Source organism: Weissella paramesenteroides (assembly GCF_036327715.1).
GTDB classification, from domain to species: Bacteria; Bacillota; Bacilli; order Lactobacillales; family Lactobacillaceae; genus Weissella; species Weissella paramesenteroides.
On the sequence record NZ_CP130559.1, the window covers coordinates 461,371 to 519,041 of the forward strand.

At 38.7% G+C, this 57,671-nt stretch carries 59 protein-coding genes, 1 other RNA gene and 2 pseudogenes (2 of these 62 only partly in view); 58 read left to right on the forward strand and 4 right to left on the reverse strand.

Features of this window, described 5'->3' with window-relative positions; translation table 11 throughout:
• The 21 genes and pseudogenes from QRX23_RS02155 to QRX23_RS02255 form a co-directional block, all read left to right on the forward strand.
• Positions 1–357, forward strand: the end of a protein-coding gene (locus tag QRX23_RS02155) for a PBSX family phage terminase large subunit (protein WP_330155787.1). 927 nt of this gene lie to the left of the window's left edge; 357 of the gene's 1,284 nt are visible here — the last part of the coding sequence; its start codon lies off the left edge, out of view; its stop codon occupies positions 355–357.
• An 8-nt stretch (positions 358–365) separates the two neighbouring features.
• Positions 366–1,937 carry a phage portal protein gene (locus QRX23_RS02160; protein ID WP_330155788.1) on the forward strand — a complete coding sequence of 524 codons (1,572 nt, stop codon included), beginning with the start codon at positions 366–368 and terminating at the stop codon, positions 1,935–1,937.
• Positions 1,927–2,871, forward strand: coding sequence for a minor capsid protein (locus QRX23_RS02165; protein ID WP_330155789.1), 945 nt, complete (start codon positions 1,927–1,929; stop codon positions 2,869–2,871). Before QRX23_RS02160 ends, QRX23_RS02165 begins: the two co-directional genes overlap by 11 nt.
• 162 nt (positions 2,872–3,033) lie before the next feature.
• Positions 3,034–3,540, forward strand: a complete 507-nt coding sequence (locus QRX23_RS02170) for a DUF4355 domain-containing protein (protein WP_330155790.1) — start codon at positions 3,034–3,036, stop codon at positions 3,538–3,540.
• An 18-nt stretch (positions 3,541–3,558) separates the two neighbouring features.
• Positions 3,559–4,425 carry a hypothetical protein gene (locus tag QRX23_RS02175; protein WP_330155791.1) on the forward strand — a complete coding sequence of 289 codons (867 nt, stop codon included), beginning with the start codon at positions 3,559–3,561 and terminating at the stop codon, positions 4,423–4,425.
• A 74-nt stretch (positions 4,426–4,499) separates the two neighbouring features.
• Positions 4,500–4,925: an Ig-like domain-containing protein gene (locus QRX23_RS02180; protein WP_330155792.1), complete on the forward strand. Its 426-nt coding sequence runs from the start codon at positions 4,500–4,502 to the stop codon at positions 4,923–4,925.
• Between the two features lie 52 nt (positions 4,926–4,977).
• Positions 4,978–5,313: a phage head-tail connector protein gene (locus QRX23_RS02185; protein WP_330155793.1), complete on the forward strand. Its 336-nt coding sequence runs from the start codon at positions 4,978–4,980 to the stop codon at positions 5,311–5,313.
• Positions 5,313–5,594: a hypothetical protein gene (locus QRX23_RS02190; RefSeq protein ID WP_330155794.1), complete on the forward strand. Its 282-nt coding sequence runs from the start codon at positions 5,313–5,315 to the stop codon at positions 5,592–5,594. The genes QRX23_RS02185 and QRX23_RS02190 overlap by 1 nt, the downstream gene beginning before the upstream one ends.
• A 2-nt stretch (positions 5,595–5,596) precedes the next feature.
• Positions 5,597–5,956 (forward strand): HK97-gp10 family putative phage morphogenesis protein, encoded by a 360-nt coding sequence (locus QRX23_RS02195; RefSeq protein ID WP_330155795.1) that lies wholly within the window; start codon positions 5,597–5,599, stop codon positions 5,954–5,956.
• Between the two features lie 5 nt (positions 5,957–5,961).
• On the forward strand, positions 5,962–6,312 hold the full coding sequence (locus QRX23_RS02200; RefSeq protein ID WP_330155796.1) for a hypothetical protein: 351 nt from the start codon (positions 5,962–5,964) through the stop codon (positions 6,310–6,312).
• 12 nt (positions 6,313–6,324) lie between these two features.
• A complete protein-coding gene (locus QRX23_RS02205; protein ID WP_330155797.1) occupies positions 6,325–6,903 on the forward strand; it encodes a phage major tail protein, TP901-1 family in 579 nt (192 codons plus the stop codon).
• Between the two features lie 94 nt (positions 6,904–6,997).
• A complete protein-coding gene (locus tag QRX23_RS02210) occupies positions 6,998–7,450 on the forward strand; it encodes a tail assembly chaperone (RefSeq protein WP_330155798.1) in 453 nt (150 codons plus the stop codon).
• Positions 7,451–7,524: 74 nt separating this feature from the next.
• Complete coding sequence (locus QRX23_RS02215; RefSeq protein WP_330155799.1) at positions 7,525–7,770, forward strand: hypothetical protein; 246 nt, start codon at positions 7,525–7,527, stop codon at positions 7,768–7,770.
• Between the two features lie 2 nt (positions 7,771–7,772).
• The gene (locus QRX23_RS02220; protein ID WP_330155800.1) at positions 7,773–11,714 is read left to right on the forward strand and encodes a phage tail tape measure protein; all 3,942 of its coding nucleotides are present in this window, start codon (positions 7,773–7,775) and stop codon (positions 11,712–11,714) included.
• Complete coding sequence (locus tag QRX23_RS02225; protein WP_330155801.1) at positions 11,714–12,535, forward strand: phage tail domain-containing protein; 822 nt, start codon at positions 11,714–11,716, stop codon at positions 12,533–12,535. The genes QRX23_RS02220 and QRX23_RS02225 overlap by 1 nt, the downstream gene beginning before the upstream one ends.
• Complete coding sequence (locus tag QRX23_RS02230) at positions 12,532–16,800, forward strand: phage tail protein (protein ID WP_330155802.1); 4,269 nt, start codon at positions 12,532–12,534, stop codon at positions 16,798–16,800. The genes QRX23_RS02225 and QRX23_RS02230 overlap by 4 nt, the downstream gene beginning before the upstream one ends.
• Before the next feature lie 13 nt (positions 16,801–16,813).
• The gene (locus tag QRX23_RS02235) at positions 16,814–17,224 is read left to right on the forward strand and encodes a hypothetical protein (RefSeq protein ID WP_330155803.1); all 411 of its coding nucleotides are present in this window, start codon (positions 16,814–16,816) and stop codon (positions 17,222–17,224) included.
• A gap of 2 nt (positions 17,225–17,226) precedes the next feature.
• Positions 17,227–17,496 carry a hypothetical protein gene (locus QRX23_RS02240; protein WP_330155804.1) on the forward strand — a complete coding sequence of 90 codons (270 nt, stop codon included), beginning with the start codon at positions 17,227–17,229 and terminating at the stop codon, positions 17,494–17,496.
• Between the two features lie 12 nt (positions 17,497–17,508).
• Entirely contained in the window at positions 17,509–17,742 is a 234-nt protein-coding gene (locus tag QRX23_RS02245; RefSeq protein ID WP_277375484.1) for a hypothetical protein, read from the forward strand.
• A 16-nt stretch (positions 17,743–17,758) separates the two neighbouring features.
• Positions 17,759–17,960, forward strand: a pseudogene (locus QRX23_RS02250) (phage holin); the annotation flags it as partial.
• Between the two features lie 93 nt (positions 17,961–18,053).
• Positions 18,054–19,157: a GH25 family lysozyme gene (locus QRX23_RS02255; RefSeq protein WP_330155805.1), complete on the forward strand. Its 1,104-nt coding sequence runs from the start codon at positions 18,054–18,056 to the stop codon at positions 19,155–19,157.
• A 1,137-nt stretch (positions 19,158–20,294) separates the two neighbouring features.
• Here the strand turns inward: QRX23_RS02255 and ssrA are convergent.
• Positions 20,295–20,659, reverse strand: a transfer-messenger RNA (tmRNA) gene (gene ssrA, locus QRX23_RS02260).
• A gap of 194 nt (positions 20,660–20,853) precedes the next feature.
• Between ssrA and QRX23_RS02265 the strand changes: the two genes are divergently transcribed.
• The 17 genes and pseudogenes from QRX23_RS02265 to QRX23_RS02345 all read left to right on the forward strand — a co-directional run bounded on the left by QRX23_RS02265 (position 20,854) and on the right by QRX23_RS02345 (position 36,913).
• Positions 20,854–21,840, forward strand: a complete 987-nt coding sequence (locus tag QRX23_RS02265; RefSeq protein ID WP_330155806.1) for a GMP reductase — start codon at positions 20,854–20,856, stop codon at positions 21,838–21,840.
• A 220-nt stretch (positions 21,841–22,060) separates the two neighbouring features.
• Positions 22,061–23,113: a mechanosensitive ion channel family protein gene (locus QRX23_RS02270; RefSeq protein WP_330155807.1), complete on the forward strand. Its 1,053-nt coding sequence runs from the start codon at positions 22,061–22,063 to the stop codon at positions 23,111–23,113.
• A gap of 163 nt (positions 23,114–23,276) precedes the next feature.
• The gene (locus QRX23_RS02275; protein ID WP_330155808.1) at positions 23,277–24,635 is read left to right on the forward strand and encodes a cytosine permease; all 1,359 of its coding nucleotides are present in this window, start codon (positions 23,277–23,279) and stop codon (positions 24,633–24,635) included.
• A gap of 39 nt (positions 24,636–24,674) precedes the next feature.
• Positions 24,675–26,756, forward strand: coding sequence for a DNA topoisomerase (locus QRX23_RS02280; RefSeq protein WP_330155809.1), 2,082 nt, complete (start codon positions 24,675–24,677; stop codon positions 26,754–26,756).
• Positions 26,757–26,781: 25 nt separating this feature from the next.
• Positions 26,782–28,023, forward strand: a complete 1,242-nt coding sequence (gene codA, locus QRX23_RS02285; protein WP_330155810.1) for a cytosine deaminase — start codon at positions 26,782–26,784, stop codon at positions 28,021–28,023.
• Positions 28,024–28,217: 194 nt separating this feature from the next.
• Entirely contained in the window at positions 28,218–28,946 is a 729-nt protein-coding gene (locus QRX23_RS02290; protein WP_330156118.1) for a response regulator transcription factor, read from the forward strand.
• A gap of 17 nt (positions 28,947–28,963) precedes the next feature.
• On the forward strand, positions 28,964–29,866 hold the full coding sequence (locus tag QRX23_RS02295; protein ID WP_330155811.1) for a sensor histidine kinase: 903 nt from the start codon (positions 28,964–28,966) through the stop codon (positions 29,864–29,866).
• 126 nt (positions 29,867–29,992) lie between these two features.
• Positions 29,993–30,937 (forward strand): GRP family sugar transporter, encoded by a 945-nt coding sequence (locus QRX23_RS02300; protein ID WP_040761108.1) that lies wholly within the window; start codon positions 29,993–29,995, stop codon positions 30,935–30,937.
• 214 nt (positions 30,938–31,151) lie between these two features.
• Complete coding sequence (locus QRX23_RS02305) at positions 31,152–32,186, forward strand: aldose epimerase family protein (protein ID WP_330155812.1); 1,035 nt, start codon at positions 31,152–31,154, stop codon at positions 32,184–32,186.
• A 124-nt stretch (positions 32,187–32,310) separates the two neighbouring features.
• Positions 32,311–33,654 (forward strand): glucose-6-phosphate isomerase, encoded by a 1,344-nt coding sequence (locus QRX23_RS02310; protein WP_002828937.1) that lies wholly within the window; start codon positions 32,311–32,313, stop codon positions 33,652–33,654.
• Between the two features lie 183 nt (positions 33,655–33,837).
• Entirely contained in the window at positions 33,838–34,404 is a 567-nt protein-coding gene (gene efp, locus QRX23_RS02315) for an elongation factor P (protein ID WP_002828936.1), read from the forward strand.
• Positions 34,405–34,506: 102 nt separating this feature from the next.
• Entirely contained in the window at positions 34,507–34,941 is a 435-nt protein-coding gene (locus QRX23_RS02320) for an Asp23/Gls24 family envelope stress response protein (protein ID WP_131473831.1), read from the forward strand.
• Entirely contained in the window at positions 34,941–35,360 is a 420-nt protein-coding gene (gene nusB, locus QRX23_RS02325) for a transcription antitermination factor NusB (RefSeq protein WP_002828934.1), read from the forward strand. The genes QRX23_RS02320 and nusB overlap by 1 nt, the downstream gene beginning before the upstream one ends.
• A gap of 175 nt (positions 35,361–35,535) precedes the next feature.
• On the forward strand, positions 35,536–36,069 hold the full coding sequence (gene infC, locus QRX23_RS02330) for a translation initiation factor IF-3 (RefSeq protein WP_050755328.1): 534 nt from the start codon (positions 35,536–35,538) through the stop codon (positions 36,067–36,069).
• A 25-nt stretch (positions 36,070–36,094) separates the two neighbouring features.
• Positions 36,095–36,289 (forward strand): 50S ribosomal protein L35, encoded by a 195-nt coding sequence (gene rpmI / locus QRX23_RS02335; protein WP_002828932.1) that lies wholly within the window; start codon positions 36,095–36,097, stop codon positions 36,287–36,289.
• A 66-nt stretch (positions 36,290–36,355) separates the two neighbouring features.
• Positions 36,356–36,769 (forward strand): annotated as a pseudogene (rplT, locus tag QRX23_RS02340) (50S ribosomal protein L20); the annotation flags it as partial.
• Entirely contained in the window at positions 36,746–36,913 is a 168-nt protein-coding gene (locus QRX23_RS02345) for a HeH/LEM domain-containing protein (RefSeq protein WP_258182385.1), read from the forward strand. The pseudogene rplT and the gene QRX23_RS02345, both read left to right, overlap by 24 nt.
• 44 nt (positions 36,914–36,957) lie before the next feature.
• Here QRX23_RS02345 and QRX23_RS02350 read toward each other — a convergent pair whose 3' ends face one another.
• Positions 36,958–37,350, reverse strand: coding sequence for a hypothetical protein (locus tag QRX23_RS02350; protein ID WP_140837613.1), 393 nt, complete (start codon positions 37,348–37,350; stop codon positions 36,958–36,960).
• Positions 37,351–37,682: 332 nt separating this feature from the next.
• On the opposite strand from QRX23_RS02350, the gene rpsL reads away from it, so the two are divergent.
• The 8 genes from rpsL to QRX23_RS02390 all read left to right on the forward strand — a co-directional run bounded on the left by rpsL (position 37,683) and on the right by QRX23_RS02390 (position 45,691).
• Entirely contained in the window at positions 37,683–38,105 is a 423-nt protein-coding gene (gene rpsL / locus QRX23_RS02355; protein ID WP_002828929.1) for a 30S ribosomal protein S12, read from the forward strand.
• 17 nt (positions 38,106–38,122) lie between these two features.
• Entirely contained in the window at positions 38,123–38,593 is a 471-nt protein-coding gene (gene rpsG, locus QRX23_RS02360; RefSeq protein ID WP_002828928.1) for a 30S ribosomal protein S7, read from the forward strand.
• 132 nt (positions 38,594–38,725) lie between these two features.
• Positions 38,726–40,843 (forward strand): elongation factor G, encoded by a 2,118-nt coding sequence (fusA, locus tag QRX23_RS02365; protein WP_330155813.1) that lies wholly within the window; start codon positions 38,726–38,728, stop codon positions 40,841–40,843.
• A gap of 149 nt (positions 40,844–40,992) precedes the next feature.
• Positions 40,993–42,105 (forward strand): ABC transporter ATP-binding protein, encoded by a 1,113-nt coding sequence (locus QRX23_RS02370; protein WP_330155814.1) that lies wholly within the window; start codon positions 40,993–40,995, stop codon positions 42,103–42,105.
• Positions 42,095–42,913 carry an ABC transporter permease gene (locus QRX23_RS02375; protein WP_330155815.1) on the forward strand — a complete coding sequence of 273 codons (819 nt, stop codon included), beginning with the start codon at positions 42,095–42,097 and terminating at the stop codon, positions 42,911–42,913. Before QRX23_RS02370 ends, QRX23_RS02375 begins: the two co-directional genes overlap by 11 nt.
• Complete coding sequence (locus QRX23_RS02380; protein ID WP_002828924.1) at positions 42,903–43,727, forward strand: ABC transporter permease; 825 nt, start codon at positions 42,903–42,905, stop codon at positions 43,725–43,727. Before QRX23_RS02375 ends, QRX23_RS02380 begins: the two co-directional genes overlap by 11 nt.
• A complete protein-coding gene (locus QRX23_RS02385; RefSeq protein WP_330155816.1) occupies positions 43,727–44,818 on the forward strand; it encodes an ABC transporter substrate-binding protein in 1,092 nt (363 codons plus the stop codon). The genes QRX23_RS02380 and QRX23_RS02385 overlap by 1 nt, the downstream gene beginning before the upstream one ends.
• Positions 44,819–44,914: 96 nt before the next feature.
• Entirely contained in the window at positions 44,915–45,691 is a 777-nt protein-coding gene (locus QRX23_RS02390; RefSeq protein ID WP_330155817.1) for a peptidylprolyl isomerase, read from the forward strand.
• Between the two features lie 106 nt (positions 45,692–45,797).
• Here QRX23_RS02390 and QRX23_RS02395 read toward each other — a convergent pair whose 3' ends face one another.
• Entirely contained in the window at positions 45,798–46,163 is a 366-nt protein-coding gene (locus QRX23_RS02395; protein WP_131473822.1) for a hypothetical protein, read from the reverse strand.
• Between the two features lie 148 nt (positions 46,164–46,311).
• Positions 46,312–46,761 carry a universal stress protein gene (locus tag QRX23_RS02400; protein ID WP_330155818.1) on the reverse strand — a complete coding sequence of 150 codons (450 nt, stop codon included), beginning with the start codon at positions 46,759–46,761 and terminating at the stop codon, positions 46,312–46,314.
• A 599-nt stretch (positions 46,762–47,360) separates the two neighbouring features.
• Between QRX23_RS02400 and QRX23_RS02405 the strand changes: the two genes are divergently transcribed.
• From QRX23_RS02405 to QRX23_RS02460, 12 genes are all read left to right on the forward strand, one after another.
• A complete protein-coding gene (locus tag QRX23_RS02405) occupies positions 47,361–47,531 on the forward strand; it encodes a type II toxin-antitoxin system RelB/DinJ family antitoxin (RefSeq protein WP_002828919.1) in 171 nt (56 codons plus the stop codon).
• 149 nt (positions 47,532–47,680) lie between these two features.
• Entirely contained in the window at positions 47,681–48,061 is a 381-nt protein-coding gene (locus QRX23_RS02410; protein ID WP_330155819.1) for a phage holin family protein, read from the forward strand.
• Between the two features lie 19 nt (positions 48,062–48,080).
• Positions 48,081–49,010, forward strand: coding sequence for an HPr(Ser) kinase/phosphatase (gene hprK / locus QRX23_RS02415; RefSeq protein WP_330155820.1), 930 nt, complete (start codon positions 48,081–48,083; stop codon positions 49,008–49,010).
• 107 nt (positions 49,011–49,117) lie between these two features.
• On the forward strand, positions 49,118–50,137 hold the full coding sequence (locus QRX23_RS02420; protein ID WP_002828916.1) for an NAD(P)H-dependent glycerol-3-phosphate dehydrogenase: 1,020 nt from the start codon (positions 49,118–49,120) through the stop codon (positions 50,135–50,137).
• A gap of 7 nt (positions 50,138–50,144) precedes the next feature.
• On the forward strand, positions 50,145–51,020 hold the full coding sequence (gene galU / locus QRX23_RS02425) for a UTP--glucose-1-phosphate uridylyltransferase GalU (protein WP_131473821.1): 876 nt from the start codon (positions 50,145–50,147) through the stop codon (positions 51,018–51,020).
• Positions 51,021–51,189: 169 nt separating this feature from the next.
• Complete coding sequence (gene trxB, locus QRX23_RS02430; RefSeq protein WP_330155821.1) at positions 51,190–52,146, forward strand: thioredoxin-disulfide reductase; 957 nt, start codon at positions 51,190–51,192, stop codon at positions 52,144–52,146.
• 120 nt (positions 52,147–52,266) lie between these two features.
• Positions 52,267–52,881, forward strand: coding sequence for a histidine phosphatase family protein (locus tag QRX23_RS02435; protein WP_330155822.1), 615 nt, complete (start codon positions 52,267–52,269; stop codon positions 52,879–52,881).
• 95 nt (positions 52,882–52,976) lie between these two features.
• Positions 52,977–53,948, forward strand: a complete 972-nt coding sequence (locus QRX23_RS02440; protein ID WP_140837616.1) for a beta-ketoacyl-ACP synthase III — start codon at positions 52,977–52,979, stop codon at positions 53,946–53,948.
• A 32-nt stretch (positions 53,949–53,980) separates the two neighbouring features.
• Positions 53,981–54,166: a hypothetical protein gene (locus tag QRX23_RS02445; protein ID WP_330155823.1), complete on the forward strand. Its 186-nt coding sequence runs from the start codon at positions 53,981–53,983 to the stop codon at positions 54,164–54,166.
• Between the two features lie 185 nt (positions 54,167–54,351).
• Positions 54,352–54,618, forward strand: a complete 267-nt coding sequence (locus QRX23_RS02450; RefSeq protein ID WP_002828910.1) for a phosphocarrier protein HPr — start codon at positions 54,352–54,354, stop codon at positions 54,616–54,618.
• Between the two features lie 39 nt (positions 54,619–54,657).
• A complete protein-coding gene (gene ptsP / locus QRX23_RS02455) occupies positions 54,658–56,385 on the forward strand; it encodes a phosphoenolpyruvate--protein phosphotransferase (RefSeq protein ID WP_330155824.1) in 1,728 nt (575 codons plus the stop codon).
• Between the two features lie 297 nt (positions 56,386–56,682).
• Positions 56,683–57,671, forward strand: the 5' portion of a protein-coding gene (locus QRX23_RS02460; RefSeq protein ID WP_330155825.1) for an alpha-glucosidase. Its footprint extends 697 nt past the window's final position; the window shows 989 of its 1,686 coding nt (coding positions 1–989); the start codon lies at positions 56,683–56,685; its stop codon lies off the right edge, out of view.

The window sequence follows — 57,671 nt, forward strand, 5'->3', positions numbered from 1 at the left end:
TATCAACGCGCTGAAATTAGAGCTGATTATGCTAGTGGTGGTGATCGTATGATACAGGAGTTGCGTAATAAAGGTATATCGCATATGACTAAAGCTCGTAAATATGAAATCTCATTCGGTGTTACTTATTTACAGGACTTTAAGATACATGTATTGCCTAAGTGTAAATACACGATTAAAGAATTGAACGCTTATGTTTATGATAAAAACAAGCAAGGCGAATGGATTAGTAAGCCGGTTGATAAGGATAATCATTTAATGGACTCAATGAGATATGCAGTTGAACCACTAATTATGACACGCAAGAGTACAACAGACCGAATGGAAGCATTTAAGCAGTTAGGACTAGGGAGGTGAGAAAGTAAATGAATGAGTTTTTAAACAGCACCAGATTTAATCAATACGCAAATGACGTGTTCAAAATGTCGGCTGATGAATTTGAAAGCATTGATGATTTAAGCGGACAACATTTCACTGACCGATTACATGATTTTATTAATACGTTTTTACGTAATCAATTACCACGCTTACAAGAGCTTAAACGCTATTATTTAGCCGATAACAACATCAAGCGGCGTGAAACTGGTCGAGATAAGAATAGAGCTGATAATCGCATTGCTAGTGATTGGGCAAAGTATATTACCGTATTCATGCAAGGCTACATGCTGGGTAACCCTATCCAATACAATAGTGATGATAAACTACTGGAAAAGATTGAAGATTTTTCAAAGCAAAACGGGGCTGACTATCATGACGGACTGATTGAAACAGATTTAAGTATTTATGGTCGAGCTTATGAGCTAGTTTACACGGACAGCGACGCACAGGAACGTATCACGAAATTAGCGCCAGAACAAACCTTTGTGGTATATGATGATACGATTGCTGAAAATTCATTGTTCGGTGTTCGCTTCTACCAGATTAAATACAGTGAAACTGAAACCAATAGCTTTGTTGAAGTATACACAGCGAATAATGTTTACTACTTTAAATCAGAAACGAATTCATACGATAATATGAGGCTGATTAATGTTTCTGAACATATGTTCAATGGCGTACCAATTAATGAGTATAAGAACAACGAGGAACGCTTAGGCGACTTTGAGAGTGTGTTAGACGGTATTGATGCATATGATTTGTCACAATCAGAATTAGCTAACTTCCAACAGGATATGAACGATGCCTATTTGGTAATTAAAGGTAACCCAGCCACTGGAACGGCAGAACCTGAATATATGACTGATGAGAACGGTGAAGTTAAGTTAGATCAATACGATAACCCAATTCCAAATGACAATTCATCAAGCGATGTCATGAATAAGATGTTAAAGGCACGCTTATTGGTATTGGATAATAATAGCGACCCTGATGGTGTTAACCCTGACGCTTATTATTTGACTAAGTCATATGATACGACTGGCGCAGAAGCTTATAAGAAACGTTTGGTTGATGACATCTTAAGGTTTACATTCACACCTGATACGAATGACCAGAACTTTGCTGGTACACAATCGGGTGAATCAATGAAGTATAAGTTAATGGGTAATGACAACTTACGTAAGACAAAGGAACGACTGCTAACTCGTGGAATTATGCGTAGATTACGATTGCTAGGGAACGTTTGGAGCATCAAGAATAGTGTTGCCACAATTGGCAAACAAGAAGGCTTGTATGACCGTATTAATGATGTGCAAGTGCAGTTCACACCAAACATTCCACAGAACGACGAAGAGCGTATCTCACAGCTTAAAGAGTTGTACGGCATTATTAGTGATGAGACGTTATTTAATCTATTAGAGACGTTTACAGGCATTGACGCAGAGACTGAAATGCAACGCTTAGCTGATGAAAAGGCAAAAGCAGCAGATGAATTTGCAGAACAACAAAATGCTTACCCTGATTTAAAGTCTGATGATGGTGGCGACGATGAAGAGTAATGATTATTGGACTAAGCGCACACAAGAAATTATGGCGCAACTCGATAAGGACGACCCAGCATTAACTAACGCAGTGTTAGCTGAATATAAGCAAGCCGCAGAAGAAATCGATAAGAAGATATACAACTTCTATGACAAATACGCTAAAGATAACAAATTGAGTTATCAGGAAGCGATGAAACGTGTCAGAGCAGTTGATATGCGGGACTATGTGAAGCGTGCTAATGCTTATCGCAAGGCAAATAAAAAGAACCCAGAGTTACTTAAGCGCTTGAATGCACAGTACATGTCATCAAAGATTACTCGATTAGAATTGCTGAAGTTAGAGATTGAATTTAGTATATTGCAAGCTAGTAATGAACAGGTTGGCTCATTTACCGATTATTTGAAGAATGAGAGTGCTTATGTTTATGGTGCATTAGTTGCAGGCAATGCAATTAAAACGCTGAATAATCGTGAAATTGAAACCATTCTTAATATGGAATGGAGCGGGGCTAACTATTCATCTAGAATTTGGCGCAACAATGATGTATTAGCTAACAAATTGAAAGATGAATTAGTTAAGGCAGCCATTAACGGCAATAACCCAGTAGTTACGGCTAGACGATTGCGAAAGATATTTGATAGTACCAAAGTCAATACAGAGCGTTTAGTAAGAACTGAAAGCACGTATGTGGCTAACGCAACCACTGCTAAACGATATGAAGAAATGGGTGTTGAGGAGTACGAGTTCACTGCAGTTATGGATAGGCGAACATCTACTATTTGTCGAGAGATGAATGGCGAGACGTTTAAGCTTAAAGATTTCCAACCAGGAACGAATGCACCAGCGATGCACCCTAATTGTCGAAGCACGATAGTTCCTTCAACCAAAGATTTAACGAAGTACAACAAGTATTTAGATCCAGATATGGTGGATGATTTAGCAGATTAAGCACTTACATTAAGTTGTTGGTGCTTTTATTTTGACCCGAACACGTCAATAAACTATTCAAATAACAAAGCGTATATGGGCTGTTGTCGTGTCGTGTGTGGGGAAACGTACATGGGGCGTTAATTGGCAATAAGCGTATATGGACTAAAAGGAGTATTTAACATGGCAGAAGAAAACAAAGATGTTGAACAAAATCAAGAGCAACAATCCAAAGAGCCAGAAGGTAAAACTTACACGCAAAGTGAGTTAGATTCATTGCTTGATAAGCATGCTGCTAAGGCTTTGGAAACTGCAAAGCAAAAGTGGGATGAAGAAAAGCAAGCAGAGATTTCTAAGGCTGAACAACTGGCTAAGATGTCGGCTGCTGAACGTAAAGCTGAAGAAGATAAGGCTAAGCAAGAAGCCATGGATAAGCGTGAAAAAGAACTCAATATGAAAGAGTATCGTTATGAGGCACGCCACCAACTGGAAGATAACGGTTTGCCTGTTGATTTTGTTGACATGGTTATGTCAGATGATGCTGAAACAACTAAAAACAATATCGCTGCTTTGAAAACACAATTCGACAAAGCAGTAGAAGCAAGTGTTACTGAAAAAATGAAAGGGAATACGCCTAAAGCGGGAGTTACTGCGGAAGGAAACTCATTGAAAGATGCATTAGGACTATAAAAAGGAGACACATAAGTTATGGCAATTAATTACATTACAAAAGATAATGGTCTGTTTGACCAAAAGATTAATCAAGGGCTATTGACAGCTGCATTGGGAGTGCCTGATGTGCAATTGGTTAATGGTGGACGTTCATTTACATTGACGACACTATCAACATCAGGATTGAAGCCACATACTCGTAACAAGGGATTTAACGCTGGATCAGCAGAGAACGAAAAGAAAGTCTACACCATGGGTCAAGACCGTGACATTGAGTTCTATGTTGATACACAAGATGTTGATGAAACTAACCAAGATTTGGCAGTTGGTAATATCTCAAAGGTGTTCATTCAAGAGCATGTGCAACCAGAAATTGATGCTTACCGTTTCTCAACGTTGGCAAAGGGTGCAGGACACTCAACTACTGAAACATTGACGGTTGATAATGTTTACACGCAATTAAAGGCTGCGTTGCTACCAGTACGTAAGTTTGGTGCACAAAATATCATTGGTTTTGTATCATCAGAAGTAATGGACTTTTTGGAGCGTTCAAAGGAGTTCACACGTTCAATTACTAATCAAAATGTAGGACAAACTGCATTAGAATCTCGTGTAACATCAATTGACGGTGTGCAATTAGTAGAAGTTTGGGATGATACACGTTTCAAGTCTGATTATGATTTTTCTGATGGTTATGTACCTGCAGAAGATGCAGCAGACATCAACTTCATCCTAGTTGCTAAGCAAGCTGTTATTCCTGTAGTTAAGGAGAATGCAATCTTCTTATTTGCGCCAGGACAACACACTCAAGGTGATGGCTACCTATATCAAAACCGTTTGTATCACGACTTGTTTATCAAGGAACAACAAAAAGATGGCGTGTCAGTGTCTTTAAAGGGGTAGTCGTGCCAGAGGTTGACAGTATTGACACGACTGCCACTATGGCAACTATCAATTTAAAGTAGAAAGGAGGTAACATGGCTCAAACATTTGATTTATACAAAGATGGCAAGGTTGAACAAACTGGTGTTGAGGCACCTATCAAAATTACTGGTTTAACCCCTAACACGCAATACGATAACTATGCGTTAGCTTTTGAAGGTAGACCTGATAAGACACCATTGTCATTTAAAACAGCGGTACAGGCTGTTACTGGTGTATCACTAGATAAAAGTACATTAGCACTTGAAACCGGTGCCACAGCTACTATTAAAGCGACTGTTGCTCCAGCTGACGCAACTGACAAGGCGTTCACATTCAGTTCAGCTGATACATCGATTGCGACTGTTGACAACAACGGTAAGATTACCGCAGTTAAAGCTGGAACGGTTGATATCACAGTTAAGACACACGACGGTGGTAAGACCGCAAAGGTTACGGTTACAATTACCGATCCAGCATAGACAACAGCTTATATCTGTTCGAATGGGGTGAAAAGCCCATTAGGAGATGCATATGGATGATTTAATGAAAATTAAGTTGTTGTTGCTGATTGAAGATGATAAACAAGACAAGTTGTTGGCGCTGATTAAGGAAGAAACCGAATCACGTTTGCTTAGCTATATGAACCAAGACGGTGGTGTGTTGAAAAACGTACCTGCTGATTTATCGTGGATAGTTCGTGAGCTTGTTGTACGCCGATATAATCGTATTGGTGATGAGGGTAAAAAGTCATCAACTGAAAGTGACGTAACAGCAACGTGGGACACTGACGACTTAGCCGAGTACATTATCTATTTAGATAAGCACCGCAAAAAGATTGGTGGCAATGGTGTAGCGAGGTTTTACTAATGAGATACAATGATCGCGTTAAAATCGTTACAACAACTGAAGATGATGATTGGGGTGATACGACATCTGAAACATCTGATTGGTTAGCATGTCGCATTACTGGTCTATCAACGCAAATGAACATGAATGTGTTTGGTAAATACACTTCTAATGCGCTTGCTGTGCATTTTAAAAACAAAGTGTCAAAAGTGGATTATGTGTTGCTTGATGACGTTAAACGCAAGCCACAAGCTGTTTTACAGGCACGTAAGAATACTGTTGTCATAGTTGAGGCGGTGTAATTATGGGTAAAGGTATTACGATTAAATTTGACGGGTTAGATGATTTATTGAAACGGATTGAAGCACAACCTGCCAAAGTTAAATCAGAAGCTGGCGATATTATTCAAAACACAGCATTGCGTGTTGAAAAACGTGCTAAAGCAAGTGCGCCAGAAGATACTGGCTACTTGAAACAACATATCGCAGCAGAAAAAACAGGTGAGTTAAGTGCTGATGTCACATCATTAGCTGAATATTCGATTTACAACGAATTTGGTACACGAAAAATGGTAGCGCATCCTTATATGAGACCTGCGCTTAATCAGGAACAACCGTTCATTTATCAGAAGCTAGACAACTTAATAAAGAAAGGGTTGCTATGAGCCCAATGATGAGCCTAATTACAACAATTAGGGACAATTTAAAAGTCACTGGTATTCCGATTAAATCAAGGTTGCCAGATGAAACAGTGCCAGAGCCGTTTATCGTAATTGGCACACATTTTGAAGATGATAGCCAATCAGGTAAAACGGGTAAGGTTACAACGACAGAGTTACAGATTGATCTATTCTATGCTATCGACAATCGAGCAGCACTAGAAGATGCAATCTATGAAATAAAAAGATTAATTTATAACAGTACACAACAAATCACACGAGTAACATCAAACACCATTACCGAAGATTCGATAGGTAGAGATGTATTCCATGTGATTTTTTTAGTGTCCGCATATTTATAGGAGAATTGAAATATGGCATATGTAGATAACGGTGTTGAAACAGTAACAGCTAAGCCAACATTAGCAAAGAGTATTTGGTACTTCATTCAATCAATTGATGCGCCAGTTGGTAGTAAGGCCATATTACCAGCATGGCAAACAGAAGGAGAGACCGATTATGGCGGTGACTCAATTGACGAGCAAACAAAGTTTGGGCGTATTGTTATGCCATCAACAAATGAAGACTCAATCGAATTGACAACTTATGTTGCCCCAGGTGACAAATCAGTAGACATTATTAAGGACGCTAAGCACAACGGTAAGTCAGTTAAGGTTTGGCGTGTGGTTGCTGATAAGCGTTACGCAACTGATGAAAAGGACGGTGAAGACACACATCAAGTCTTCCCGGCTGAATTTGGGTATGGAACAGTTGATGAGTTAGATATGTCTGATGGAGATGATTTGGTTGAAGCAAATTACACTTTGAACATTACAGGTAAGTTAGTAGATGGTACATTCCCATTGACTGATGAACAACTAGCAACACTTGAAGAAGTAGCTAAGTTTGAGCGCCCTGGTGAGACAACTGGTGAACCTGGAGCGAGTAAATAAACCGAGTATCAAATCAATAACAACAGACGCCCACACGGCGCAAATTAACGTTGAATAACAGGGCTTTTGCCCGCATACATAAAGGAGTTTAGCAATGCAAGTAACGATTAATGGCAAGATGAGTGAATTAAAGTTCAATTTTAAGGCGCTATTTAAGGCAAATAGTGAATTTAGTTCTGTTGAGAATGGCGTTAACCAAGGAAATGGTGCAGTGATGTTATTCTTACGTTTGATTGATAATGATGTCACGGTTATTCCGGACATTATCAAGGTGGCTAGTAACTTTGGTAAAACAGCCAATGAAGATAAATTGTTTGAAGCGGTTGATGAAATCACAGATGGTGGTGGAAAGATTGATGAAATTTTAACAGAGTTGAAAGATGAGTTGAAGCAAAGCGGTTTTTTCATGAAAACAATCAAGTCTTACAAGAACAAAATCGAGGACAACTTACCAGTGATGGAAGAGAAAGCCAAGACGGACGAAACGGTAGCCGACAACCTACCAATCATCAAGGCTATGTTGAAGTCATTGAACGACAATCTTTAATTGAAACCTGCGCCCGTTTTGGTATCTATGATATTGATTGGGCGCTTTCTTTATACAAGTGGGAATTAGACTCTGTGTTGAAAGGCATTCAAGCAGGTTACATTGACGAACGAGAACGTTTAGCAGTGTTGGCCAACAGTATCGCGTATTTTTCTAATGCTAAGAAACCTAAATTCAAAAAGGTATTCGATCGTGCCAAAGAAGAACGTTTACTTGAAGAAGCTTATGCAGATGGTAATACCCAAAACAAACAAACCGTTAATGAGAAGCGTGTTGAACTATATGGAAAGCTCGTTGCTGCATTCGGAGAAAGGAGTTAAATATGGCATTTAATGGCGGGCAAGTCGTTGCCCATATTGGGGCTGATATTACCGATTACAATTCAGCAATGAAAACAATATCTAGCTCAACTAGTAATGCAGCTAGCAGTGCAAAACAATCATTAGCTGCCGTTGGTAAGGTATTAGCAGTTACTGGTGCTGCAATCACGGCTGTTGGTGTGAAAAGTCTGAAAGGCTTTGGAGACTTTCAACAATCATTGAACCAAGCAGCTGTTATTGCTGGTGGTACGTCTAAAGATATTCAAGGACTGTCTGATGTTGCCAATGAAATGGGTGCTGTTTTGCCTTTGAGTGCACAAGATGCAGCAGACGCTATGGTTGCTATGGCTCGTGATGGTGCTTCGATTAGTACAATCAAAAAGGAGTTCCCAGCAATTGCACAAGCAGCAACTGCTGCCGGAGCTGACTTACAAACGACTGCCAGTGTAGTTCAACAATCAATGAACATTTGGGGTAAGTCGTTAAAGAGCCCACAACAGGCAGCAGCTATCTTGACGCAAACAGCTAACTTATCTAATGCTTCGATTGAAGATATGCAACAGGCTTTGGCAACAATTGGTGGTACAGCTTCAAACGCTGGTATCGACATGAAAACCACTGCTTCGGCAATCGGCTTACTTACTAACCGTGGATTCAGTGCAGCACAAGCTTCGCAGGACTTGAACCACGCAATTTTGCAAATGCAAGCACCTTCTAAGATAGCTCGTGGACAAATGGACGACTTAGGTCTGTCATTCGTTGACGCCCAAGGAAACATGAAACCCTTGCCTCAAATTCTTGGTGAAATCAGTGACTCAATGAGTAACATGACATCATCTGAAAAAGCAGCCGCTTTAAAGAAGATGTTTGGAACATCTGGAATGGCAGCTATTTTGCCACTAATGGACTCTGTTAAGGATAAAACTGATAACACGACCACAAGTTGGGACGCGTTCACAAAGAAAATGGACGGGGCTAGTGATAGTACACAAACAGCAACAAAGTTCTTAGCTCAACAAGCTGAAGAAATGCAAAAGAACCTTGGATCTAAGATTGAACAAGTTGGTGGTAATTGGGAAGCATTGAGTAATAAAGCAATGGCTAGTAGTGCTGGTGTCACTGGTGCGTTCTTAGACATGACGAACAGCGCCTTAGAATGGGCAGGAAGTAGTAATAGTTCAGTCGCAGGGTTTATTCGACAAATTTTAGGGCTTACGCCTGTTATTGGTGGTGCAGTCACGGCAACTGGTGCATTTTTAACATCTGCTACAAAGATTGGCAGTGTATTGAAAACTACTAGTTCAGCAATAACTGGGCTACTTATCAGTCCGCTAGGTCTAGCAATTACTGCATTAGGCTTATTTGCTGGTGCAATCAGTTTGGCGTATAAGTATTCTCAACCTTTTAGAGACGCAATTTCTAATGTTGGGAAGGCATTTAATCAAGTGTTTGGACCAGCTTTATCAGGTTCAAGTAAAAGTGTTAAAGACTTTGGCGGTACAGTAACAAACGTTATGCAAAAGGTTAGTGAAGCTTTTGGTGATAAGTTGGCAAAGGCTATTAATAGCGTAAATTGGGTTGGTGTATTTACATCAATCAAAAATGTTATGGCTGGTGTGTTACGGGTTGCGACAAAAGCAGTTGCTGTATTTGGTGAACTAGCCGTTAAAATTGCCAACAGTGGTGCAGCTGCTACCGCATGGCACATAGTTAGAGATGCCCTGAAAGTTACTTATGACATGGCAAAAGTCGCTTACGACATGTTTAAAGACATGTACGATATGCTGGGGCAAATTGGAGGTCAAGGATCAACAACTGGCAAAGCTTTGCAATCTGCTTTCGGCATTGCAGCACTGTTGTCAGTTCCGTTAGGTATCAAATTGTTACCAAAAGCCATCGGATTGATTTTATCGCCTGTTAGGAAGCTAGGTGGTGCCTTTGGTGGTGTACTTGGTAAATTAGTTCCATTTAGCAATACGGCAAAAAAAGCAACTGATGTCGTTGGCGCTTCAAAAAAGCCTTATTCAAACTTTGCTACCAAATTATTGGAAGTCGGTGCTGGTGTGGGTATTGCAGCTGGTGGCTTAGGAGCTTTGGCTCTTGGTGTATCACAACTTGCTAAACAAGGCGATAAGGGCACTGGAGCTATGACGACGTTCGCTTTATCAGTCGGCATACTGGTTGGTGAATTTGCATTATTTGGCGGTGCATTAACTACTGGTGCAATTGGTATTGGTGCTTTGTTAGGTGGCTTAACTGCGGTTGCGTTAGCATTTACCGCTTTAGCTTCGACTGGTAAGCAGGGGCAATCAACAATGATCACATTTGCATTGTCGATTAGCGGTGTTGTAACGGTGTTCGCAGTATTGGGCCCATTGCTAACCGCTGGGGCGACCGGTATGCTAGCATTTGGCGCAGCAGTATTGTTAGTTGGTGCTGGCGTTGCATTATTTGGAACTGGCATTAACTTAGTCGCACAGGCTATTACGTTATTGTCAACAAATATGTCAGCAATTATCCCAGTGATGACAGCAATGGGTGTTGGATTTGCTCTGATGATCACTGGCTTTATTACACAGGTATTAGTTGCCGTACCACAAATCACACAAGCATTCTTCTCAATGCTAACGCAAATAATGACACAGGCAGTGACTTATGTGCCAGTTATTACAGCTTTGTTCTTACAAATGGTGACGGGGTTCTTAAATCAATTGATTACCTATGTTCCACAAATAACAGGACAATTCATTACGTTGTTGCTAGGTGTTATAAACACAGTGACAACGTACGTACCACAAATAACAGCAGCATTTGTTGGATTACTATTAAGTATTATCTCTTCGTTTACCAATTATGTACCACAAATTGCTGATAAGATGACTAATTTATTGCTTGCACTAATGAGAGCCGTTGCTGATAATGGTCCAAGAATCGTGGCTGGTTTTGCTGCAATGCTAGGTGATTTAGCTGCGGCGATGGTTGAAATAATGCCTTACATTTCGCAGCTAATGGGTGCGATGATGGCAGCGTTGGCTGCTATTGTTATCGATTATGGGAAAACATTTAAACAATTAGGTGGCATTCTTATTAAGTCATTGGGCGCTGGTATTACTGGTCAGAAATATGATGCAAGTAAAGCGGCTGCTAATGTTATGAAAAATGCTGGTTCACAAGCCTCAGCTGATGGTATGAAAGCTTTTGATGCAGCTGGTGGAAACTCAGCAATTAAAGGTTTAAAAGCCATCGAGAATAAAAAAGGTGATGCTAGAACGGCTGGTAGTAATTTAGGTAAAAGTGGTGCTGATGGTGTTAATTCAAAGTCGGGTGACTTTAGAAGCGCAGGAAGTAAATTAGGAGATAGTGCAGCTAATGGTGTGAAATCTAAATCAGGGAACACGCGAAGTGCTGGTAGCTCGATAGGAAGCAGCGGAGCAAGCGGGGCTAGAGGCCAACAAGGTGCTTTTCAATCTGCTGGATCATTTATTGGGCAAGGTTTGGTTAATGGTATTAATAGCATGGCTGGCCCTGCTATGCGTGTCGCAGCTTCAATTGCTAGTGCAGCCGCTGGTGCTATTCGTCGTGCTTTGAAAATCCATTCACCATCTCGAGTTACTTATGCATTAGGTGAGTACGTTGGTGCTGGGTTGATTAATGGTATTGCCTCGCAACAAAAGGCTGTAGCAGCGGCTGCCAGCTTGTATGCTGACGCAATTCAAGACCAAAAGTACGAAGCCAACGCACGACTGACAGCAAGTAGTTCGGCAGTTGCAGGTAAGATTAATGGTGGCTTAGAAGCGCTAGACAGTGATGTCCGTGAACAAGCTGCACAATCGCCAATTTTTGAAGTTTACAACGAATTAGTAGGCGATAAGATTACCACGACAGTTAATAGTAAAAACGCACGGCGTCAGTCAATGACTCAATTCATGAATGGAGGTATCTAATGGACTTATTAGTTAATAATGGCAGTTTGAACGTCAAATTAAGCGCTAAGAACATTGTTACCACCGATATTGATGAGAGTATGCCTAGTTTGACACCAAACACGCTATCGTTTAAAGGGCGTAACGGAAAGTTAAGTTTTGGCAGTGATTACGCTGAAAAGAAATTGACCTACACGGGTTATCTAACGGCAACTAGTCAATCTGATTATGAAACAAAGCGTAATCAGTTGTATCAGTTGTTCAATAGTACGAACCCATTTTACATCACACCTATCTATTCAGATGATGATATGTACGAGTTTGAACGTCCTGGGGAAAATAAAGGTGCAGTCATTGCGCAAACTGGTGGTACAGAAAGCGCCAAGCGTTTTTATGTCTTACTAGAAGATACATTTCAACCTGAATTTCAGGGGCGTATTGGTGGTAAGCAGTTATATAAATTGAGCATTAGTTTTGTAACGGCTGAATTACCATTTGGCGAGAGTAAACCCAAAACAGCTACAGTTACGGATAAGCTAACATATCAAGGCACTGTTTCAGCTTCACAGTTGGAAGTGCCTTTTTATGTGCAAGTAACTGCTAATGAAGTGGCAACTAATTTATCGTTACAGATTGGCGACCGTACATGGACTTACCGTGGTCCCGTTGCAGTTGGAGACATATTCAAGATAGGAGGCGTTTACAATTTGAAAAACAGTTTAAATGTTAATGATGATACAAACGCTGAATATTTTGTTTTAGATCCATTCAATGGTAATAAGGTGGTTTGTTCGATAAATGCCACGATTGAAATACACGACTACAAGGAGCTTTACTTATGATTAAATTTAAAAATATCAATGGTGATGTGTTCCTTGCGGTGGGTTCTGTTAAACGTAAGAGTGCGTTGAATGGTGAAAAATCACTCACAGGAACACTTTTTGAAGGGGATGATGTTCTTAACAAGATTGATAAAGGTTGGTCGTTAGAATTCAACAATGAGCCGTATGTCGTGACTTATTTTGAACGAAATGACAACGACAATACAGTTGAATTTGACGCCATTCACAAGTTCTTTTGGGATATGACTAAAGATGTGTTGTATTTTAGTTGGTCAGGTAGTCATACAGCCAAAGCTTATTTAGACCAGATATTCGATGGAACGGGTTACACATATGCATTGAATTTCGAGCCTAGCGCTTTCGAAAAAGATAACTGGGGCATGAAAAACAAACTGTCATTATTTAACGATGTTATTGATAGTATGGGTGGTGAATTTGAAATCAATGGGACGCTTGTTTCAATTTTCAAAAATGTTGGTAGTGACTTATCAACCATTGTTCGTCATGGGTTTAATTTATCAGATATGTCCTTGGAAAATGATAATACTGATTTTGTCACTTATGGTGAGGGGTTCGGTGCTTATGCGGATCAAGAAAATCAAACAGGGGAACGTCTACACGTAACCTACACGAGTCCATTGGCAAAAACATTTGGGAAATTACATGCTGAACCGATTGATGATCAACGCTATACGATAAAAGACAACTTGCTACAAGCGATTAAGGACAAGGTAGACGGTAGCTTTGCTATCTCTATTAAATTGTCTTTATATGACTTAACTGCTGCTGGTTATCCGTACAAGATGGCGAATATTGGTGATTGGTTGCTGGCGATTGATGAAAACTTAGACTTCAAGCAAAAGATACGTATCATCAGCGTTGATGATGAATTCGCAACAGATGGTACACGTATTTCATACACGGTAACTTGTGGAGACATTGGTGTTGTTCAGAAGTATCAACAAGCTAACGCTTCGTTGGGACAAAAGGTAGATAGTGCTTATCAGAATGCGCAAGATGCTAAAGAGTCGTCTATTCAAGCAGTCATTGCTGCTAATGGGAAAAATACTAACTATTGGTTTGATAGTAAGGAAGAAATGGATGCTTTCAAAGCCAATGAAGGAGATATGGCTTTTCTTCGTACTGGCGACGGCGAAGCAATGTATATCTACACGAAAATGCCTGATGGTTCGTTCGAGTGGGTTAAACGGGTTGACCCTGATACTGGCGAACAAATCGCTGCTGGTGTTGATTTAGCTGTCGAAACAGCACAATCACAAGCAGCTGCTATGGACGCGGTACGTGCCAGTGAAGCAGCTGTTTTCCAATCAGAAGCTAACGCAGCATTAAGTAGTGCAGCTGTTGAACAGGCGGTGTTTTCTAGTAATGCAGCATCAATGGCGAATAGTGCATCAGCTCATGCAGACACCGTGGCAAACAGTGCATCAGCATACGCTAAGGCACAAGCTAATAGTGCGTTAAGTAGTGCTAATTCAGAATTAGCGAAAGCTAAGCAAGAATTGGGTTCAGAAGTATCAAAAGCGCAATCAGATATTGTTGCAGCTAATAACGAATTGGCTGGTAAAGTTTCACAGACTGATTTTGATACTGTCACTGGTGACTTAACCACGAAATACGGTCAGGTCAAAGCAACTGCTGATGCAGTAACGACTGATGTGACTAATTATAAGAAAAGTAATGACGGCAAGGTGTCGGCTAATACAGCAAATATCAATACGCTAAGTGGGCTAATTGATTCAAAGGTTTCTAAAACTGACTTTGATTCCGTCACTGGAGATTTAAGTGGTAAGTATACTGAAACTAAACAAACAGTTGACAGTATGTCGCATACTGTTTCCGAGTTACAAGCTAAAGCTAATGCGCAGGGACAAGTTAATCAGTTGATGAACACGGAATTCAACCCTGATTTAGAAGGGTGGTTAGTAGACTCAACGGATAGCAAACATAGTCCCTACAGAAGTTACCTTGATAAAAATGCAAAAGCAACAACTGTTGGATTCTATACGTTAAATGCAGATACTTCAAATGGTTCTTATTTCTCACGATTCTATCAATCAGTTCCAATAGGAACTTCAGGTAATGGTTATTTATCACTATCATGGCAATCTTACTTAGTAGAGATGGCAGATGGCATGTACGGTCATATTTGGATTAAATTCCATGATAAAGATGGTAATGCTGTTTACAATTCTACTGGTGCAAACCCTATGGGTAACTGGATTTCAAATGGTCAAGTTACTTGGGAACGTCAGAAAATGGAAAAGATTGAAATTCCACAAACAGCAACAGAGGTAACTATTTCCTTTGAAACGAGAGAAGTAATTAGAGCTTATCTTGCTAGACCAATGCTGGTGTTTGATGACCATGCTGGTGATTACGTCCCAGGTAACTACAACAACAATGCCCGCGTTGCAGCAGTAGAATTAGGCATCGACCACATTACTGGTCTAGTAAACGACCCAAAGAATGGTCTATCTGCCACAGCGACGCTTGCAGCTAATGGTATGACGGTTGCCACAAAGGCACAGTCTGATGCCACAACAGCTATTACCACTGCTAAAGGTATTCAAACGCAGGTAACATCAAATGATGGCGATATTAAGAATCTGCAATCAATTACCACGCAAACAGCTAGTCAAGTCACAGCTGAAATTGAAGACCGTAAGAATGGTGATAAAAATACACTGACACTGACAAGTCAGATGATTAGCGACCAGATTGCTGATTACAATCTTGGTGTAATGTTGAATATGAACGCTATGGCTAATGGTATTTACACAAGTATCTCAACACCAAATCAGCTATTGAACACGGAGTTTAACCCTGATTTGGAAGGGTGGTCAGCAACAGCTGATACTGGAAGCAAAGCACCTTATCGTTCATATTTTCAAAATAATATTAACGCTACAGTCGTTGGTTTTAACACAACTTCTGCCAGTACCTCAACATACGCACACTTACAGCAAACAGTGCAATTACCGTCAACGCCTGGTTCAGGTCATGCTGTATCAATGTCATGGTATGCTTATTCTGGTCAAACCGATAATTATAATAATTTATGGATAAGGTTTTATGATAATTCAAATACCAAATTATCTGAATCGTATAAGCATTGGGCTGATTTGAAAGGTAGTAATCCAAGTGGTCAAAATAGTTGGAACGTTCAGAACAAATGGGAAAATATTACCGTTCCTGATACGGCAATGTATTTAGTTATTTCATTTGACGCACGAGAGGGGACTAGCGCTTATTTAGGACATCCAATGTTGGTATTTGGTTCGACTATCGGCGACGCTTACATGCCTGGTTCTTATTCTGGTATGAATACATCAACAGTACTTCAACTGTTTAAAGATAACTGGGCAATTGGTATTCAGGATAATTCGGGTGCACTCATTAATGGTATAAATGGTGATGGTACGAATGTCCGTATTGCAGCTAAGAAACTCATTATCGACAAGGATGTCACGATTGGTGGTACTGGCTGGATGGACGGTGCAGTTATCAAGAAGGCTTCTATTGGTACCGCCCAAATTGGCACGATTGATGCTAGTCAAGCTAACATTATTAATCTAGACGTTAGCAACCTAAGTGGTAACATCACGAGTTTTGTGAAGTCATATTGGGACGGGGCGTACGGTGAAGAAGTTTCTATTCAAAGCGACCACATATCGTTTTTTACTAATTCATATAGAAGTAATACAACCATATCTGAAGGAAAGATTGACATGACAGTGTATAACGATTACACCAAGACTTCGGAACATATTGGTGGATTGAAACATGGAGTTAAACCAGGGACACAAAATCAGGATTACTTAATCATGTATCTTGATGGTTGGCGAACACAAGGTGGTCATGGTGATGATGCTGCCGCACATGGTGGAGATGGTTTCATGTTCTCCGTTAGCGATGGGTGGACACAACTAGAGACAGGAATGCCATTGTTGACTTGGGAAAACGAATTATTGGCTAGTGGTAATAGTCGTTTGCCAGGATGGCATTTTTGGGATCACACAGAGTTCCATAGTGATGTCATGATGTTTCCAGGTAATGCCTATCAAGGCTTGTATTTCGGTACAGTGACTTATAAAAACACTATTTATCCAGCAATCATGGGAAATCAAAATAAAACAGATGGCCCTGCCATTTTCTGGGGTAGTACAGAATTATATTTCTTATACCAAGGAACTGCATACCAGCTATCAAGCATTCTTGTAAACACTGAATTAATTCAATTTTAGGAGAAAAAATAAAATGAACTTACAAAACAAAGCACTCGTACCAGTAGGAAATTTCCTACAATCATTAACCTTGCCAGCGCAAGTTAGTCGAGCAAGAACAAAGCTGGTTGCTAGTTTAAACGCTGAGTTACAAAATTTAGCCGAATCAGAAAAGCAACTGGTAGCTGACTTTAATGGAGAGGTCAATGATCAAGGACAAATTAATTGGCCAAAAAACAAAGATGGTAAGTCAAAAGCGCCAGTCGAGTATCATACCGAACATGCAGTGCTATTAAATGAAGAAGTAACTATTGAACTTAACCAACCAACCCTTATGAAAGCGTTGAAAGATTATTTTGCTGAGTGGAACGAAGACATTGATCCGCAATATGCAGAAGCTTTCGATGCTTTTTTTGATGCCTTAGAAACAGAACAGGAGAATTAATCATGGATATTAAACAATCAATTTCATTTTCAGCACAATTAAAATCAGCTGACGATACACCATTCGTAAACTTCAACGGTTCCGTTGATGAGAGCGCAGTACCTAGTGTGAACTACTACATTTCTAATCAAGACGTTTATCGTGCTAACACGAAGTTATTCCGTGACAGTCTAACGACTTTCCAAAACACTGTGTTTGATGCAGCAGACAAAAAATCAGCTGAATTAGAATCAGAGACAACTTCTACTACAGATGCAGCACCCGCAAATTAACGAGGTGCTTTAATGGACATTTTTAAAGTACTGGAAATATCATTCGGAGTAATTGGAGCGGGAGCGACACTGTTGGGCGGGCTTTGGTGGGTGTTAAAGAACACAATCGTGACATCAATCAATAATTTACGTGAAGATTTGCGTGAAATTAAAGAGCAATTGAAGGCTGCAAATAAGGTTGCTCAAGACCATGGTGAACGTTTACTTAGGCTTGAAGTATGGAAACATAACAAGTTTGGTGATTAATCAGAAAGGATGACACATGTTACAAAAAATAAATAATGCACTTAAAAACCCAGACGGTAGCTACTCAGGAAAGGTGATTGCTGGTCTGGTTTCTTTGTTAATCGTACTTGTTCAACAAGTATTTGCAGTGTTTGGTATCAAGTTTACTGGCGATTGGAACGCCATTGTTGCCGTGGTTAATACGATTTTAACCATCTTGGGAGCATTGGGTGTACTGTCTGGTGGTGGTGTCGTTGAGGCGGAAGCAGAGGCACCAGTTAAGGTTACTCAAGTATCTGATACGACTGACCAATTAAAATAAGGGAGACGTTATGAATAAATTCAAGCAAGCACTTGTTGTGGCAGGTGCTTTTTTAGCGTTCGCAGGCGTTAGTTACGTATCATCTGATACTGTTTCTGCTGATACACCTCGTGTCGATATGGTGGATGTATCTAACCACAACGGACAAATGACCGCGCCAGAGTTCGTGTATATGCGAAACAATTACGGTGTTAAGGCAATTACCACTAAGATTTCAGAAGGCACGACTTTTCATGATTACACCGCACCAGGTAACATTGCAGCTGCTAAGGCTGCTGGTGTTTACATCAACGGGTACCATTTCCTGTCATCAACAACTGTATCAGGGGCAATTGCCGAAGCTGATTACGCAGTGCGCATGGCCAAGGCTGACGGATTGCCGACTGGCGCTGTACTAGCCGTAGACATTGAAAACTCATACCAATTGTCAATGGGTTCAGCAATGCAACCCGTTGCCAAGGCGTTTGAAAACGAAGTCATGCGTGCTGGTGGCTATCGTTCAACAACTTACACTGGTGGTTATTCATCAAGTGTGAGTCCTGCTGGTGAAAAGGCGTGGCTAGCACAATACCTGTATGATCCAAGTAAGGCAATGGGCTTGTATAGTCAAGAACATGCTTATCAGTGGAGTTCAAGCCAGACGTTTGCCAGCTCATACGGACGTTTTGATGTATCTGTTTTGTATGACAACTTCTTTACAGCTGGAACAGATAAGGACGCCGTTGTGCCAAATGTGACGCCAAGCAAGCCAGTGGTAAATCATGATACGTCCGCTATCAAGCAGTTTAAGAACGCTGGTAACCGCTTTACTGCATACAAGTCATTCCGTGTTGATAAAATTGCCTTTGTCAATGGCATGTGGCAAGCAATCAATTACGACCTTGCTGGTGGTAAAGACGCCTCATGGACGGCTAATGGTATTCCGCTTGCTATGCTAGATAACATCACTCGTGGTAACTATGCAGCAACTCGTGTCGGTGATATGGTTAAGTTCAAAGCTGGTTACAGCTATGGTACAATTGACCAATACGATAACGCCTCAAATGGTGCTGGTATTGTTGAAGGTGCTTATGGAAGCATTTGGTACAACGCCAATTCGTTATTAACTAAATAAGGGATCGACATTAATGTTGGTCGCAAAATCAAGCCCACTGGTCATTACGACTGGTGGGCTTTTTATGTATTTATAAAGTTATTGATGTATAATGAGAAAAAATAAAAAAAGTCGAGGCGTAACCCTCGACGTTGAATTTGATATTAGCTTGCTGAGTATGTATCTGTCACGTCCGCATACATAATATCATGCTTGAACGATTAGTTATCAGAGTTCATTGTTAAAACAAAGCATAACGAAACAAACAAAACTTCATTAAAATCTTTAGTAATTAAGAAAACTAAGATAGCTGCTACTAGTTCAGTGTAAATACGAGTAGAACCATTGTTCAATTCTCTCACCTCCTTTCTCTAATTGAGAAAGAAACAGAAGATGCGTGGCGCCTTAATTCCACGCAAAAGTAAGTATAGCATATAAACGTTATTATTAAACGGGGTTTACAAATATGCAATTAACGTGTTAGTATGACTTTGTAAATACGAAGAGCCAGTTTAATTTTTTTACTGACCAAACGGAAGAAACAATATCGCCTTAATATTGTTTGATCCATTTAATTCTCCTTTCTCGTGTGCGAGAGAGGATACATATATTAGAAGCCCACTAGGTTATTCGATTGAATAGCTTGGCGGGCTTTTTTGTTATGTGCTATAATTTTTTTGTAGAGTGTAATATTTATTTTATTGACTACTCTTGGATCACTCTACAAATAGTTATGTGTTGATCCAGTCACATAACTATTAAAACCATGATATCTTACCATTTTGTATTTGCTCTTTGTCATGGTTCAAACCACCAGTTTATGCGACTGGTGGTTTTTTTATGAGTTATTTAAAGCATCGTGTTAAAATATTTGTATAGATATTTGGTAGGCAACATTGGCTACTATCTATCTTGATTAGATTCTTCTAGATTTTGTTTACTTACTACAATTTTCGTTGTGTTTTATCTCATCTTATTAGTTTGTTAAAACTAGGATAGAACATTTTAAAACAGCCCCACTGGGTAGAGCGGTTACTCTATCTGGTGGGGCTTTTTTATGTTTCTACTACATAAGTAGACTATTAAATTTGAATTCGGCACTGATTCGGCACCAACCACAACGAAAATGCTGTTATATCAGCGTTTATAGCACCTGTAAAATGGAGCCGAGGGGAGTTGAACCCCTGTCCTAACATCTTGCAACTGACACCTCTACGTTCATAGCAAAACGATTTAAATCTCACTTATCGCACGCCGTTTTGCCAAGCGATCGAATAAGCCAGCCTGATTATCCTCTTCTAAACTCCCGCAGACGGAGAGCGTTTAGCGCAGGTTGCTCAATTTGAGACTTACGATAGCACGCAACTAATACTAAAGTAAGCAACGCCAGCTGGTTTTTAGGCAGCTAATGCGTAGTTATTGTTTGAATTTTTTGCAGTTAATTCTACTGAGTGGATTATAGGGCCACAACCCCTAAACGCAGTACCAGCCCAAACAATGCTAGTCGATTCCGTAACGACCCCGTTAATAGATACTAGTATACCAAGCTTTTTGTAGCAGTACAAATACGATACGTCAGATGTTCTAGATAAACATTCGCATTTAATGAGTTAAAAATATTGTTTAATATTTTTAGTTCGTGTATAATCTATTAATGGTGGTTAAAATAATAAATAAAATTTAAAAACACGAACATTCATGCTTAGGAGTTTATAATATGGAATTTACGACCGTTTTTGACTATGAGGATATTCAACTAATACCAAACAAATGTATTATTAATAGTCGTTCAGAGGCTGATACATCAGTAAAGTTAGGAAATCACACGTTTAAAATACCCGTCGTGCCGGCAAATATGCAAACCGTTATTGATGATGCATTGGCAATGAAATTGGCTAAATCAGGTTATTTTTACGTCATGCATCGCTTTAACCCAGAAACACGTCTGGATTTCGTGCGAACTTTTCATGAAGAAGGCCAGATTGCTTCCATTTCTGTTGGTGTCAAGCAAGAAGAATATGACTTTATTGATCAGTTGAAAGCTGCAGATTTAGTACCAGAGTACATTACAATTGATATTGCCCATGGTCACTCAGATTCAGTTATTGAAATGATCAAGTACATCAAGAAAAATTTGCCAGAATCATTTGTTATTGCTGGAAACGTTGCAACACCTGAAGCAGTTCGTGATTTAGAAAATGCTGGGGCAGATGCAACGAAAGTTGGGGTTGGTCCTGGAAAGGCTTGCATTACCAAATTAAAGACAGGATTTGGAACTGGTGGCTGGCAACTGGCAGCTTTGCGTTTGTGCGCTAAGGCTGCAAAGAAGCCAATTATTGCTGATGGTGGCATTCGTTATAATGGTGATATTGCAAAGTCAGTTCGTTTTGGTGCCACAATGGTAATGATTGGCTCACTATTCGCTGGCCATGCTGAAACACCAGGTGACATTGTCGAGTTGGATGGTGCGAAGTATAAAACTTATTTTGGTTCTGCTTCTCAATATCAAAAGGGTGAATATAAGAACGTTGAAGGTAAGAAGTTATTGGTACCTTATCGTGGCTTGATTCAGGATACTTTGAATGAGATGGAACAAGATCTGCAATCATCTATTTCATACGCTGGTGGACGCCAATTACGTGACTTAAGATATGTTGACTATGTCGTTGTTAAAAATTCAATTGTGAATGGTGATTCATACTAAAAATCGTTTGACAATCGTGAGGAGTTGGGACAAAAAGAACTGTTCCAACTTTTTTAGTCAAAAATGGCGCAAATCACGTTACCCACCGGCTGCAAAACGATTTTTGTCTCGCGCGCTCTTTTTCGAATCTTGTGAATTTGCGAAGAAGTTTGTCTTTTAGTTTTATGAAGCTAATAAATTAGGTATGATATTGTTATAGAAAAATTGAAGGGAGTCTTGTATGAAGCTTTTACAAAAATGGTTAATCAATAACTTTGATTGGCAGGCACTTGGACTCGCTTTGTTAATTATTATTTTGACAATTATTGTAACTAAAGGGATTGTTGGCGTCATCTTTTATCAAATTGAAAAGAGATTGTCTAAGCGATTCGCAATTTGGCGAGATGTGCTTGTTGCTTTTGAAAAGCCTGTAAAAATTGCAGTTTTATTTGCTGGATTTGTTTGGGCTTTACATACTGCTCGAGCACCACATTTAATTCTTCAATACGTCGATGCAATTAATAAATCGGTTTTGATGTTTAGTGTGGGATATGGTTTATACTCATTAATGTCATCTCTCACTGATTTGTTCCAATATTTTGGTGCGAAAATTCATGTTGAAGTTGACTCGATTGTGATGCCATTCTTAAAGCGAACGTTACAATTTGTTGTGATGGCATTAACGATCACAATGATTTTGTCTGATTGGGGTATTAACGTTAATGGTGTGTTTGCCGGATTAGGTTTGGCAGGCTTGGCTGTTTCAATGGCCGCCCAGGATCCAATTAAAAATTTATTGGGTGGCATTATCATTATTACTGAAAAGCCATTTCAAATTGGTGATAATATTGAATCACCATCCGTTGCAGGAATTGCAGAAGACATTACATTTCGTTCGACTTTAGTGCGTACCTTAGACGGGGCATTAGTGGTTGTCCCAAATGCAACACTTTCCAACGAACCAATTACCAATTGGTCACGAGTAGAAATACGTAAAATCCCATTAGTTTTTTATTTATCTTTGAAAACAGATACCAAGGAATTGATTGCTGTTTCAGAAGAAACAATGAGAAAGCTATTAGTGGATGATCGTTTTGAAGAAGGCACAGCTAAGGCGTTTATTAATCAGGTAACGCCTTATGGGTATGAGTTTAATGTTAATGTATTCTTGAAAATGCTCCCAGATACTGATTTTCCGGGAGCACGGGCTGATCTTAATATGATTGTATTGCGAATTCTTGCGGCACATAATATACAGCTATCAGTTAATACGAAACAAATGCCTCAACAATGATTGACTTCAAATTCAGAAAACGGTATAGTTTAACACAATAAAATATTGCTTTTTTAATAGTCAGACGAGAGCTGACAAAGGAGCGCGTTATAAACGAGATAACTAATTTAAATCGCGCCATATTTGTGGGGCGATTTTTTTATACCTTTATTAAGGAGAAAAAATGGCAAAAGAATTTGGACGGGTGCAGGCGATAAGTGAGAACCAGCGAACAATGTCAAACTGGGATATGTTTGCGACATGGATTGGTGCTAATGCGAATAATGGTACCTGGTATATTGGTGGTGTGATTGCAGCGGCAGGTATGTACACAGCATCAACGACACTAATTGTGACAGGAATTATGTCATATCTATTTCTCACGTTAGCTTCTTACATGGGATATAAAACAGGGCTACCGATGATGGCCTTAACAAGAGCATCGTTTGGATTGAAGGGGTCGTTTGGCCCATCAGTAATTAACATTGTCCAATTTATTGGGTGGGCAGCAGCTAATACTTTTATTGCAGCAATATCAATTTCGGTAATTTTCAAGGACTTATTAGGTTGGACAGCTTACGCCAATGGTGGTAAAGCAGGTCTAGTCGTCGGAATTATTATTATGTCATTGTTACATTTAGCTTCTATTTCGCTAGGTGAAAAGTCTGTGCGACTGATTGAGCGAATTGGTATTATTTTGGTCATTATTTTTGTTGTTTGGGAGGCAGTTGTTGTCTTTCAAAATGTCTCACTAAATCAAATTTTTGCCTGGCAACCGCCTAAGTCAGTTCGTATCTCTTCAGGAACGGCAATTGATATTCTAGCGGCCTTTAATTTGGCTTGGGTGACAGCATCATCTGACTTTTCTAGGTTTGCTAAGAAAAATTCTGGGGCAACCGGTTGGTCATTTTTGGGAGCGAATATCGGTTTGTTTGGCTTTGCCTTTATTGGATTGCTAGCAACGATTGGCACTGCTGTGATGAATCACTCATTCGATCCAAATGATTCGGATCCATCAACGATTGCATCTAAATTGGGATTAGGAATTATTGCGTTACTTGTCATTATCATTACATCAACGACTGCTAATGCGGTTAATTTAATGGCGGCTGGCTCTGCGTTGACTAATATGTGGCATAAATTAAAATTAACGCCTGCTTTATGGATTGTCACATTGATCGCAACGGCAGTATCGTTCATTCCATTATTGTTTACGACTTTCCTGGATGCTTTCACGGCATTCTTAGACTATATTGGTATGTTTTTAGGGCCAGAAATTGCCGTCTTTTTAGTTGATTATTTTGTGATTCGAAAAGGAAAATATGAGTTGTCAGAATTTACAAAAATAGACGGTAAATATTGGTATCAAGGTGGTTTGAATTGGTTGGCAATTATCTCTTGGGTAATTGGTATCGTGCTATACTTTAGTTTAAAATCAGTTTCATGGTTAAGTGAAACGATTGGTGTAACTTTTGTGGCAATGCTTTTTTCAGGGATAATTTATTATGGGTTAACCTGGCTATTTAATAGTAAAGAAAAGTAATATTGCCAAATAAAACTTTGCTTTAAGGATTGAATTCAGATGAAATATTTAATTGTCACAGAGAAGCCATCTGCTGCTAAAAATTTTATAAAAGCGTTAGGTGGGAAGTCAGGTCAATATGCTGGATATGACTATCAAATTGTTAATCTTCATGGTCACATGATGACTTTTAAGGAGCCAGAGGAGATGGTTACTGAAGATTTACGAACGGCTTATAAATCTTGGACGTTAAAATATTTACCGTGGCAATTAACACAGATGAATTGGCAGCGCACGTATTTAAAACAGCGTCAACCAAGAACCGGTCGTTTAAAATCAACGAAAACAGAGCTGACAGACTTACAACAAGAAAGTCGACGAAATTATGATGCCATTGTGATTGCTACGGATACAGATCCATCAGGAGAAGGTGATTTGCTGGCATGGGAGGTCATCGATGCAATTAAGTGGCAGGGAAAAGTACTACGTGCAAATTTTGTCGATGAGGCGCCTAAAAGCATTAGACAAGCGATGGCTAATTTAAATGACGTTTCAGATAAGACAAAGCATGGTGCGTACTTAAAAGGGGAAACTCGCAGTCGCTGGGATTTTGCATCCATGCAATTGACGAGAATTGCAACAACTTCTGCTAAAAAAGCTGGCTTTAAAGTTGTAGCGCGTGAAGGTCGTTTGAAATCAGTGATTGTTTGGAAAATTTACGAGCAAATGCAGAAAATTAAGCAGTATGTGAAACAGCCTTTTTATGAGGTTCGCTTCAAGGATCCAGCTGGGCACATATTTAAACGTTCGTTGCCAAAAGATGATCAGGTTGCTTGGCGGTATGCTGAAGAAGCACTTGCTCAGGTTGAAAAACAAAATTATCAACCGGCAGATGTCATTAACGAAAAGCATACTAAACGGCGACAAGCTCCTGATAAATTATTAGATTTAGCTGGTCTGGCAGCAATTTTGGCGCCACAGGGCTATGACAGTAAAGAGGTGTTGCGAACGTATCAGAAAATGTATGAAGCACAAATTGTTTCGTACCCAAGAACTGATGATAAGTCGGTCACCCCAGAACAATTTGCAGAACTGTTACCAAAAGTTGATCAAATTGCTCACTTGGTTGGCGTTGATAAACAACTTTTGACGCATCGACAACCGCGTGCAACGCATGTCAAACCACAAGGGTCACATGGGGCTAATCGTCCCGGATTGAATGTACCAACAAGTATGCAAGCACTATCAAAATATGGTGGGAGTGCCGCTGCAATTTATGAAATTTTAGCTAAAAATTATTTGGCGATGTTGGCCGAAGATTATATTTATGATCATGTAACAGCAGAATTGAAGCAATATCCTAGCTTCAAAACAGCATTTAATATACCAATCGCCAAAAATTATAAACTTGTTTATGATGCACAGCAGGCTTTACAAGATAATCAAGTTGATGAAGCGCAAAATGATGCAACAGTCGGACCTAAAGCAGATCCGTACATCTATGAGGGCACTAATAAAAAGCCAAGTTATCCCACAACAAAGTGGTTAATGGCCTTTTTGGAAAAAAATAATGTTGGAACTGGAGCGACACGTGTTTCAACTTTGTCGGAGATGAGTCAGGGAAATCGTAAAATGATGACTGAAAAAAGGGGGCGTCTGACGCTTACTGAAACCGGCAATGTTTCTGCTATTATGGTTGCGGGAACGTGGATTGCATCTCCTAAAATTACCAAAAGGTTATTTGAAATAATGAACGAAGTCGGTGAATTTAAGGTAACGATGGCAAAAGCGTTAGATTCAGTAACCCAAGTTGTTCAGCATGACATGCCAATCATGGTTGAAAATGCTCAGCAATTGGTTGTTGAATTAGGGAAACCCAAAATTAAAAACGCGGGAACAATAAAGAAAAGCTCTGAAAAAATTAAAGGGCAATTTAACGGTCAAGAGATTAGTTTTGCCAAAACGTGGAGTGACCATACTTTTTCGGATGAAGAATTGCAACACTTGCTTAGTGGTGATGAAATTAGTTTTGAGGCGAAAACAAAACGTGGAAAAAATTATACAGCAACCGGTTATTTAGCAAAACAAACATATAAAGGGCATTCATATTATGGTTTTAAATTAAAGCCAAGAAAAAAATAAAGGGTAAATAATAAGGAGATTAGGTATGTTAATTAAACAAGTTGTGATTGAAAATGCTGAAAAATTGCAGGATGTGCGGATCATAGATGGAATGTTTGCTGCAATTGATGATTTTTTAACACCAATTGCGGGTGAACAAGTTATCGATGCAACAGGAAAATTAATGATCCCACCCTTTGTTGATCCGCATGTTCATCTAGATTCAACAATGACTGCTGGACAACCCGAGTGGAACGAGAGCAGTACTTTGTTTGATGGTATTCGAATTTGGGGTGAACGTAAGCAGACCTTATCCCATGAGGATGTTAAGCAGCGAGCCATTGCGGCTTTGAAAATTCAAGCGACGCACGGACTACAGTTCGTCCGATCACATGTTGATGTGACCGATCCAGATTTAGTTGCTTTAAAGGCATTACTAGAAGTGCGTGAAGAAGTTAAGCCTTGGATGACTTTACAGTTAGTTGCCTTCCCGCAAGAGGGTATTTTATCTTTTCCCAATGGTAAGGAATTGATGACCAAGGCGGCTGAAATGGGAGTAGATGCAATTGGTGCGATTCCTCATTTTGAATTTACTCGTGAATACTCAGTGGACTCATTGCATTTTGCATTTGACTTAGCTAAGAAGTATCACTTGTTGATTGACGCACATACAGACGAAATTGATGATCCAGCATCACGAGGCTTAGAAACATTAGCCATGTTAGCATTAGAGACAGGATTGAAGGAGCGGGTGACAGCATCACATACGACAGCAATGGGGTCTTATAATGATGCGTATGTTTCTAAACTTATGCGACTATTAAAAATGGCTGATATTAATTTTGTTGCTAATCCATTAATTAATATGTATCTAGGTGGGCGCTTTGATACATATCCAAAGCGTCGTGGGTTAACGCGTGTTAAAGAATTAGATGCTGAAGGATTGAATGTTGCCTTTGGAGAAGATGACATAAAGGATCCCTGGTATCCAATGGGAAACGGTAATATGATGGATGTCTTACATATGGGGTTGCATGCAACACAGATAATGGGCTATACAGAAATCATGAACTCATACCGTTTTATTACTAGTCAAGGTGCGCGGACGATGCAGGTTGCGGAGAATTATGGTATTGAAGTGGGGAAGCCAGCAAACTTCTTAATCTTTAATGCCGCTAATTGGTATGATGCCTTGAATGAACGAGCAGAATTACTATATTCTGTTCATGAAGGGCATGTTTTAGTAGAAACAAAGCCAGCAGAAGTGCATGTAAACTTGCCAAAATAAGGTGAAATAGGTTGGGACATTTTCTTTTGTTCCAACCTATTTTTCCTTACATTAATGGTATTTTAGGCAAAAAATGTTTGTCAGTGTTGCAGTGATGAAATAACGATTTGAAAAGTTTTAAGAAGCATCGTTGTATAATAGAAATTAAAGATTTATGGAACAAAAAAGTGCTGATGGTGGATATAGGTAAAAACATGAAATTGTTAATGATAGAAGATAATACATCCGTGTCAGAAATGATGGGGATGTTTTATAAAAAAGAAAAATGGGATGTCACCAATGCCTACGATGGTGAAGAAGGACTTAAGTTATTTAACGAGAATGCACAGGCATGGGATGCTGTTATCTTGGATTTGAATCTTCCAAAAGTTGATGGCATGCAAGTTGCTATGAAAATTAGAGAAGTGTCTGCAGAGGTGCCTTTAATTATGCTAACAGCACGCGATTCTGATTCAGATCAGGTGCTTGGTTTTGATGTTGGTGCGGATGATTATGTTACGAAACCATTTAGTCCAATTACATTGATTGCACGAATCAAAGCCATTCATCGGCGGGCAATGATGCAACCTGTCAGTCATGAAGAAGGCGTAATTGATGATTTTGATGTGCAAACACGAACATTTAAGTTAAATTCAAGAACACGGGAAGCATATTTAAATGATGTGTTGATTCCGGATTTAACACCAAAAGAGTTTGATTTATTACGTGTGCTTTCAAAAAAGCAACGGCAGGTGTTTTCACGTGATCAACTACTACAATTAGTATGGGATTATGAGTATTTTGGTGATGAACGCACTGTAGATGCTCATGTGAAGAAACTACGTCAAAAAATTGAAAAAGTTGGTCCTCAAGTGATCCAAACTGTTTGGGGTGTGGGGTACAAATTTGATGATTCAAATGTACCTGAAACACCAATGAAATAACGATTAGAGATGAGCAAATGAAAAAAGGGCACATTGAAAAATTGTTAATTATATTAATTCTGATGTTTGTATTGGCGGCTTTGTTGATATTGTGCCATTTGAATGAATTGATTACCATTTTAGTATTAACTTTGATAACAGTGATTGGCGTTTATGGTCTAATCTTGCTTAAAAAACAAGTTAGTTTATTAGGAAAACAACAGCATGAGATAAAGTTTTTAAAAAACAAAATTGTTGCACAGCGTGATGAAGAAGCGGCAATGTTGTCAAATGCTTCACACGAAATGCGGACACCGCTTACAACGATTGCAGGTATTGCTGAAGGCTTGCAATATGGCGTGATTAGTCCAGATGAACAACAACATTCTTATGATTTAATCAAAGAAGAAGCAGATCGATTAACAAGGTTAATTAAGTCAACGCTCTCATATGAGCGATTACGACAACAACAACTAGATAACCGACCTGAACAATTTAGTGTTGTTTCAGTTATTCGACGTCAAATTGAACAATTGACTAAGCAAGCTGAGTCAGTTGGTGATGAGATTCAAGATTTGACCGAACAAGACGTAATCGTTTATGCAGATCCAGATCAAGTCGCACAAATTTTAACGAATATCTTAGCCAATGCCATCCAATTTACAACAAATGGCATTATTACGGTGGCAGTTGATGAGATAGCCGGACAAGCACATATTGTCATTTCGGACACTGGGATAGGAATGACTAAAGACCAGTTAGGTAAAATTTGGCAGCGATACTATAAGGCTGATCCATCACGTACGAAACGTGGTGAATCTGGGTTGGGGATGGCGATTGTCAAACAACTAGTTAGTGCCAATCATGGTGAGATAAAAGTGTCATCTAAGTTAGGAATTGGCACAACTTTTGAAATTCTATTACCATCAAAAATTAATTAATAACTCATTTTACATTTGATTCAAAAATATATCATAAAAATGATAACGGATACATTGTTTTTGAAGTTTTACTATGTTATCGTTCAATGTTGTGAATATTTTTTGAATAATTGTGAAGGAGATATTATGTCAATTTTAATTGCATTGATTCCGGCATTGGCGTGGGGATCAGTGGGCTTAGTTACCACAAAAATGGGTGGTACGGCTGCTCAAGGAACATTAGGAATGACTTTTGGATCATTAGTCTTTGGTTTATTGACCCTATGTGTTTTTGTTATTCCAAATTCCGGCATGTCGTTTGCTTTTAATCCACGTATTTGGTTAGTTGGTTTCGTTTCTGGAATTTTTTGGGCGGTTGGAACTGCAGGCCAATTTGTTGGTTATAAAAAATTAGGTGTTTCAATTGGGCAACCATTGTCAACTGCAGGTCAAATTATTGGTAATGCATTATTGGCCGCTATTGTGTTGGGAGAATGGCAGACTGGGCATATGTGGTTGTTTGGAACAATCGCTATTATTGCCGTTGGTTTGGGTGCTGTTTTGACAGCCTTACCAGATTCTGCACAACCAGGTACAGCGTCTGCTAATCATGAAGCGAAAAGTGGTGCAATTGCTATTCTAATTTCAACATTAGGATATATGTTGTACTTTATCTTTCCTAACTTACTTAATAAAGTTGGGTATATTACTGATCATGTACATAATCAAAACAAAGGTTTGGACTACATGACGGCAATTGTTGGTCCACAATCAATTGGACAAGTTCTAGGCGCATTAGTAATTGTTATCTTCTTTATGAAAGAGGGTAAGACAATGTTTGAAAAAGGAACTTGGCGTAATATGGTAACTGGTTTAGTTTGGGGACTTGGAAATGTCTTCATGTTTATCTCAGCTGCCAATCCAAATGTTGGTCAAGCAATTGCTGCAACCTTATCACAAACGGGTGTTATCGTAGGTACATTTGGTGCAATTTTCTTACTAAAAGAGAAGAAAACACCACGTCAAATGGTGTATATTGCAATTGGATCAGTTTTGGTAGTTGTTGGTGCAATTTTAATTGCAAAATTATAATTTCATATGTTTAACAAAACAATCTAAGATTAGTTCTAGAAAGAATTTAAAACAAATTCTTTCTAGAACTTTTTGTTTATTTTATGATGAGGTTATAATCGTTATGAAAACGGTTTATTTATATCCAGTTGCGTGCAAAATAATGTGTTAAAATACAAGTATATTGGAATTTTATAGATGGATATTTTAGGGGAATTGAAAAGAGGGAACAATAATGACAGTAACTGTTCATGAAATTGGTAAGATGCCAAATGGCGAAATTGCAGAGCAAATTGTGATTGAAAATAAAAATGGTCATAAAATTGGGGTGACAAATTGGGGTGCCACATGGCAATTCTTTAAAACAAATGATAATCAAGATTTGATGGTTGGATTACATACGACTGACAAATTATGGGAACAAGCATATTCAGTTGGGGACGTTATTGGTCGCGTAGGTAACCGTATTACAGGCGCAAAATTTACGTTGAATGGTAAGACTTATCATTTGAAAGATAATGAATTAGGTAATGCGTTGCACGGTGGTAAAGATAATTTCTCAAATCGGATGTGGGATTATACGATTGATCAGGCGACAAATTCAGTAACATTTACAACCGCGATGACTGAAGAAATTGATCATTTCCCTGGTACAATGCCAACATCAGTAACTTATACATTTTCTGATGATGATGAAGTGTCTTTGACTTTCTCTGCCGAATCAGATGAAGATACTTTATTTAATCCAACTAGCCATGGATACTTCAATCCAGCTGGTATTGACACTGATGCTCGCGATTTGAATTTGCAAATTCATTCACAACGTCGTTTGGAATTACGTCCAGAAGATACAACACCAACTGGAAACTTCCTGGATAATGCAAATACACCATTTGATTTTAACAAACCAACTAGAATTGGTGATAATTTGGCTAAGTTAGATGGTCCATATGATGTGAAATTTGATAATGCTTTTGAAATCAATCAAGTTGCTGGTCGTCCGGCTGCAGTGGTGTCAGATCCTAAGTCTGGCCGTAGTATTGAGGTTTATTCAGACAGAAATGCTATTATCTTCTTTATTGCAGATCCAGAAGTTGCTTATCATGAAGGTGATCGTGAGTGGTTTGACAAGCATCCATATAATGCAATTGCGTTGGAAGCACAGACATTGTCAGATGCGATTAATCATGAAGGATTTGGGGATATTGTTTTGCCTGCAGGTAAGAAACAAACTTATCGCACGGTTTATAAGTTCAAGAATTTAGATTAAGCTAAAATATTGTGTAAAAGATTACATGGAAACACTTTCATTTTTTACTAGGAAAAGCTATAATTGGTCTATACCGCATATAAAAAATAGTAATACAACGATATAGAGGAAGAAGGATTTAATTATGACCACATTATCATTTGATACTTCAAAGTTGGCTTCTTTTGTGGGAGAAGAAGAGTTATCAATGATGCAACCGATGGTTAGTGTTGCAGATGAGTTATTACGTCAGGGAACTGGTGTTGGTGCTGAGTACACAGACTGGCTGCACCTACCAACAGAATATGACAAAGATGAATTTGCTCGAATTCAAGCAGCTGCTAAGAAAATTCAGAGCGATTCAAAAGTGCTTGTTGTTGTTGGAATTGGTGGATCATATTTAGGTGCGCGTGCAGCTAATGATTTCCTTAATGATTATTTTGCTAATTATTATCGTGATGAAGATCGTGACTTCCCACAAGTTTTGTTTGCTGGTAATTCAATTGCGCCAGCATACTTGAATAGCTTAATCAAGTTAATTGGTGATCGTGATTTCTCTGTTAACATTATCTCAAAGTCTGGTACCACGACAGAACCAGCGATTGCTTTCCGTGTATTTAAGCAATTGTTAGAAGACAAGTATGGCGTTGAAGGTGCCCGTGAGCGTATCTATGCAACGACGGATGCTGCCCGGGGATCTTTGAAGACCTTAGCGGATGAAGAAGGTTACGAAGAATTTGTTGTGCCAGATGGTGTTGGTGGGCGTTTCTCAGTACTAACAGCAGTTGGATTGTTACCAATTGCCGTTGGTGGTGGTGATATTGAACAATTGATGGCCGGAGCGGCAGCTGGTGAAAAGGCATATGCAGATGCTGATTTATCAAAAAACCCAGCTTACCAGTATGCAGCCTACCGTAATATTTTGTACCGTAAAGGCTATACAACGGAATTGTTGATTAATTATGATCCAACTTTGACACAATTTGGTGAGTGGTGGAAGCAATTGCAAGGAGAGTCAGAGGGTAAGGATGGCAAGGGAATCTTCCCAGCATCTGGAAACTTCTCTACTGATTTGCATAGTTTTGGACAATATATTCAAGACGGTCGTCGCAATTTGTTTGAAACGTTGATTCGTGTCACAGAACCAGTCACTGACGTAACCATTCCAACGATGGATGCTGATGATGGATTGGGTTATTTGCAAGGAAAGCAAATGAGCTATGTTAATCGCACGGCTTCTGAAGGAACTATGCTTGCCCACGTTGATGGTGGCGTACCTAACATGATTGTTGAGATTGATAAGCAAAATGAATTTGCTTTGGGACAAATGATTTATTTCTTTGAGGTCGCTGTTGGTATTTCAGGTTATTTGAATGGTATTAATCCGTTCAATCAACCGGGAGTCGAGGCATACAAGCGCAATATGTTTGGTTTGCTTGGTAAGCCAGGATACGAAGAACTGACAGAATCATTACAAGCACGTTTGTAATTCTTGAAAATAGAAGTTTAAAAATCGAAGCAGGGTTGTTTCGATTTTTTTGATTGGTGTGTAATTTTTTTTGACGAGCAAAGAATTAAAAAACATTCTGTTAAAAATATATATAAAGCTGGTTTTTAGCGGAGAAAACTGATAATATAATTCAGAAAGACATAAATTTAGGAGAATTCAATCATGGCAACTATTGGTATGAATGACTTGAAAACTGGTTTAACAATTTTGTATAACCAATCAATCTGGCGCGTTTTGGAATTCCAACACGTTAAGCCAGGTAAAGGTGCAGCCTTTGTACGTTCAAAGTTGAAGAACTTACGTACAGGTGCAGTAAACGAAGTAACTTTCCGTCCTGGTGACAAGTTTGAAACGGCAAACATTGACCAAACGGATATGCAATATTTGTATGCTGATGGTGATCAACATGTATTCATGGATAATGAAACATATGAGCAAATTTCTATTCCAGCAGACAAAATCGCTGATGCATTGAAGTTTTTGCTAGAAAACATGAGCGTTAAGATTACAACTTATAATGGTGAAATCTTAGATGTTGAACTACCTAAGACTGTTGAACTTACAGTTAAGGAAACACAACCAGGTATCAAGGGTGCAACTGCTAATGGTGGTGGTAAGCCCGCAACGATGGAAACTGGTTTGGTTATCATCGTGCCTGACTTCATTAATGAAGGTGACAAGCTTGTTGTTAATACTGACAATGGTGGATCATATACTTCACGTGCCTAGTCTTTACTGGCAAAATTGGGTATAATTAACTATATCAATTGAGAAAGCGCCGACCGGCAGCCGGCCGGCGCTTTCAAACTATCTTAGGGAGGTTAGTTCCGTATGGCAGAGGAGACAATCGTATTAACACACTCAAGTGAGGCTTCTGGTGAAACATTAGTTAGTATGCGCGTGTTAGAGATTATCGCAGGTTTAGCTGCACAAGAAGTCGAAGGCGTTTCTCGTTTATCTGGTTCATTATCTGAACGTGCACAAGAGGCGTTTGGCCGACGTGTCCATGGTAAGGGTGTCGCATTACAGCAAACTGCAGATGGCTTAACTGTGGATGTATACGTATACCTTAACTATGGTGTGAGCGTACCGAAAGTATCTCATGCAATTCAGCAACGAGTAACCTCACAGGTTGCAGCAATGACAGAATTACAAGTGAACCTCGTTAATGTCCACGTACAAGGTGTTGTTTCACAAAAAACCACTAGTTCTGTTGATGTTAACAATTTGTTTGGTGAAGAATCAGACACGGAAGGAACCAAATAATGACCGAACTAAATCGACACCAAATTCGTCAAGCAGCGTTCCAATCACTTTTTGGGTTAGCTTTGAATCCAACAGCAGATGTTGATACGACAATTACCCAAGTTTTAGTAGGCGATCCTGAAATTGCTTGGGAAGATGAAATACCAGCAGATTTAACTTCAGTTGTCTTAGGAGTTGTAGCTAAACAAGATGAGCTGGATTTAATGATTACGGATCATTTATCATCAGATTGGACATTGGATCGTTTAAATACAACTGATTTAGTTTTGATGCGTCTGGCTTTGTATGAAGCAAAATTTACGGATGTGCCGGCTAAAATTGCGGTTAATGAGGCTTTACAATTGGCCCATGATTTTACTGATGATAAGTCGCGCAAATTCATCAACGGTATTCTAAACAAGTCCTTGACTTTAAATTAACCCAGTGTATAATTAATATTTGTTAGGAAATAAAGTAATGGCATACCCGCTATTCACCTAGTTAAGATTACTTATCAGGTTAATCATTTTATCGTAAAGATGATAGATGGCGGGTTGTCGTGTGTAACGGCAAGCCGCTTTTACTTTATCGCAAGTTTTTTCGGAGGTAAGGATCATAGCAAACGCACGCCAACCACAACAACAAAAAGATTTAATCAATGATCGCATTCGTGCTCGTGAAGTTCGTCTGATTACTGATGACGGTGACCAAGGTGTCATGTCAACAGCAGATGCACAACGCCTTGCTGACGATGCGGATTTGGATTTGGTATTGGTGCAAGCCAACGCGAAACCACCTGTAGCAAAGATTATGAACTATGGTAAGTTCAAATTTGAAGCTCAGAAAAAGCAACGTGAGCAACGAAAGAATCAAAAAGTTGTCAATATTAAAGAAATTCGTCTTAGCCCAACTATTGATGTTAATGACTTTAATACCAAAAAGAACAATGCAATCAAGTTCTTAAATAAGGGTAATAAAGTTAAAGTGTCAATTCGTTTCCGCGGACGTGCTATCACACACAAGGAAATTGGGCGTGAAGTAATGAACCGTATGGCAATGGATCTTGAAGAAATCGCAAAGGTGGAATCAAGAGCTAAGATGGAAGGGCGCAGCATGTTTATGGTGCTTGCACCCAAAGAGACTAAGTAATTAAACCAGTTTGGAGGACATATCAATGCCTAAGTATAAGACACACCGCGCTTCAGCAAAGCGTTTCAAGAAGACTGCTAATGGTGGGTTGAAGTCAGCTAACGCCTATACGTCACACCGTTTCCACGGTAAGACTAAGAAGCAACGTCGTCAATTGCGTGGAACTTCAATGATGAACCACACAACTTTGAAGACATATACGCACTTGTTGAGCCGTTAATTATTAATTTTTAATAATTATAACTGGTTCCGAATAAAAAATTAGAAATTACTGGAGGAAATACCCATGCGAGTTAAAGGTGGTAACGTTACGCGTTCACGTCGTAAGAAGATGATCAAGTTGGCCAAGGGTTACCGTGGTCAACGTCATATCAACTACAAAGTTGCTAAGCAACAAGTTTGGAAGTCATGGTTCTATGCATTCCGTGACCGTAAGCAAACAAAGCGCAACTTCCGTAAGTTGTGGATTGCACGTATTAATGCTGGTGCACGTATGAACGGTTTGTCATACTCACGTTTCATGAACGGTTTGTCATTGATGGGTTCAACTTTGAACCGTAAGATGTTGGCAGAACTAGCTGTTTCAGACTTTGAAGCTTTCTCAGCTTTGGTTGAATCAGCAAAGAAGGCTTTGGCTGACAACGGTCAAGTTGTTGCAGAAAAGTCAGCTGCTACTTTGGAAAAGGGTGTTGTTATCAACGCTGCTGCACCAAAAGCTGCATCAAAGTCTGTTTCAAAGCCAACTGATAAGAACACTGTTGCTGAAATTAAGGCATACTTGTCAGAAAACGGTATTGAATTTGCTTCTTCAGCAAAGAAGGCTGACTTGTTAGCATTGGTTTAATGCTTAGTAAGTAATAAAACGCTATGATATTAATCATGGCGTTTTTATTTTATCCAAATTTGCTGTACTAAGAACACGATATATCCCATGGTGATGGCCGGGATAAATGCAATCATTTGTTTGTGAGTCAGTAAATGAAAAACTAATTGGCAAGCGCAGGCAATTGTACAAATAAACCAAAATTGTTGAAACGTAACATATAAACTTAAGGTTGCTAAAACATCTAAATCGCCATTGCCAATAAAGCGTTCACCACTAAGTATATTAATTACCAAACAAAGACAATAAATTGAAAATAATAACCAGATAGGGGTGCGATAAAATAAAGCACCAAATAGTAATGGTAAGATCAACCATAGGCTATTAATGTATTGATGACAAACGTCTTGGTAAGAAAGAGTTAATAATGTCGTTAATAGTAATAAGTCAAAAAACATCAGTGTATATTCCTTTTTCTAAATTAATTAGAAATAAAGACACTATAAAACCTATATTTAGCAAAAATGACACGCCCGGTATTGTTTGCAAACTAAAAGCCAATCTATCAACGTTTTTATGTGATAAAAGGGTTGCATAAGGAACAAAATGGTGTTATATTATTAATTGTGCTTTTAGTTAGCAGGGTGTTTGCGGTTACGCGACGTGCTGAACTCGTAAACGAGAAGTACCAAATAAAGTCTATTTACCAGTATTGTTGTCTAATAAATGACACGCCTGGAAATGTGGACTAACTACTATAAAAAGAAAAATTGAAAGGGGACTCTTCGAAATGCCTACAATTAACCAATTGGTTCGTAAGCCTCGTAAGTCACAGAGCACAAAGTCAAAGTCACCTGCTTTGAACTTTGGTTATAACTCACAATCAAAGAAGGCCACTCATGTTTCTTCACCACAAAAGCGTGGTGTTGCTACCCGTGTTGGTACGATGACTCCTAAGAAGCCTAACTCAGCTTTGCGTAAGTACGCCCGTGTACGTTTGTCAAACTTGATTGAGGTTACTGCATATATTCCAGGTATTGGACACAACCTTCAAGAACACTCAGTTGTTTTGATCCGTGGTGGTCGTGTTAAGGACTTGCCTGGAGTTCGTTACCACATTATCCGTGGTGCACTAGATACTGCTGGTGTTGACGGTCGTATGCAATCACGTTCTAAGTACGGTGCAAAGCGCCCTAAGAACAAGAAAAAATAACCAGGGAGGACTAAATAATGCCACGTAAGAGTTACACTAAGCAGGCTGAAGTTCTGCCAGATCCAATTTACAACTCAAAGCTTGTTTCACGTTTAATCAATCGCTTGATGCTTGATGGTAAGCGTGGAACTGCTTCAACAATTTTATACGATGCTTTTGATCGTATTAAGGAAGTTACTGGTAACGAACCATTAGCTGTCTTTGAAGAAGCATTGAACAATATTATGCCCGTATTGGAAGTTAAAGCACGCCGTATCGGTGGTTCTAACTACCAAGTTCCTGTCGAAGTTCGTCCAGAGCGTCGTGTGACATTGGGATTGCGCTGGTTGGTGCAATACTCACGTGCCCGCGGTGAGCACACTATGGAAGAACGTTTGGCAAAGGAAATTATGGATGCTGCTAACAATACTGGTGCATCTGTTAAGAAGCGTGAAGACACACACAAGATGGCTGAAGCCAACCGTGCCTTTGCACACTACCGTTGGTAATATTCCAATTTTGTGGCTGCAGTCAAATGACAGTAGCCACTTTTGGTGTATTTAAGGTATAATAAAAGTAGACAACCAAACATTTAATCAATTACAAAGTTAAATGTTAAGAAACTCAAGGAGAATTTACTCATGGCTAACAAGCGTGAATACCCTTTGCTACGTACTCGTAACATTGGAATCATGGCCCACATCGACGCTGGTAAGACAACGACGACAGAGCGTATTTTGTACTACACTGGTAAGATTCACAAAATTGGTGAAACGCACGATGGTGCCTCACAAATGGACTTTATGGATCAAGAAAAGGAACGTGGAATCACGATCCAATCTGCCGCAACTACTGCTGTTTGGCACGGTTTCTATGACCAATTTAAGAATGATCCATACCGTGTTAACATCATTGACACACCAGGTCACGTGGACTTTACTATTGAAGTTGAGCGTTCACTACGTGTTCTTGATGGTGCCGTAGCCGTTTTGGATGGTGCTGCCGGTGTTGAGCCACAAACTGAAACGGTTTGGCGTCAAGCTGAGACTTATCAAGTACCACGTATTGTGTTCGTTAATAAGATGGACAAGCTAGGTGCTGATTTTGGTATGTCTGTTGACTCATTGAAGGAACGTTTGGATGCAAACGCAAAAGCTATTCAATGGCCAATTGGTGCAGAAGATGACTTTGCTGGTGTCATTGACTTGATTGAAAAGAAGGCAATGTACCCAACTACTGAACTTGGTGAGGAATGGGAAGAACGTGAAATCCCAGCTGAATACACTGACTTAGTAGAAGAAAAGTACAACGAATTGGTTGAAGCTGTTGCTGATGTTGATGATGAAATCATGGACAAGTACTTGGAAGGTGAAGAAATCACTGAAGCCGAGTTAAAGGCAGCTATTCGTCGTGCAACAATCTCACTACAATTCTACCCAGTTCTTGCAGGTTCAGCCTACAAGGATAAGGGTGTTCAAATGATGTTGGACGCGGTTGTTGATTACTTGCCATCTCCATTGGATGTTAAGCCATATGTTGCTAACGATCCAGAGACTGGTGAAGAAATTGACTTGATTGCGAACGATGAAGATCCATTCGCTGCTTTGGCTTTCAAGGTTATGACTGATCCATTCGTTGGTCGTTTGACATTCTTGCGTGTATATACTGGATCATTGGAGTCAGGTTCATACATTATGAACACTTCAAAGGGTAAGCGTGAGCGTGTTGGTCGTTTGCTACAAATGCACGCAACTGACCGTAAAGAAATCCCTGAGGTATTCTCAGGTGATATCGCTGCTGCCATTGGTTTGAAAGATACAACTACTGGAGATTCTTTGACTTCACCAGATCGTCAATTGATTTTGGAGTCAATGGAGTTCCCTGACCCAGTTATTCAATTAGCCGTTGAGCCTAAGACTAAGGCAGACCAAGCAAAGATGACTGTTGCTTTGCAAAAGCTTGCTGAAGAAGACCCATCATTCCGTGCAGAAACGAATCAAGAAACTGGTGACACTTTGATTTCTGGAATGGGTGAGCTTCACTTAGATATTATTGTTGACCGTATGAAGCGTGAGTTCCACGTTGATGTTACTGTTGGTGCACCACAAGTTGCTTACCGTGAAGCATTCACAAAGACTGTTCAAGCTCGTGGATACTTCAAGCGTCAATCAGGTGGTAAGGGACAATATGGTGATGTTTGGATTGAGTTCGCACCAAACGAAGAAGGTGCTGGATTCGAATTCGAAGATGCCATCGTTGGTGGTGTTGTTCCTCGTGAATACATCCCTTCAGTTGAAGCTGGTTTGAAGGATTCATTGAACAATGGTCCTTTGGCTGGATTCCCATTGGTTGATTTGAAGGCAAAGTTGTATGATGGTTCATACCACGATGTCGACTCATCTGAAGCTGCCTTCAAGATTGCTGCTTCATTGGCACTACGTGAAGCTGCAAAGACTGCTGGTGCTGTTATTTTGGAGCCTATCATGAAGGTTGACATTGTTGTTCCTGAGGATAACTTGGGTGATGCAATGGGTCACGTTTCAGCTCGTCGTGGTTTGCTTGAAGGTCAAGAACAACGTGGTAAGCAAATGTTGATCCACGCTAAGGTTCCGCTATCAGAAATGTTTGGATATGCAACTACTTTGCGTTCAGCTACGCAAGGTCGTGGAACATTCCAAATGGCATTTGATCACTATGAAGCAGTTCCTAAGAACGTTCAAGAAGATATCATTGCTAAGTATGGTGAGTCAAACAACTAAACTTAGTTTTTAGATATGTATATAAAGAAGATGTTGATTTAATAATCAACATCTTTTTTTTTGAAGTTTTAAGCGCATATCTTTCGTTATCGACTATTTTTTGATAAGTTTGTATAATTAAAGTTATGTAAAGAAAGGTGGTACTGATAGTGGCACAACCAATTATCGAATTTAAAAATGTTGCCAAACAATATGATGATAATATTGTTTTAAAGTCAGTAGATTTAGAAATAGAGGCTGGCAAATTTTATACTTTATTAGGACCATCAGGGTCTGGTAAAACAACTATCCTACGTCTTATCGCTGGCTTTTTGGAAGCGACTTCAGGAGATATTTTATTCGAGGGTAAACGGATGAATGATTTACCGCCTGAAAAACGGCGTGTAAATACTGTTTTTCAAAATTATGCACTATTTCCGAATATGAACGTCTTTGATAACGTTGCATTTGGTATGTCAATTAAAGGCATCAATAAAGGTGATATAAAAGCCAAAGTCTCTGAAATGTTGGCGCTCGTAAAGTTAGATGGTTTTGAGGACCGAGAAATATCTGAGCTATCTGGTGGACAGCAACAACGAGTTGCAATCGCTAGAGCACTAGCAAATGACCCAGAAGTTCTACTATTGGATGAGCCGCTATCAGCATTAGACTACAAGTTACGTAAGGATATGCAATATGAATTACGTGAAATACAAAAAAGATTAGGAATCACTTTTATTTTTGTCACGCACGATCAGGAAGAAGCGTTGGCAATGTCGGACTGGATTTTTGTTACGAATGATGGTGAGATTGTCCAAAACGGTACACCAGTGGATATTTATGATGAGCCAATTAATCACTTTGTTGCAGATTTTATTGGTGAATCCAATATTTTACCAGGTGTCATGCGAAAAGATTATTTAGTATCATTTGCGGGTAAAGAGTTTGAAAATGTTGATGGTGGGATGCGACCAAATGAGCAAGTTGAAGTTGTCCTGCGACCTGAAGACTTAGATTTGGTAGCGGTTGACAAAGGTAAATTAGTTGTAACCATTGATGGTCAATCGTTCCGAGGAGATTATTACGAAATCACAGCTCATGATGATGATCAAAATGACTGGCAAATTCAAGCGACAAACCCAGCAGTTATCGGGGAAAGACGTGGGTTATTCTTTGATCCAGAAGATATTCATATTATGCGGTTAAATGAATCTGAGGAAGATTTCGATGCACGTATGGAAGAGTATGAGGATTCAGAGGAGGATGGTTTGCATGAATCGTAATCATACATTTAGTTATACAATCCCTTACTTCTTGTGGTTGGGATTGTTTGTTATTGCACCAGTTATCCTACTTGTTATCCAGTCATTTGGTAATCTATCTGGACACTTTACGTTAGCAAATTATGATGCTTATTTTAGTTCGGGTACGTACTTACGCATGACCTTTAATTCGGTGTTTTTTGCATTCGTCGTTACGGTCATAACGCTATTAATCAGTTATCCAATGGCTTATATTATGAGCAGGTTAAAGCATGCACAATTTTGGTTATTACTGGTTATTTTGCCCACGTGGGTTAATTTATTATTAAAAGCCTATGCATTTATTGGTTTATTTTCTAAAACTGGCACGGTCAATAATTTTTTAACTTTAATTGGTATTGGTCCACAACAGATTATGTTTACTGATGCATCGTTTTTGATTGTGGCAGCGTATATTGAAATTCCGTTTATGATAATGCCTATTTTTAATTCCCTTGTTGAGCTGGATCAAAGTTATATTAATGCTGCCCGTGATCTTGGTGCAAATTCATGGCAAACATTAGTCAGGGTCATTTTTCCTATGTCAATGGGTGGTGTTAAAGCTGGTATTCAGGCTGTGTTTATTCCAACGCTATCATTATTCATGATTACACGATTGATTGGTGGTAACCGTGTCATTACACTAGGAACGGCAATTGAGGAACATTTCTTAGTCACACAAAATTGGGGTATGGGCTCGACAATTGGTGTTATTCTTATTCTTGCAATGGGACTAACGATGTTATTGACCAGAGATCGTAAAAAGAAAGGGGCAAAACATGGCAAGTAAATCAAAAAAATGGGCTAATCTCTATTTGGTTTTTGTATTTATTTTAATGTACGCACCAATCTTTTATTTAATCTTTTATTCGTTCAATAAAGGCGACTTTATGACCGATTTTTCAGGATTTTCATGGCGTCATTATGTCGATATGTTTGCTGACACACGGTTGATGCAAATATTGGTCAACACATTCATTGTTGCATTGTTATCTGCTTTGATTGCGACTTTGATTGGTCTTTTTGGTGCGTTAGGAATTTATAATACAAAACGGCAAAGTGTTAAAAACATACTACTGTCATTGAATAATATTTTGATGGTCTCACCAGATGTTATTATTGGTGCAAGTTTTTTGATCTTCTTTACAATTGTGGGATTAAAATTAGGCTTTGGGTCAGTCGTTCTGTCACATATTGCTTTTTCAATTCCAATAGTTGTTTTGATGGTCTTACCAAAACTAAATGAGATGAATCCTGCATTGGTAGATGCAGCTCGTGATTTAGGGGCGAATAATTATCAAGTCTTGTCTCGCGTTGTTTTGCCTTATGCTTGGCCTGGTATTTTATCAGGTTTCTTTATGGCAATCACTTATTCCTTAGATGATTTTGCAGTTACCTTTTTCGTTACAGGTAATGGTTTCTCAACGCTATCAGTTGAAATTTACTCGCGTGCACGACAGGGAATTGATTTATCAATTAACGCAATGTCAGCGCTTATGTTTTTACTATCTTTGATTTTAGTAATTATCTATTACTTTATTTCAAATTATAGTTCAAAAAATGGTAAGAAAAAGCGTGGTGCAAGAATGGTGGTGCATCAGTAATGAAAAGAATTATTTGGTTATCAGGGGTTATCTTAGTAGCTGTATTATTACTTTTTGGTATTAATCTAGGTTTTCAGCATTCTGAAAATTCAAGTACTAGTGCAAAAGGTACAGGCAACAAAAAACTCACTATATACAATTGGGGTGACTATATTGACCCATCTTTGATAAAAGAATTCCAAAAAGAAACGGGTTATAAAGTAGATTATGAAACATTTGACTCTAATGAAGCAATGTTTACAAAAATTCAACAAGGAGGTACGCACTATGATTTAGCGGTTCCTTCTGATTATATGATTCAAAAAATGAAATCAGCCAATTTGCTCGTACCATTGGATCATAGTAAGTTAACTGGATTGAAAAATTATGACAAACAATTTATGAATCAATCGTTTGATCCAGGTAATAAATACTCAATACCTTATTTTTGGGGCACATTGGGAATCGTTTATAACGATAAATATATTAAACCTGGCGAGATAAAGACTTGGAATGATTTATGGCGACCAAAGTATAAGAAAAGTATTATGTTGATTGACTCATCCCGTGACATTATGGGAATGGCTTTAGCTTCAAGCGGGCAATCTGTTAATACAAAAAGTATTCCTGAGTTAGCAGCTGCTAAAGGAAAGCTAGATACATTGATGCCTAATGTTAAGGCAATTGTTGCTGATGAGATTAAGATGTATATGGCTCAGAATGAAGCGCCATTAGCGGTTGATTACTCTGGAGATGCCTCTGAGATGATAGCCGAAAATAAGCATTTACATTATATTGTTCCCAGTGATGGTGGCAACTTGTGGTTTGATAATATTGTCATGCCTAAAACTGTTACCAATAAGCGAGCAGCGTATGCTTTTCTCAATTTTATGAGTGAGCCAAAGCATGCAGAACAAAATGCTGAATATGTTGGTTATGCAACTCCTAATAAAGAGGCGGTAAAATTATTGCCACGTTCAATCAAAAATAATAAAGCTTGGTATCCTTCAAAAAAGACTTTGTCACATTTAGAAGTTTATAAAGATTTAGGACCATCTTGGGTAGGCACATATAATGATTATTTCTTAGAATTTAAGATGACAAGTCGCTAATTTAAGTGATTATTTTATCTTTAGGCTAAGCAAAAAATTATACAATGGTTCATAATATTTATGCTTTAATGTTAATAAAGAATGGGAGTTAACAAAATGAAGAAGGGTCGATCAGAAATGATTGTTGCTAGCGTAGTGGTTGTTGTCGTTCTAGCTGTCATTGGCATTGCGTTTCTATCATTGCATTCTAACCAGCAGTCAACCACTCAGACGAAACAGACGTTGTCAAAAAAAGAATTAAATAAACAACCGCTACCACAACTTTCGAACACAGTTCATAAGAATGAAACGGTTGTTGAAATAAAAACAACGGTCGGTGATGTTAAGGTGAAATTATTTAATAAATACGCACCACTTGCGGTAAAGAATTTTGTGAAACATGCAGAGACAGGATATTACAATAACACAATTTTCCATCGTGTCATTAATGATTTTATGATACAAGGTGGTGATCCTACTGGTACAGGAACTGGTGGTTCGTCAATTTGGAAAAATAAAAATTCAAAAATTGATTCTGGCTCAGGGTTTAAGAATGAAATTTCGGCATCTTTGTATAATATCAGAGGGGCATTATCAATGGCTAATGCTGGTGCAGATACAAATGGCTCACAATTTTTTATCAACCAAAATCATGAAAATGTCGCTTCGCAATTAAAGAAGAAAAATTATCCAGATAAAATTATTAAAGCATATCAAAAGGGTGGTAATCCCTCACTTGATGGCAACTATACAGTATTTGGACAGGTTATTAGTGGTATGGATGTGGTAGATAAAATTGCTAGTGCTGAAGTTAAGGATAATGCGGATGGTTCTGAAAAATCTGCACCTGTGAATCCGGTTAAAATTTTAAGTACAACTGTAATTAAAAAATAGTTTGTTGTGGCAATATAATAAAACAACGTCATCAGAATGCAATTTGATTCTTGATGACGTTGTTTTATTATACTTATTTGTGACTGTGATTTTTAAAACGAGGTGGCTACTTCACATAGTCCTTTTGTTTCGAACCGGAGTAAGCCATCGCAGTGTTAGTAACGATTAATTGGAAATAATTATCAAAACCGGGTTGATTATAACTGCGCAATAAGCCAGCAAAATCAGCCGGTGACCACTCAGAAACACTAATTGCACCATCTTGATATTGCAAAGAGTGAGCAATCGATGAGGTGCTTTCAACTAAGTAAAAAGTGTCATTCGTATCTAAATATAGTAATTGTAATTTAATGTTTCGGTTTGCGCCCAATGCAGTCGTTGAAGTTAAGAAGGGATCCTCCAACCAACGTTTGCTAAGGTGTCCGTGTCGAAATTTGTGAATTGTTTCTAGTGTATTGCCTATAATTTTCATAATTCTTCCTCTACTTTGATATTGATTAGAAATATAAAATTATTATAACCTAATTTTAATAAAAATACATTGAATTCTATTACATATAGGTATAATAAGCATCCGTAGATAATAAAAATACCAACCACAGGGTGGCTGGTATTTATTTTTACTGCACAATTAAAATATCTGCTTTAGCATTTTGAACAACAAAAGTCGTAACTGAACCAACCAGTAGTCGTTCCAGCGTGTTTAATCCAGATTTACCTAACATAATTAGACCAGTGTCATGGTCTTTAGGAAAGTCGCGAGCAATAACGGTTTTTGGCGATCCAAAACGAACGTGGATGTTAACTTCTTTAGCACCTTGCTTACGTGCAATTTCTGCGTACTTAGATAACTTTTCTTCTGCATCTTGCACTAGTTGGTAAACAACGTCACCAGAAATTGACATACCGGCTAATCCTGAAATTGAATTGGTATCAATGACGTACAATAAATCTAAAACGGTTTGGTTACGTACCGCAACAGCAGCAGCCTTTTCAACTATGGCCTCAGAAATTTTTGAACCATCAATTGGCGCCAAAATATTCCTGTATGCAATTTTGTCCTCTGCCATGGAAGTCACCATCCTTATAAATTAGTTATTAATTACATAAAATTCTTTATATGCTTATATTATATACCTAATAACACTTTATTGTAAGCGCCATCTTAAATTTTAGCTTAGTAATGATACATGTATGCGTTATGTATAGTTGAAAAATTATAGGCTATTTTAAATAAAAAGATTGTTTGCTGGTAGTCATTGTGCTATAATTATTTTTATGCGATGAGTCGAGAGGATCTTAAATGATCTTTGATAAACGGCCCTCATTAACAGTCGTATTACTGGAGGGTGTAAAGCAAGTTGTGGAACTTGCTTTACTGCACATGACTACCTTTAGGGTTACCCAATGGGTGTACGTTGACTGGTGGGTAACCATCACGTGAGCTAAGACGCGTCAATCTTAGCAATGCCAAATGAAACACACTGTCATTATTTGACAGTGTGTTTTTTTGTCGAAAAACCAATCTAGAGAAAACATTGTTATGTAAGTAATGCATTTTGAATAACATGTATTTTAAAAATATGTTTGGTTAAGTTATTTTCTGTAAAATGGTATATAATAATGAGTGAGTTGGATATATCTTTTAGGATACAGGGGGACGTATCACATGGAAAAATTAATTCAAATTCGGGTTGAAGAAGAAGTACGCAATGCAGCAGATACAGTATTTAAAGAAAACGGGTTAACGACACAGCAAGCCGTTAAGATGTTTTTGACCCAGGTGGCACATAGTGGGGAGTCACCATTCAATGATCTATTTCGGGCAAAGCACAAATAAGTTTATTAATAGATTCTGATAATACTAGAAATGGACGCGTCCGTTTCTGGTTTTTATTTATCACAATTAAGTATATAAATTACCGAACATTTAGCCAAATATTAGCCTAATTTTGATATACTGGTGCTAAGAATAACTGGAGGAAATAGATGAAGACAGTTACTTTTAAAAATTTCTCATTTTGGCAACGAATTATTATTAATACAGTTATGTTATTAGCAATGGCGGGACTATTTAGAAATGGTCTCTATATTAGAAATATTTGGACGGCAATACTGGCTGCTGTGATCCTAGGGATTTTAAATGCCTTGGTGAAGCCATTCTTACAATTACTTGCTTTGCCACTAACTATTCTATCATTTGGCTTGTTTGGGCTAGTTATAAACGGCGTTGTATTGTGGCTGACAGCCTGGGTCGTTGGTGACGGGTTCAGATTTGCTAGTTTTGGTTGGGCAATGTTTATTGCTATTGTGATGTCCGTGGTTAACATGATAATTTCTAGTTACTTTAGTAAAAATGATAATCAATAATTAAGACAGGTAGTAGAAAATGGCAAAAGAATTAACAGTAAAAGATTTATTGGATAATACTCGCCTAAAAATTGTAGCAGGTGAGGAATACCTAGATCGCAAGATTACAACCCCGGATATTTCAAGACCCGGTCTTGAAATGACAGGTTATTTTAATTATTATGCACCTGAGCGAATTCAGTTGATGGGAATTACTGAAACTTCATTTGCTCATCGAATGAATCATTCAGAATTATTATTGATTGCAAGAAAGATGATGCAACCAAATACGCCAACCTTTGTTGTATCAACAGGTCGAAAATTACCGGAAGAGTTCATGCAATCTGCAAAGGAAAATCAGATTCCGGTATTGGCAACGGAATTAATATCTTCAAAAATATTAGCTAATATGACTTATTTCTTAAGTGGTGGATTAGCGGAACGTCAATCTGTACATGGTGTTTTAGTTGATATTTATGGGTTAGGTGTGTTAATTACTGGTGATTCAGGTGTTGGAAAGTCAGAAACAGCATTGGAATTAGTACAACGAGGACATCGATTGATTGCTGATGATCGTGTTGATGTTTATGCACAAGATGAGGAACGCTTAGTTGGTGAACCGCCTGCAATTTTGCGTAATTTGATGGAATTACGTGGTGTAGGGATAATTGATGTGATGGACTTGTTTGGTGCTGGTGCGGTTCGCTCACACGCGACAATTGCTTTTAATCTACATCTTGCTAAGTGGCATGATGATCAAAAAGTGGATCGTTTAGGTAATGGTGAAGAAGTTATTACGATTCAAGGCGTTGATTTACCACGTTTTGTTTTACCTGTTCAAGCTGGACGAAATTTAGCGGTGCTTATTGAAACGGCAGCCAAAAATTTCCGGGCTAAGCAAATGGGATTTGATGCAACAGAAACCTTTAACAACAACTTAAATAGTTTGATTGCCGAAAACTCAAAATAGGCTAGTAACGTTGTTCTGTAGCGATCCATTCATGATAAGATTGCTAAGATATTAGAATATGGTATTATTATGATATTGGCGCTCATGCAATAAAAAGGAGGAATCTCGTGAGTAACGAAATTATTGCAGTTTTAGGTGCTGGATCGTGGGGAACCGCACTGGCAAATGTTGCTGCTGAAAATGGGCATGACGTTCGTTTATGGAGTCATCGAGCATCACAAGTTGCTGAAATTAATGAAACGCATCGAAATACAAAATATTTGGGTGATAATCCATTAAATGAAGGGGTTGTTGGTGTCGCAGATATGCAAGCTGCAGTCCAGGATGCTGATATTGTATTAAGTGTTGTGCCAACTAAGGCGACACGAGAGGTTGCAAAACAATTAGTTGCAGCCCTTAAAAACTTAGATCAAAGTATCATTCTAATGGCTGCAACCAAGGGATTAGAACCAGGGACATACAAACGTGTATCAGAAATGCTAGCCGAAGAAGTGCCAGCTAAGTATTTACGTGGACTTGGTGTGATTTCAGGACCTTCACATGCTGAAGGCGTTATTACACATGACCCAACCTTGGTTACAGCAGTTAGTACAGACGTGGCAGTTGCTGAAAAGGTCCAACATGCATTAAGTAATCAGGTGTTCCGTGTTTACACCAATACTGATATGATCGGATCAGAAATCGGTGGCGCATTGAAGAACGTGATTGCCATTGGGGCAGGAGCACTGGAAAGCCTTGGGTATGACGCTAATGCTAAAGCAGCATTGTTCACCCGTGGCTTAGCAGAAATCAGTCGTTTAGGACAGGCTTTTGGAGCTAATCCAATTACTTTTATGGGATTGTCTGGTGTGGGGGACTTATTTGCCACAGCTACCTCGGTACATTCTCGAAACTATCGAGCTGGTGTCCAATTAGGTGAAGGTAAGAAATTAGCAGATATTATTGAACATATGGGAATGGTTATTGAGGGGATTTCAACAACCAAAGTTGCCCATGAATTAGCACAAAAGAAACATGTTGAGATGCCAATTACGTCAGCGATTTATCGCGTACTTTACGAAAATCAAGATGTTAAAGAAGCTATTCAAACATTAATGGGACGTCCAGTCTCACAAGAAGGGAAGTAAATTAATCATGAAACCAGTACGTAAAGCAATCATTCCAGCCGCAGGATTAGGAACCCGTTTTTTGCCTGCCACAAAGGCATTAGCAAAAGAAATGCTACCAATTGTTGATAAGCCAACTATCCAATTCATTATTGAAGAAGCTTTGGCTTCAGGAATTGAAGATATTGTGATTGTTGACGGTAAGTCAAAGCGTTCAATCGAGGATCATTTTGATTCAAATCCTGAATTGGAAAACAATTTACGTGAAAAAGGTAAGGATGAGTTACTAAAGATTGTTCAAGAGACAACTGATATTAACTTGTACTTTATTCGTCAATCTCATCCACGTGGCTTAGGGGATGCTGTGTTGACCGCAAAATCATTCATTGGCGACGAACCATTCGTTGTGATGCTAGGTGATGATTTGATGAGTGATGAGGTGCCTTTGACAAAACAATTGATTGATCGCTACAACACAACTGGTGAGTCAACGCTGGCCGTGATGCAAGTACCACATGATCAAGTTTCTGAGTATGGTGTGATTGCACCTGAAAAGGAAGTTGAACCTGGACTACACCAGGTTAATACTTTCGTTGAGAAGCCAAAGCCAGAAGATGCACCATCTAATTTGGCAATTATTGGTCGTTATCTATTAACACCCGAAATTTTTGAGGAATTAGAGAATACTAAGCCAGGTAAGGGAAACGAAATTCAATTAACTGATGCCATTGATTCATTGAATAAGCGTCAACACGTTTATGCTCATGAATTTAAGGGTAGCCGTTATGATATTGGATCAAAGATTGGTTTCTTAACAACTAATATTGAATTTGGGCTAAAGCACCCACAAACGTCTGAAGATTTGAAGGCATACATCAAGGAATTAGCTGCTAAGCTAGATTAGTCATTGATGAACTCACAAAAACTGCAAGTGTTTCGGTATCTATCGGGCTTGCAGTTTTTTATTTACAAAAAGTAAGTTAAAAAACTTGCTTTCTAATTAAAAGAATGTAAAATGTAGTAGATAGTCAATAAGAGTTTAATAAGCAAGTACTTGAAGGGGAGGTGTTGTTATGACCCAACACTATGACACAATAATTTTGGGTGCAGGTCCTGGTGGTATGACGGCAGCGACTTATGCTTCACGTGCAAATCTGTCGGTACTAATGATTGATCGAGGGATATATGGTGGCCAGATGAATAACACGGCTGAGGTAGAAAACTATCCTGGTTTTAGTAGTGTATTAGGTCCAGACTTGGCTGAAAAAATGTATCAGTCTTCAACACAATTCGGTGCTGAGTATGCTTTTGGAACAGTGTTACATGTTCAAGCACAAGAGGATGGCTCATGGCGCGTTGTTACTGATATGGACGAATATACAACTAACACAGTTATCGTGGCGACTGGTTCCGATTACAAGAAATTAGCCGTACCTGGTGAAGACCAATATTCAGGACGAGGTGTATCTTATTGTGCTGTCTGTGATGGTGCGTTTTTCCGCGGACAACATGTCATCGTTGTTGGTGGTGGTGACTCTGCAGTTGAAGAAGCAACCTATTTAGCTGGGTTAGCAGATAAGGTTACTATTTTCCATCGTCGTGACAAGTTGAGAGCACAGCAAATTTTGCAAGAACGTGCATTTGCCAATGAAAAGATTGAGTTCGTTTGGAATACTGAAGTTGAAGAAATTTTAGGTGATGATAAAAAGGTTACAGGGGTCCGAGTACACAATAATGTAACTGATGAAGTTTATACGGTTGATGCTGCAGGTGTATTCATCTATGTTGGTGTCTTACCAGTTTCTGATGTTGTTGCTGATTTGGGTATTACAAATGATCAAGGTTGGATCAAAACAAATGAGCGGATGGAAACATCATTGCCAGGTATTTATGCACTTGGTGACGTTCGTGAAAAAGAATTACGTCAAATCACGACAGCCGTTGGGGATGCAGCAATCGCTGGACAAAACGTCTTTTCATACAATGAAAATTTCAAACTACAACAGCAGAAAAAGATAGCGGAAGCATAAGATAAAATTTATTTTTGATGCTTCATGCATAGTAAAATGCGGTTTATAGGCTGAGTTAGAGAAATTCTGGCTCGGCCTCTTTTTTAACTTACATGGTAAGAAGATAACAGAGGGTAACATATGACAACTTTTTATTTTGTACGTCATGGACAAACGGCAGCTAACGCAGCGGGTTTGAAACAAGGACAAATTAATTCTGCTATGACACGATTGAATGACAAAGGTAAATTACAAGTTCGCCAATTAGCGGATCATTTTGATATTAGCTTTGCAGATTTGTTAATAAGTAGTCCGTTGCACAGAACTATGCAAACGGCAGATATCCTTAATAATATAGCTGGTATTCCTATGCAACAGGATCAGCGTTTATTAGAAATTTCGTATGGTGAATGGGATGGACAAAAAAATCAGCAACTTGAAATGCAATTTCCGGATGTCTTTAATCCTGTTTTACACGATGTGACCGCAAATTATACGAAATATGCCACAGCAGGTGAAACATTTGCACAGGTTGTTGAAAGAGTTAACCTATTTTTGAATGAAGCAAGCTTGCAGCATCCAAATGAACAAATAATTGTTGTTACGCATGGTTTTACGATTAAGGCGATATTAATGGCTACTTTTGGTATAAATCATGTAACTAGCAATATACCTGAACCAGATAATGCCAGTGTGACTAAACTGACCCAAACTTCTGATGGCAACCGATATTTACATTATTTCAATCGAAATTAGTTATGAAATATGTTTTTTTAGTAAAATATTAATGTCTTTTTGTGGTTAGCATGCGTATAATATCTTTTGAATAGAAATTAGGAGGAGAGCAAAGCATGGCGCAAGGCGTAAAAATTGTTGCTTCATCTCATTATGTGCCGCAAGACATTGTGACTAATGATAATTTAGCTACAATCATGGATACAAATGATGAATGGATTCAAGCACATACGGGTATAAAGACTCGTCATGTTTCATTGCGGGGGGAAAATACTTCGGACTTAGCCACTAAGGCAGCGCAACAAGCACTCGCTCAAACATCACTTACACCAGCTGAGATTGGGTTAATAATTGTAACAACATTTACACCAGATGGATTGGCACCATCGACAGCAGCCCTGGTACAAAAAAATATACAGGCAGAGAATGCATGGGCATATGACATTTCCACAGCATGTGCGGGATTTATCTTTGGTTTGAGTACCGCAGATAAATTTTTAAAGGCTGGTACGGCAAAGTATGCGTTAGTTATATCTGCTGAAGTTAATTCAAAAATGATGGACTTTAAAGACCGTGCCTCTTCGGTCTTTTTTGGGGATGGTGCAGGAGCGTTCATATTGGAAGCCAGTGAACAATCACTACTAGTGGCAGAAGAAATGCATACGATTGGTAATGCAGAGGTGGTGCATTCAGGGCGTATTCAACCGCTACATGAACTTTCTGCAGATAACTACCCGAAAACCGAAGCCTTTCATCAGGAAGGACGGCAAGTTTTTAGTGAAGTTGAACGTTTGATTCCTGATCATATTATCAACTTTTTAAAGAAAAATGATGTGACACCATCGGATGTTGATTATTTCATACCACACCAAGCTAATTTAAGAATAATTGAAATGATTGCTAAAAAATTAGAGCAGCCTATGGAAAAATTTGTGACAAATGTTACGAAATATGGGAACACATCATCGGCTGGTATTGCAATGGGCTTAGATGAATTGCGACACAATAAGCAACTAGCTGGTAAGAAAGTGTTGTTAACTGGATTTGGTGCGGGATTTACATATGGAAGTATATTGTGCCAATTTTAATTATCGCTGTATAATGTAATTGAGGAGGCAGAATGGATTATAGTCAGATGTTAGATCAACTAAGATCAGGCGAATTAGATGAATTTGTGGTAACTGCAAAAGAGTTTTCTGATTTTTATGTTGTATGGCGAGATTATCCCTATCAGAATGCAATTAGGGGCACTGCCGAACGTGGTGGTATAATTACATATACAGCAAAAAATGACGAAGCATCATAGAATAAAATTTATAGCTTAACGATAACAAATTATATTTTATGAAAAAAATATGTAAGCGCTTGCGAATATGTCTTATACCTGATAAAATGAATGTATGAAGGTTGGTTAAAATTGATTGTAGAAAGCATAATTTAACTTAACCCAAAGTAAAAGAATAATATTTAAATTTAGAGGAGATTATCACCATGGAATCACGCGAATTTCACATTGTAGCCGAAACTGGTATTCACGCTCGCCCAGCAACTTTGTTGGTACAAGCAGCTTCAAAGTTCTCATCAAACGTTACACTATCATACCAAGGTAAGGACGTTAACTTGAAGTCAATCATGGGTGTTATGTCACTAGGTGTTGGTCAAAACGCAGATGTTAAGATTTCTGCTGAAGGTGATGACGAAGCAGACGCTTTGGCAGCTATTGCAGAAACAATGTCAGCAGAAGGTTTGACAGACTAGTTTTTTAGATTAGGTTAAACAGGTTCTAGGGGAAATAGAATGACTAATAAAATTACAGGAATTGCTGCATCAAATGGTGTCGCAATTGCAAAAGCTTATAAGTTAGTTGACCCAGATCTGTCTTTTGAGACTCGCACAATCGACGATACTCAAGGTGAGAAAGACCGCATCAAGGCGGCCTTTTTGTCTTCTAAGGCAGATTTGGAAAAGATTCGTGCAAAAGCAGAAGAATCAATGGGTGCAGATGAAGCTGAAGTCTTTACAGCACACATCATGGTTACTGAAGATCCGGAGCTTTTGGGTAACATTAACGATAAAATTGATAGTGATAAAACAAATGCTGAGGCAGCTTTAAAGGCTGTCACAGATATGTTTATTGGCATGTTTGAAGGCATGGCAGATGATAATCCATACATGGCTGAACGTGCTGCTGACATCCGCGATGTAACCAAGCGTGTGTTAAGTCACTTGCTTGATAAGGAATTACCAAATCCAGCATTGATCAATGAAGAAGTTGTTATTGTTGCGCAAGATATGACACCTTCTGATACTGCGCAATTAGATCGTCGCTATGTCAAAGGATTTATTACAAATGTTGGTGGTCGTACGGCACACGCTGCTATTATGGCTCGTACATTGGAAATTCCTGCAATTGTTGGTTCTGAAGTTGCTACAAAGGAAATCAATGAAGGTGACACAGTTATCTTAGATGGTCTTGATGGTGTGGCGTTGGTAAATCCAACAGAAGATGAAATCTCAACTTATCAAGCTAAAGGTAATCGATACGCTGCTAAGAAAGCGGAATGGGCTAAGTTGAAAGACGAAAAGTCTGTATCAGCCGATGGCAAGGAATTTGTCATTGGAGCAAATATTGGAACACCAAAAGATCTTGATGGTGTCATTGATAATGGTGCTGAAGGTGTTGGACTATATCGTACAGAGTTCTTGTACATGGATTCTTCAGAATTGCCAACAGAAGATGATCAATTTGAGTCTTACAAGAAGGTATTGAAGAGTATGGACGGCAAGCCAGTTACGGTTCGTACAATGGATATTGGTGGTGATAAGCACTTGCCATATTTGCCATTGCCTGAAGAGGAGAATCCTTTCCTTGGTTACCGTGCTATTCGTATTTCTCTAGATCGTGATGATATTTTCCGTACACAATTACGTGCATTACTACGTGCTTCAGTTTACGGACAACTTTGGATCATGTTCCCAATGGTTGCAACGTTACCAGAATTCCGTGCTGCTCGTGATATTTTCAATGAAGAAAAGGCTAAGTTAGTTGCAGAGGGTACGCCAGTATCAGATGACATTAAGCTTGGTATTATGATTGAAATTCCAGCGGCTGCTGTTTTGGCAGATAAGTTTGCACAAGAAGTGGACTTTTTCTCAATTGGAACCAATGATCTAATTGGGTACTCTATGGCTGCTGATCGTGGTAATGATCGTGTGTCATATTTGTACCAGCCATACAATCCATCAATCTTACGCTTGGTTAAGAATGTGATCGATTCTGCACATAAGTATGGTAAGTTTGCTGCAATGTGTGGTGAGATGGCAGGGGACCCAATTGCATTGCCAATTCTTGTTGGTATGGGATTAGATGAGTTCTCAATGTCTGCAACTTCTATTCTACAGGCACGTTCATTGATGAAGAAATTGGATACGAAGGATATGGCTGAATTAGCTGCTAAAGCTGTTGATGCCGAAACAAATGATGAAGTTGTTGCGTTAGTAAAATCTAATGTTTCAGCTGACTAGTTGATAAAAAATTGTGAGAGCGACCAAAAATGGTTGTTCTTTTTTTTATAGTTAGTAATTTTTTCTTCAAATATGTTACCGGTAACATTCTATGGTAGGTTAAATATAATTTTTATATTAATTTTATTTTAAATGATTTTTTAAATATACATATATGTTTATTTTAATAGTAATTATGATTAAATTGTTGAAAAGGATACAATGTAAGCGTTTTCTTTTTGTAGCGAATTAGGATTGAATATTTAACCTAGCTCATATATGCTAAAAACATTAATGAATATTTGGGGGAATATATAGATGTCTACAAAATGGTGGCAAAACGAGATTGTTTATCAGATTTATCCACGTTCTTTTCAAGATACGAATCATGATGGAATTGGTGATATTCAGGGAATGATTGATCACTTGGATTACATTCAAGAATTAGGGGTCACAATGATTTGGGTCTCACCAATTTACAAATCACCAATGGTTGATATGGGTTATGATATTGCTGATTATCAAGATATTGATCCGCAATTTGGTTCACTGGATGAGTTTAAAGTTTTCTTGTCTGAAGCTAAAAAGCGTCATATTAAAGTAATTATGGATTTAGTTGTCAATCATACTTCTGATCAACATGAATGGTTTAAACAAGCATTAGCTGATCCCAAAAGTAAGTACCGTGATTACTTTATTTTTAAAACGACTGATGACGGGGATGTACCAAATAATTGGCGTAGTATTTTCGGTGGCTCAACTTGGGAGCCAGTTGCTGATGAACCAAATACGTTCTATTTTCATACTTTTGCCCCACAACAACCAGATCTGAATTGGGAAAATCGGGCGTTGCGTCAGGAAATATATCAAATGATTAACTGGTGGTTGGAATTAGGTGTGGCAGGATTTAGAGTTGATGCGATTACTCATTTGAAGAAAGACTTAGATTGGGCTAGTTTACCTGCCGATGGCAGTGATGGTCTTGTCTCGGTTATTAAGAAGGGACAAAATCGACCAGGTATTGATGTCTTCTTGAATGAACTAAAGCAAGAAACATTTGATAAATATGATGCCATTACAGTTGGTGAAGCATACGGTGTTCCGGAGAAAGATTTAAAGAAATATATTGGCCCAAATGGCTACTTTTCAATGATTTTTGATTTTTCATATATGAATATTGATGTCCTAAATACTGATGAATGGTATCGCGGTCGTAGCCAATGGACAGTAAAGGATCTGCGTGAAGCTCTATTTGAGTCACAACAGGTTGCTGGGCAGGTTCATGGTACACTTGCCAATGTTTTAGA

Bases quoted from the DNA above. Each gene is read 5' to 3' on its own strand.
- QRX23_RS02435 (WP_330155822.1), top strand. From the start codon at position 52,267: ATGACAACTTTTTATTTTGTACGTCATGGACAAACGGCAGCTAACGCA.
- QRX23_RS02390 (WP_330155817.1), top strand. From the start codon at position 44,915: ATGAAGAAGGGTCGATCAGAAATGATTGTTGCTAGCGTAGTGGTTGTT.
- QRX23_RS02400 (WP_330155818.1), bottom strand. From the start codon at position 46,761: ATGGCAGAGGACAAAATTGCATACAGGAATATTTTGGCGCCAATTGAT.
- QRX23_RS02230 (WP_330155802.1), top strand. From the start codon at position 12,532: ATGATTAAATTTAAAAATATCAATGGTGATGTGTTCCTTGCGGTGGGT.
- QRX23_RS02375 (WP_330155815.1), top strand. From the start codon at position 42,095: ATGAATCGTAATCATACATTTAGTTATACAATCCCTTACTTCTTGTGG.
- rpmI (WP_002828932.1), top strand. From the start codon at position 36,095: ATGCCTAAGTATAAGACACACCGCGCTTCAGCAAAGCGTTTCAAGAAG.
- QRX23_RS02190 (WP_330155794.1), top strand. From the start codon at position 5,313: ATGAGATACAATGATCGCGTTAAAATCGTTACAACAACTGAAGATGAT.
- rpsL (WP_002828929.1), top strand. From the start codon at position 37,683: ATGCCTACAATTAACCAATTGGTTCGTAAGCCTCGTAAGTCACAGAGC.
- ptsP (WP_330155824.1), top strand. From the start codon at position 54,658: ATGACTAATAAAATTACAGGAATTGCTGCATCAAATGGTGTCGCAATT.
- QRX23_RS02160 (WP_330155788.1), top strand. From the start codon at position 366: ATGAATGAGTTTTTAAACAGCACCAGATTTAATCAATACGCAAATGAC.
- QRX23_RS02290 (WP_330156118.1), top strand. From the start codon at position 28,218: ATGAAATTGTTAATGATAGAAGATAATACATCCGTGTCAGAAATGATG.
- QRX23_RS02395 (WP_131473822.1), bottom strand. From the start codon at position 46,163: ATGAAAATTATAGGCAATACACTAGAAACAATTCACAAATTTCGACAC.
- QRX23_RS02175 (WP_330155791.1), top strand. From the start codon at position 3,559: ATGGCAATTAATTACATTACAAAAGATAATGGTCTGTTTGACCAAAAG.
- QRX23_RS02445 (WP_330155823.1), top strand. From the start codon at position 53,981: ATGGATTATAGTCAGATGTTAGATCAACTAAGATCAGGCGAATTAGAT.
- QRX23_RS02385 (WP_330155816.1), top strand. From the start codon at position 43,727: ATGAAAAGAATTATTTGGTTATCAGGGGTTATCTTAGTAGCTGTATTA.
- efp (WP_002828936.1), top strand. From the start codon at position 33,838: ATGGCAACTATTGGTATGAATGACTTGAAAACTGGTTTAACAATTTTG.
- QRX23_RS02295 (WP_330155811.1), top strand. From the start codon at position 28,964: ATGAAAAAAGGGCACATTGAAAAATTGTTAATTATATTAATTCTGATG.
- galU (WP_131473821.1), top strand. From the start codon at position 50,145: ATGAAACCAGTACGTAAAGCAATCATTCCAGCCGCAGGATTAGGAACC.
- QRX23_RS02245 (WP_277375484.1), top strand. From the start codon at position 17,509: ATGGACATTTTTAAAGTACTGGAAATATCATTCGGAGTAATTGGAGCG.
- QRX23_RS02320 (WP_131473831.1), top strand. From the start codon at position 34,507: ATGGCAGAGGAGACAATCGTATTAACACACTCAAGTGAGGCTTCTGGT.
- QRX23_RS02440 (WP_140837616.1), top strand. From the start codon at position 52,977: ATGGCGCAAGGCGTAAAAATTGTTGCTTCATCTCATTATGTGCCGCAA.
- trxB (WP_330155821.1), top strand. From the start codon at position 51,190: ATGACCCAACACTATGACACAATAATTTTGGGTGCAGGTCCTGGTGGT.
- QRX23_RS02170 (WP_330155790.1), top strand. From the start codon at position 3,034: ATGGCAGAAGAAAACAAAGATGTTGAACAAAATCAAGAGCAACAATCC.
- QRX23_RS02205 (WP_330155797.1), top strand. From the start codon at position 6,325: ATGGCATATGTAGATAACGGTGTTGAAACAGTAACAGCTAAGCCAACA.
- QRX23_RS02220 (WP_330155800.1), top strand. From the start codon at position 7,773: ATGGCATTTAATGGCGGGCAAGTCGTTGCCCATATTGGGGCTGATATT.
- QRX23_RS02450 (WP_002828910.1), top strand. From the start codon at position 54,352: ATGGAATCACGCGAATTTCACATTGTAGCCGAAACTGGTATTCACGCT.
- QRX23_RS02410 (WP_330155819.1), top strand. From the start codon at position 47,681: ATGAAGACAGTTACTTTTAAAAATTTCTCATTTTGGCAACGAATTATT.
- QRX23_RS02310 (WP_002828937.1), top strand. From the start codon at position 32,311: ATGACCACATTATCATTTGATACTTCAAAGTTGGCTTCTTTTGTGGGA.
- QRX23_RS02165 (WP_330155789.1), top strand. From the start codon at position 1,927: ATGAAGAGTAATGATTATTGGACTAAGCGCACACAAGAAATTATGGCG.
- fusA (WP_330155813.1), top strand. From the start codon at position 38,726: ATGGCTAACAAGCGTGAATACCCTTTGCTACGTACTCGTAACATTGGA.
- QRX23_RS02305 (WP_330155812.1), top strand. From the start codon at position 31,152: ATGACAGTAACTGTTCATGAAATTGGTAAGATGCCAAATGGCGAAATT.
- nusB (WP_002828934.1), top strand. From the start codon at position 34,941: ATGACCGAACTAAATCGACACCAAATTCGTCAAGCAGCGTTCCAATCA.
- hprK (WP_330155820.1), top strand. From the start codon at position 48,081: ATGGCAAAAGAATTAACAGTAAAAGATTTATTGGATAATACTCGCCTA.
- QRX23_RS02265 (WP_330155806.1), top strand. From the start codon at position 20,854: ATGGAATTTACGACCGTTTTTGACTATGAGGATATTCAACTAATACCA.
- rpsG (WP_002828928.1), top strand. From the start codon at position 38,123: ATGCCACGTAAGAGTTACACTAAGCAGGCTGAAGTTCTGCCAGATCCA.
- QRX23_RS02270 (WP_330155807.1), top strand. From the start codon at position 22,061: ATGAAGCTTTTACAAAAATGGTTAATCAATAACTTTGATTGGCAGGCA.
- QRX23_RS02195 (WP_330155795.1), top strand. From the start codon at position 5,597: ATGGGTAAAGGTATTACGATTAAATTTGACGGGTTAGATGATTTATTG.
- QRX23_RS02405 (WP_002828919.1), top strand. From the start codon at position 47,361: ATGGAAAAATTAATTCAAATTCGGGTTGAAGAAGAAGTACGCAATGCA.
- QRX23_RS02300 (WP_040761108.1), top strand. From the start codon at position 29,993: ATGTCAATTTTAATTGCATTGATTCCGGCATTGGCGTGGGGATCAGTG.
- QRX23_RS02200 (WP_330155796.1), top strand. From the start codon at position 5,962: ATGATGAGCCTAATTACAACAATTAGGGACAATTTAAAAGTCACTGGT.
- QRX23_RS02380 (WP_002828924.1), top strand. From the start codon at position 42,903: ATGGCAAGTAAATCAAAAAAATGGGCTAATCTCTATTTGGTTTTTGTA.
- QRX23_RS02280 (WP_330155809.1), top strand. From the start codon at position 24,675: ATGAAATATTTAATTGTCACAGAGAAGCCATCTGCTGCTAAAAATTTT.
- QRX23_RS02350 (WP_140837613.1), bottom strand. From the start codon at position 37,350: ATGTTTTTTGACTTATTACTATTAACGACATTATTAACTCTTTCTTAC.
- QRX23_RS02255 (WP_330155805.1), top strand. From the start codon at position 18,054: ATGAATAAATTCAAGCAAGCACTTGTTGTGGCAGGTGCTTTTTTAGCG.
- QRX23_RS02235 (WP_330155803.1), top strand. From the start codon at position 16,814: ATGAACTTACAAAACAAAGCACTCGTACCAGTAGGAAATTTCCTACAA.
- QRX23_RS02180 (WP_330155792.1), top strand. From the start codon at position 4,500: ATGGCTCAAACATTTGATTTATACAAAGATGGCAAGGTTGAACAAACT.
- QRX23_RS02185 (WP_330155793.1), top strand. From the start codon at position 4,978: ATGGATGATTTAATGAAAATTAAGTTGTTGTTGCTGATTGAAGATGAT.
- QRX23_RS02240 (WP_330155804.1), top strand. From the start codon at position 17,227: ATGGATATTAAACAATCAATTTCATTTTCAGCACAATTAAAATCAGCT.
- codA (WP_330155810.1), top strand. From the start codon at position 26,782: ATGTTAATTAAACAAGTTGTGATTGAAAATGCTGAAAAATTGCAGGAT.
- QRX23_RS02210 (WP_330155798.1), top strand. From the start codon at position 6,998: ATGCAAGTAACGATTAATGGCAAGATGAGTGAATTAAAGTTCAATTTT.
- QRX23_RS02225 (WP_330155801.1), top strand. From the start codon at position 11,714: ATGGACTTATTAGTTAATAATGGCAGTTTGAACGTCAAATTAAGCGCT.
- QRX23_RS02275 (WP_330155808.1), top strand. From the start codon at position 23,277: ATGGCAAAAGAATTTGGACGGGTGCAGGCGATAAGTGAGAACCAGCGA.